Raw genomic sequence first — 56,574 nt, 5'->3', positions numbered from 1 at the left:
CTGCGGTGCGCGGCGGGCCTCGAACGACCCACGTCGGGCACGGTACGGATCGGAGGCACCGACCTCGCCCGGCTGAAGGCCGCCGCCCTCACCCGGCTCCGGCGCGACCGGATCGGCTTCGTCTTCCAGTCGCTCAACCTCGTCTCCGCCCTGAGCGTGCGCGAGAACGTCGCCCTGCCGCTGCTGCTCGCCGGCGCACGCGACGACCGCGCGACCGACGCCCGCGCCCTGGCAGGGCTCGCGGCCGTGGGCCTCGCAGACCGGGCCGACGACCGGCCCGAGAACCTCTCCGGCGGCCAGCGGCAGCGGGTCGCCGTCGCCCGCGCCCTGCTCACCGACCCCGACGTCGTCTTCGCCGACGAGCCGACCGCCGCGCTCGACCCGGTCACGGCGGGCGAGGTCCTCGCCCTGCTGCGGCACGCGGTCGACGAACGCGGCCGGACCGTCGTCCTCGTCACCCACGACCCGGTGGCGGCGGCCTGGGCCGACGAGGCCGTCTTCCTGCACCACGGCCGGATCGCCGACCACCTCGACCGGCCCGACGAGCCCCGCGTCCGCCACGTGCTGGCCGGGCTCGGAGGGGGGACCGCGCCGGGCTTCGGAGGAGGGACCGCGCCGGACTTCGGACGGGGGGCCGCGTCGGGCTCGGGCTTCGGGCGGGGGACCGGCTCCGGCGGCGGGGTGGTCTCCGGGTCCGGGGCCGTGTCCGGGGCCGCGTACGGCTCGGGGGCCGGTGCCGTCGGTGGCGCGCGGTCGGCGGAGGTGGCGCGGTGAACCCGGCCGTGCGCCTCCTCGCCGCCCGTTCGCTGCGGACCCACCGCAGGGCGTGGGCGGCCGTCTTCGCGGCCGTCGCCGTCGTCTCCGCCCTGCTCGGCGGCCTGGCCCTCGCCCTCGGGTCGACCGCACTCGGGCACGCGCGCGTGGAGCGGTACGCGGCTGCCGCCGTGGTCGTCTCCGGCGACCACGAGGTCACCTGGACCGCCAAGCCCTGGGGCGGCGAACCCAGGACCACCACCGAGGGCCTGACCGAACGGGTACGGATCCCCGAGGCCGCCGTCGCCGTCGTGCGCGCCGTCCCGGGCGTGCGCGCGGCGGTCCCGGACCACACCTTCGTCGTACGGGAGCGGGGCACGGGCCCGCAGGACGCGCCGGCCACCCGCACCGGGCGCTCCTGGGCCGCCGCCGCCCTCGCCCCGTACGCCCTGACCGAGGGCCGCGCGCCCCGCGCCGACGACGAGGCCGTCGTGGGCGCCGGCCTGGGCCTCGGGACCGGTGACCGGACGGCCGGGTACCGGATCGTCGGGGTGGCCGCCGGACCCGCCGCCGTGTACGTGACGGAGGCGGAGGCCCGGAAGCGGGCGGGCCGTCCGGGAGAGCTCGACGCCGTCGGCGTCGTCGCGGAGCCCGGCATCCCCGTGGCCACCCTCCACGCGCGCGTGCGGGCGGCCCTCGACTCCGCGGGGCTCAAGGACACCGCCTCCGGCCGGCCGCTCCGGGCCCTGACCGGCGACGGGCGGGGCGACGCCGAACACCTCGGCGCGCAGCCCGCCCGGCGGGAGCTGCTGGAACTGCTCGGCGCCGTCTCGGGCGCCGTCGTCCTCGTCTCCGTCCTCGTCCTCGCCTCCCTCGTCGCACAGGCGCTCCAGCAGCGCGCCGCCGAGCGCGAGCTGCTGCTCGCCGTCGGCGCGACGCCCCGCCAGGTGCGGGCCGCGGCGGGCCGGGAGGTCGTCCGGGTGGCCGTCGCGGCCGCGCTGTTCGGCGCGTTCGGAGCCGTACCCGCCTTCCTGGCGCTGTGGACGGCGCTGCGCGACCGCCCGGGAGCCGCCGCCGAGGGCCTCGAACTCGCTGCCCCGCCCTGGCTGTTCACCGCGCCGCTCCTCACCGCCCTCCTGGTGACCGGGCTCGCCCGGCTCGTGGTGGCCCTCGGCACCGGCAGGCAGGACCGGGCGCCGGCCGGCCCCAGCAGGGCCCGGCGGGTGTCGGGGCTCGTACTGCTCGTGCTCGGCGTCGGCTCGGCCGGGACCGCCACGCTCCAGGGCGGCGAGGCCGCCGGCATGGCGGCCGGAGCGGCCACCGTGACGCTCGTCTCCGGATGCGCGCTGCTCGGGCCGTGGATCGCCGGTGCGGCGATGCGGGTGCTCGACCGGCCGTTCCGGCTGCTCGGCGGCGCGCCGGGGCGGCTCGCGGCAGCCGGCGCCGCCGCCCGCTCGCGGCGCCTGGGGGCCGCCCTCACTCCGGTCGTCCTCGTCACCGCCTTCGCTCTGGTGCAGCTCACGGCGGGCGCCACCATGGAACGGGCCGCCACGGACCAGGCGCGGGCGGCGACCACCGCGAACCTCGCGGTCTCCGGCACGACCACCGAGGAGGTGCGGCGGCGGCCCGGAGTGACCGCGGCGACCGACGTCCTGCGCTCCACGGTCGTCCTGGCCCGCGACGAAGCCGGTACGCCGCGGCTCGACCGCCTCCCCGTCCTCGGCGTCGACCCCGACGGCCTGGAAGGCGTCCTCGACCCCGGCGTCGTCGCCGGCGACCTGGACGGACTCGCCGGCCCCGGCACGGTGGCCGTGGGCGCCGACCGGGCCGACTCCCTGGACGCGCGCCCCGGTTCGACGGTACGGCTGCGGCTCGGCGACGGCGTCGAGAAGGACCTGCGGGTCGTCGCCGTCTACGAACGGTCGCTCGCACTCGGCGAGTTCCTCCTCCCGAAGGCCGGCCTGGCCCCGCACATGACCGATCCGTACCCGGCGAGGGTCCTCGCCAGGACCGTCGCCGGGCCGGAGCGAGCGGTGGTCCCCGAACAGGTGGTGCGGCCCGGGGCCGCGTCGAACGCCGTCGTCGCGGCGGGCGTCGTCGGCGCGATCGGCGCGCTCACCGTCCTGTCCGTCCTGAGCAGCCTCGCCCTGATCGGCGCCGGGCGCCGCCGCGAGCTGCGACTGCTGCGCCAGGTGGGCGCGTCGGCCGGACAGCTGCGCCGGATGCTCGGCCTGGAGGCCGGCTTCCTGATCGCCGTCGGCCTGCTGCTCGGCCTCGTGGTGGCGGCGCTGCCCCTGACCGCCCTCTCGTGGGCGCACACCGGGGGCCTGCCGTACCTGCCCCCCGCCCAGGCGGCCCTGATCGCGGGGACGGTGGCGGTGACGGTGGCGGCGGGCGTGTTCGGTTCCCACCGCCCGGGCTGACGGGCGCCCGGGCTGACCGGCGCCCGAGCTCACCGGCGCCCGGGACGCGGAACCCTGGCTGCCGGTACGGAACCCTGGGCTCGGCCACGCGTCGAGGCTGCCGGTGGAACCCCGGCCCAGGCATCGGGCCGAGGCGCCGCGTCGAGGCCGCCGGTACGGAGCGGTGGTCCGGCTACGCGTCGAGGTAGGCCAGCACCGCGAGGACCCGGCGGTGGCCGCCGCCGTCGTTCGGCGGCAGGCCGAGCTTCGCGAAGACGTTGCCGATGTGCTTGTGCACGGCCCGCTCGGTCACCACGAGCGAGCGGGCGATCGTGCCGTTGTCGAGCCCCTGCGCCATCAGCTCCAGCACCTCGCGCTCGCGCGGCGTCAGGGAGTCCAGCGGGTCGTCCCGGCGCCGGGCGAGCAGCTCCCTGACGACCTCGGGATCGAGGGCCGTGCCCCCGGCCGCCACCCGCTCCAGGGCGTCCAGGAACTCGTCCACCCGCCCCACCCGGTCCTTCAGCAGGTAGCCGACGCCCCGCGCCCCGTCGCCCAGGAGCTCCGCCGCGTACGTCTCCTCCACGTACTGCGACAGGACGAGCACCGGAAGACCCGGCAGCTCGGCGCGGGCCGCGAGCGCCGCCCGCAGCCCCTCGTCGCGGAAGCCCGGCGGCATCCGCACGTCGAGCACGGCCACGTCCGGCCGGTGCTCCAGGAGCAGCGGAAGGACCTCGGGGCCGGCCGTCGCCACCCCGGCGACCTCGTGCCCGGCCGAGGTCAGCAGCAGGACCAGGCCCTCCCGGAGGAGGGCGTTGTCCTCGGCGATCACCACACGCACGGAAGCTCCACTTCGATCACGGTCGGGCCCCCGCAGGGGCTGGTCAGCAGGACGGTCCCGTCGAGCGCGGCCACCCGGCGGCGCAGGCCGAGCAGCCCGGAGCCGCCGCCCCCGGCACCGGCCGCCCGCTCCGCCTCCTCGGCACCGCCGTCGCCCTCGTCCCGGACGCGGACGCGCAGGCCCGTCCGTTCCCCGCGCAGCAGGACGGAGGCGCGGTCGGTGCCGCCGTGCTTGGCGGCGTTGGTGAGGGCCTCGGCGACGGCGAAGTAGGCGGCGGCCTCGACGGCGGCGGGCGCGCGGGGGCCCTCGGCGTCCGGTCCGTCCGCGAGGCCCGTCACCGTGACCTCCACCTCCAGACCGCTGCTCGCGGCGAGCGCGCGGACCGCCCCCGTCAGGCCCCGGTCGGTGAGGATCGGGGGATGGATGCCGCGCACCACGTGCCGGAGCTCCGCCAGCGCCTCCTCGGCCTGTTCCTGGGCGTCGTCGAGCAGCTTCCGGGCGGCCGCGGGATCGGAGTCGTACGCCCTCCGCGCCAGCCCTATCCGCATGGAGAGCGCGACGAGCCGGGCCTGCGCGCCGTCGTGCAGATCGCGCTCGATGCGGCGCAGCTCCGCGCCGTGCGCCGCGACCGCGCCCGCCCGGGTCGCCGTCAGCTGCTCGATGCGGGCCGCGAGCGCGGCGTCCCGGGCCGCCGAAGGGACGGGCGTGAGCAGCTCGCGCGAGAGCGCCGCGGCCACGTCGGCGAGCCGCCCCACCAGCGGCAGCGCCACCGGCGGGCGCCCCGCGAGCCCCGTCCACACCCCGTCGACCAGGGGCGCGACCACCATGAGGGGCATCGAGGCGCACCAGAGGAGCATCCCGTACAGGAGCTGCGCCGCGGCCCACAGCAGGTCCCGCCGGGTGCCGGGATCGCCGACGGCGGTCCGCACGCGCGCGGGGAGGGGGCCTTCGAGCGGCAGGTACGCCTCCGGCACGGGCCTTCCGGTCCACTCGGCCGTGCGGCGCCGCTCCCAGCCGGCGAGCCGGCGCAGCATCAGCACGCTCTCGGGGAGCACGCCCGCGCCGATCACGGTGAGGGTGAGGAAGGCGGTGAAGAGGGCGACGCCCACCATCAGATGGCAGAGGACGGAGATCGCGGCCCCGACCGCCAGCCGGCACCACGCCCGGCCCGCTTCCTTGATCGCCTCACGCATGGGCCCAGCCTAGGCGGCGGAGCCGAGGGGGACGGTGGAGCGGGCTACACCATGGGTCCGGGTGCGGACTCCGCTGTGCGCGGGACGCGTGAGCCGGAGGATCGAGGAGTCGCCGGAACCCACCGGAGGCCGTCCGATCCTCCCGGATCCCACCGCATCGAGGAGACACCCCATGAGGGCCCTGCTCTGGCTGCTGCTCACCGTCAGCGTCCTGGCCAACGTCGCCATCAGCAGCGTCGCCGGCTGGACCGGCGCGCCCCGGATCGCCGGGAGCGTCGGCACCGGCGTCGTCGTGTTCGCCTCGGCGGCCGGCCTGTGGCTCACCCGGCCCCGCACCCACTCCTGACGGGCGGCCGGGCGCTCAGGCCCCCGGACGCCATCCGCCGGGAGGCCGCGCGCTCAGGCCCCGCATTGTCGGACGCCTGCCCGCCCCCTCATCCGGCCCGGACCGCGTTGTCGGACGCCTGCCCCACAATGGAGGACGTACCTTCAGGAGGGGCAGACATGGCCGTATGGGACGACCTGGTCGGACAGGCGCGGGTCGAGGAGCAGCTCACCGCCGCCGCGCGGGACGCCGATGCGCTCGTCACCGCCCAGGCCGCCGGCGAGCCCGCCCCGGAGGCGTCGAAGATGACGCACGCCTGGCTCTTCACCGGCCCGCCCGGCGCGGGCCGGGTGGACGCCGCGCGGGCGTTCGCGGCCTCCCTCCAGTGCGTGAGCCCCGACCGGGCGCTCGGCGGGGCGCCGGGCTGCGGCTTCTGCACCGGGTGCCACACCGTGCTGGTCGGCACCCACGCCGACGTGACGACGGTCTCCGCCGTCGGCACGGAGATCCTGGTCAAGGACATGCGGGACACCGTCCGCAAGTCGTTCACCTCGCCGGCCACCGGCCGGTGGCAGATCATCCTCGTCACCGACGCCGAGCGACTCAACGAGAAGTCGGCCAACGCGGTGCTGAAGGCCGTCGAGGAGCCCGCCCCGCGCACGGTCTGGCTGCTCTGCGCCCCCTCGGTCGAGGACGTCCTGCCGACCATCCGCTCCCGCTGCCGCCACCTGACCCTGCGGACCCCGCCGGTCGAGGCCGTCGCCGACGTGCTGATCCGGCGGGACGGCATCGAGCCCGAGCTGGCCCACGCGGCGGCCCGGGCCACCCAGGGGCACGTCGACCGCGCCCGGCGGCTCGCCACCGACGAGCGGGCCCGCGCCCGCCGCGCCGTCGTCCTGAAGCTGCCGCTGCGCGTGGCGGACATCGGCGGCTGCCTCAAGGCGGCGCAGGAGCTGGTGGACGCGGCGGCGGAGGACGCGAAGCAGGTCGCCGAGGAGGTCGACACCAAGGAGACCGAGGAGCTGAAGGCGGCCCTCGGCGCCGCGCAGGGCGGGCGGATGCCGCGCGGCACGGCCGGGATGATGAAGGAGCTGGAGGAGAAGCAGAAGCGCCGGGGCCGGCGGACCCAGCTCGACAGCCTGGACCTCGCGCTCACCGATCTGACCGGCTTCTACCGGGACGTCCTGACGCTCCAGCTGGGCACCGGCTCCGCCCTCGCCAACGAGGACGTGCGGGACGCCGTGGAGCGGATCGCCCACGAGAGCACCGCGGAGCGGACCCTGCGCCGGGTGGAGGCCGTCCTCGCCTGCCGCGAGGCCCTGGAGCGGAACGTGGCGCCGCTGCTCGCGGTGGAGTCGATGACGATGGCGCTCCGCGGCTGAGCCCACCGGAGACGGACGGCGCTTCGCGGCCGGCCGCCCCGCCGGCGAAGGGGGAGGTGCTTCGCTGCCGGCCCGGCCGGTGGTGCCCGTGCCGGATTGGACACGGTGCGTGGTCGTCCGGATACGCTCCGGGAATGGACTCCAGGCGTCTCCTCCGCACCTCCGCCACGGCGCTCGCCGCCGCCGGGCTGATCCTCTCCGGCTGTACGGGAGGGAGTGACGCGGCCGCCCCCGCCGCGTCCGGGGTCGCCACCGCCCGGCAGGCCGCCTCGCCCGCGCCCTCGCCCGAGGCGCTGAAGAAGTACTACGGACAGAAGCCGGCGTGGCGGGAGTGCGGCGTCGAGGGGTTCCAGTGCGCGACGCTGCGAGCCCCGCTCGACTACGCGAAGCCGGACGGGCCGGAGATCAGGCTGGCCGTCTCCCGGGTGCGGGCGAGCGGCCCCGGACAGCGGATCGGCTCCCTGCTGGTGAACCCCGGCGGGCCGGGCGGCTCGGCCGTCGACTACCTCCAGGGGTACGCGGGCATCGGCTACCCCGAGCCCGTGCGGGCCCGCTACGACATCGTGGCCGTCGACCCGCGCGGGGTCGGCCGCAGCGAGCCGGTCGACTGCCTGACGGGCCCCGAGATGGACACGTACACGCAGGTCGACCAGACGCCGGACGACGAGGCCGAGGTCCAGGCGCTGACGGCGTCGTTCAAGCGGTTCGCGGCGGGGTGCGAGAAGCGCAGCGGCACGGTCCTGCCGCACGTCTCCACCGTGGAGACGGCCCGCGACATGGACATCGCGAGGGCGGTGCTGGGCGACGAGAAGCTGCACTACGTCGGCGCCTCGTACGGCACCTTCCTCGGCGCCACCTACGCCGAGCTGTTCCCCGGGCGGGTCGGCCGGTTCGTCCTCGACGGGGCGATGGACCCGTCCCTGTCGGCCCTCGACCTCAACCGGGACCAGACGGCCGGCTTCGAGACCGCGTTCGCGGCCTTCGCCGCCGACTGCGTCGCCCTGCCCGACTGCCCGCTCGGCACCGGTACGGTCGCGGAGGCAGGCGAGGCCCTCCGCGGCTTCTTCCGCGCCACGGACGCCGAACCGGTCCCGACCGGCGATGACCGCGAGCTCGGCGAGTCCCTGGCGACCACCGGCGTCATCGCCGCGATGTACGACGAGGGCGCCTGGCCGCAGCTGCGGGAGGCCCTGACCCGGGCGATCGGCGGCGAGGGCTCGTCGCTCCTGGCGCTCGCGGACAGCTACTACGAGCGGGAGCCGGACGGCTCGTACGCGAACCTCATGTTCGCCAACGCCGCCGTGAACTGCCTCGACCTGCCCGCCGCCTACCTGGACCCGGCGGGCGCGCAGCGGGCCGTCCCCTCCTTCGACAAGGTGTCCCCGGTCTTCGGCACGGGCCTCGCCTGGGCCGCCCTGAACTGCACCTACTGGCCGTCCCCGGCCACCGGCCGCCCGCACCGCATCACGGCCGAGGGCGCCGCCCCGATCCTCGTCGTCGGCACCACCCGCGACCCCGCCACCCCCTACAAGTGGGCCGAGTCCCTCGCGGACCAGCTCTCCTCCGGCACCCTCCTCACCTACGAGGGCGACGGCCACACGGCGTACGGCCGGGGCAGCGACTGCGTCGACACCGCGGTCAACACGTACCTCCTGGAAGGCACCCCCCCGACCGGCGGAAAGCGCTGCTCATAGCCCCGGGACCCACCCCGGACACACCCCTGACGCACCCCGGACCCACCCCGTCCGCCCCTGGTCGGAGCACCCCCGGAAACTGTGTAGACTTGGCGACGCTGCTGCACCCACCATGGTGTCGCGCAGCACGCCGCCTTAGCTCAGTTGGCCAGAGCAACGCACTCGTAATGCGTAGGTCTCGGGTTCGAATCCCGAAGGCGGCTCAGAGAAAGGCCAGGTCAGATATCAGCTGACCTGGCCTTTTCTGTTGCTCGGGGCATGACGACCCACACGGTCGCTGAGGCGCAGTTCGCGGACCCGCTGGATACGGGCACCGGGCAGGTCGCCGTCGACCGGGCTGAGATGTCTTCATCGGCCACAAGTGGTCGAATGCCCTTTCGGCGTCGGACTCCGGAAAGCCTGCCGAACGCCGCTGACCATCAGTTGACCAGGCGCTGACCGCTCGTCGCGCCCTGCTTGCCCGTCACAACCGGGCGTTGCTAGCTTGTGGCCCCCGGAGCCCTGCCCCGACCGGGCCGGGGCCGACGGGGATCGGCGGGGGAAATGACATGCGTCTGGTGCTCGCGGAAGACCAGTTCCTGCTCCGCGAGGGGCTGACGCGGCTGTTGGAGCTGAACGAATTCGAGATCGTCGCCGCGGTCTGTACGGGTCCCGAGCTCGTCCGGGCGCTCGCCGAACACGAACCGGACATCGCCCTCGTCGACATACGGATGCCCCCCACGCACACGGACGAGGGGCTGCGGGCCGTCCTCGACGCCCGCCGCCGGCGGCCCGGCCAACCCTCCCTGCTGCTGTCGCAGTACGTCGACCAGCTCTACGCGCGAGAGCTCCTCGCCGACGGCGAGGGCGGGGTCGGCTACCTGCTCAAGGACAGGGTGTTCAACAGCTCCCAGTTCATCGAGGCGCTGCACCAGGTCGCCGCGGGCGGAACGGTCATGGACCCGGACGTGGTGTCCCGGATGATGAGCCACAACTCCCAGGACCAGCAGATCTCCCGACTGACCGATCGTGAGCGCCAGGTCCTCGGATACATGGCCGAGGGTCGGTCCAACGCGGCCGTGGCGGCCGCACTGGTGATCACGGAGAAGGCGGTGGCCAAGCACATCAACAACATCCTGGCCAAGCTGGACCTGCCGCCGTCGAAGGACGACAACCGCCGGGTCATGGCCGTCCTGACGTACCTGAACAGGGTCTGACCACCCGCGGGGAGCCCGTACGGCGTTCATGCGCCGACCTTCTCCGCGGAGCGCTGCGGCTCGGGGCGGCTGCTGGAGGGACCGGTCCGCGACGGCCACCAGTTGGCCCGGCCGAGGAGGGTCATCGCGGCCGGCAGGACGTAGATCCGGATGATCGTCGCGTCGATGACGATCGCCACCGCGAGGCCGACGCCGATCTGCTTCATCTCGATGAAGGTCAGCGTGCCGAAGGCGGCGAACACCGCGACCATGACCGCCGCGGCTCCGGTCACGACACCGGCGGTGCGGGTGATCCCGTCCACCACCGCGTTCCTCGTCGTCATGCCGGCGACCACGCTCTCCCTGATCCGGCTGACCACGAAGACGTGGTAGTCGAGCGTGAGCCCGGACAGGATCACGAACAACAGGATCGGCACCCAGGACACCACGTGCCCGGTCGAGGTGAAGTCCAGCAGGTCCTCGGCCCAGTTCCGCTGGAAGACCAGGCAGAGGAAGCCGAACGAGGCGCCGACGGACAGCAGGTTCAGCACCACGGTGGTCATGGCCACGACCACCGAGCGGAAGGCGAGCAGGATGATCAGGAAGGTCAGCGCGAACACGCCCCCGATCACCAGGGGCAGCCGGCTGTTGAGGTTGGACGTGTAGTCCATGTCCTCGGCCTGCGCCCCGCCCACGGCGTACTCGACGCCCGGCACGCCCCGCAGCGCGTCCGGCACCAGGTCGGCGCGCAGTCGGGTGACGGAGTCACGGGCCGCGTCGGTGCCCGGGGCGGTCGGGGTGCCGGCTTCCAGGACCGCGCCGCGGCCGTCCGCGGAGTAACGGATCCGGGGCGGGCCGTCCTCGGCGAACAGAGGGTCCTGCCGGACGGACTCGGACAGCCGGGTCATCCGGGTGCGCAGCTGCTCGCTCTCGCCGGCCGGAACCCGTACGGCGACGGTTCCGGTGTGCGCGGTGGAGGGGAAGGCCTCGACCAGGCGGTCGTAGGTCCGCATCGTGCTCAGCGACCGGGGGAAGTCGTCGACCTGCGTGGCCTTCAGGTTCATGTCCAGGGCGGGCAGGGCCAGGGCCGCCAGGCCGCCGACGGCGACGGCGAGGGAGATCAGCGGGCGCCGGGTGGCGGGGCGGAGGAGGAAGCCCCACACACGGGGGGCTCCGGTGCGCTGCGAGAGCCGCCGGACGAGCGGGACGCGGGGGCGGTCGACGGCACGGCCGAGCTTGACCAGCAGGGCGGGGAGGACGGTGACCGCGGAGATCATCGCGACGGCGACCACGAGGATCGCTCCGGTGGCCATGGAGGCCAGCATCACGTCACCGGCGAGGTAGAGGCCCGCGGCGGAGACGATCACCGCGATCCCGGAGACCACCACGGAGTGGCCGGAGGTGGCGGCCGCGATGCCGACCGCCGAGGCCGGGTCGTAGCCGTTCGCGCACTCCTCGCGGTAGCGGCGCAGGTAGAAGAGGCAGTAGTCGACACCGACCGCGAGGCCCATCAGGACGATGACGTCCGTCACCATGCCGGGGTCCGGCACGAGCTGGGAGGCCAGGGCCCACAGGCCCATCGTCGAGGCGACCGCCGTCAGGCCGAGCAGGACCGGCACACCGGCCATGACGAGCGCGCCGAAGACGAGGAGCAGGATCACCAGGGTCACGGGGACGCTGATCACGGTCGCCTTCTGGAGATCCTTGGCGAGCCACTCCTGGAAGTCGTGCTTCACGGACGCGTCGCCGGCCTGCTCGATGAGAAGGCCGGGGTGCTGCTTCTGGGCGTCGGCGGTGACCGTCAGGAGCGGGGTCACCCGGTCCGCGGCGGTGTCGGCGTCACCCTTCATGGAGACCTGGAGCAGCAGTACCCTGCCGTCCGGCGAGCCGATCGGGTCGCTCACCGAGGCGACCTCGGGGAGGGCCGCGAGCCGCCGGCGCAGCTCGGTGGCGGCGGTGGTCTGCGCGGCGGTCTCCTGGCCGGCGCGGGTGCCGATCAGGATGTTCTCCGCGGCGGGGTCCCGCAGCCCGTTCTCCTCGATGAGCCGGGAGGCTTCGGCGGCCTCGCCGACCAGCAGGTCCTGGCTGGTGGCCTGCTTGGTCTCGATCACGGTGCCGATGGAGAAGGCGCCCACGACCACGACCAGCCAGAGGAGGATGGCCGTCCACGGATGGGTGGCGCCCCAGCGCCCCATCCGCGAGGCGAAGTGGCGATTGCTGACCGGCATGTCGGGAGATCCTTCGGTCGCTGGTAAGAGCGTCGGGCACATGTCGATTCCTGGAGCGGAGCCGGTGCTGGAGCCCGAGCCGGTGCTGGTGCCCGAGCCGGTGCTGGTGCCCGAGCCGGGGCCGGAGCCCCGGCCGGAGCCGGGGGTCAGGTCGCCGGGACGCCGTCGGCCGCGGAGCCGCTGACGAGTTCGCAGGCGATCTCGAAGGCGGCCGAAGTGGGGCCGCCCAGCGGGCTGGTGACCACGAGGAGGCCGTCGAAGGCGGCCAGCCGGCGCTCGACCCCGGCCAGGCCGGTGCCGTTGCGGGTGTCGGCGCCGCCGACGCCGTCGTCGTGGACGGCGACCCGCAGGCTGTGGCCGGAGTACCGGATGTCGACGGTGGCCTCGGAGGCCTTGGCGTGCTTGGTGACATTGCTGAGCAGTTCGGCGATGGCGAAGTACGCGGCGGACTCCACCGGGGCCGGCAGCCGGCCGGGGATCGAGCCGGTGACGTGGACCCGCAGGGGGAGTTCCAGGCCGAGGGTGCGGATGGCGTCCGTCAGACCCCGGTCGGCGAGCAGCGGCGGGTGTACGCCGTGCACCAGGTCGCGGAGTTCGTTCAGGGCCTTGGCCGAGGTGTCCTTGGCCTCGGCGAGGAGAGCACGTACGGCCTCGGGGTTCCGCTCGACCAGGGACTCGGCGGCGGAGAGGGTCATGCCCAGGGCCACGAGTCGCACCTGGGCACCGTCGTGCAGGTCCCGCTCGATCCGGCGCAGCTCGGTGGCGTTCATGTCCATCGCGTCGGAACGGGTGTTGGCGAGGTGCTCGACACGGTTGGTCAGCGCGGCGCGGGTGGAGCCCAGCATCAGTCGCACCCAGCGGCCGTGCAGCGGCAGCATCAGGCGGGGCAGCAGGGCGAGGCCCGCCGCGAGCTCCACGAGGCCGAGGGCCCCCGCCAGGATCGCCGTCGTCTGGCTGTTCACGGGGATGAAGGTGAACCAGATGCCGTTCCAGGACTCGGGCAGGCTGTCCCACAGGAACGTGAGGCTCAGGCCCCAGAGTCCGCCCACGACCGCGGCCGCGGGGAGGAGTGCCGTCAGCGGGCCGACCAGCGGGTTGACCAGGGCCCAGAGCAGGTCCCGCCAGGTGTCGCTGTCACCGAGCATCCGATGGGCCCGCTTCCAGGCCGGGCCGGGGACCGTGGCCGGCTCGGGCAGGTGCGGGTACCCGACCCGGATGCCGGACCATTCCCCGGCCAGCCTGCGCTGGGTCCGCGCCTCCTTGCGGACCGCGTTCAACGCGCCCGGCAGGAGCGGGATCCCGATACCGGCGAAGCAGAGGCAGACGACGAGCGACACCCACAGGAGCAGCAGCGCCTCGTAGACCGCCAGCCCTGTCAGGGCCACGCCCCGCAGCATCATCGCCACGGAACCACCGAGGCTCCGATCGGCCCTCTCGGCCCCGCCCGTCCGTGCGTTCATGTCCCGCCCTCACTTCGCACTCGCCGCTGTCTCGCTGTGTTCTCAGCATGACGATCGTCCGAGGGGATCTCAGGGGTGCTAGTACCCCTCTTGCCGCCGGGGGCGGGACGGGTCCGTGGGCGGGGATGGTTAGATCGCCGGGGTCGAAGTCCTTGTCGTGCCGGGACCGTTGAGGAGAGCTGGGGGAAGCGTGGACGAGAGCGAGCTGGACGTCACCGAGCGGACGCGGTTGCGGCGGATGCGGGAGAAGGGGTCGTACCGGCGGGCGGATCTGGACGCCGTGCTGGCGGCGGGGTGGCTGTGCCATCTCGGGGTGACCGTGGACGGGGTGCCGATGGTGGTGCCGACCGCGTACGGCGTCGACGGGGACCGGCTCTACGTGCACGGGTCCGTGGCCAGCCGGAGCCTGGTCCAGGCGCCGGGGAGCACGGTGTGCGTGACGGTCACGCACGTGGACGGGCTGGTCCTCGCCCGGTCGGTGTTCGAGCACGGGGTCAACTACCGGTGTGCCATGGTCTACGGCGTGCCCGAGCTGGTGACCGACCCGGAGGAGAAGCTGCGGGGGCTGCGGGCGCTGACCGAGCAGAGCAGCCCGGGGCAGTGGGAGTACGTGCGGCAGCCCAGCCGGAAGGAGCTGGCCGCCACCTCGCTGCTCGCGCTCGACCTCACCGAGGCGTCGGTCAAGACGCGGAGCGGGCCGCCGGACGACGGGGACTCCGCGGACGCGGAACTCGGGTTGTGGGCGGGGGTGCTGCCGCTCGTGACCACGTTCGGGGCGCCCGTCGCCGATCCGGCGCTGCCGGCGGAACTCGCCGCCGCCGTGCCCGGGCACATCGCGGACCGGGCCGGGCGGCGGGCCGACGGAAGCTAGCCGGGTGTACTGATCACGCGTGCCGACGGAAGCTAGCCGGGTGTACTGATCACGCGTGCCGACGACGCTCGTGATCAGTGCACCGAGGACGTGATGGCCAGGCGGGAGAGGTGGGCCGGGTCGGCCAGGACGTCGACCGAGGTGATCGTCCCGGCCGGGGCCGTGAAGCGGTAGACCGCGTCCGGGGCGGCGACCAGGGCGGGCGCCCCGTCCACCAGGACCGGCCGGGCCACCGCCGCGCGGGCCGCGAGGACGCGGGCGACGGCCGGGGCGCCGTGGGCGGGTGTGACTCCGCCGCGTACGGCGCCGGAGTCGGCCCGCAGGACGGCGTCCGGGTCGAGGAGGGCGCGCAGCGCCGCCGTGTCGCCCTCCCGGGCGGCGGTGAGGACCGCGTCGACCGCGGCCCGGAGGCGGACCGGGTCGGTCACCGGCATCTCCTCGGCGCCGCGGGCGCGCGCCCGCGCGCGGACGCCGATCTGGCGGACCGCCGCCGGAGCGCGCTCCAGAGCCGGGGCGAGGTCCTCGTACGGGACGCCGAAGCGGTCGTGGAGGACGAGGACGAGCCGTTCCGCCGGGGTGAGGACGGGGGCGTCGGGCGTGTCCGACCAGGGGTCCCACGGCTCGGTGCGGCGGGCCTCGCGGGCCCGGAGCCGGCCGAGGCAGACCCGGGCCAGGACGGACTCGGGAGGCGGCCCCGGATCGGGCACGGGGCCGGGGCCCCGGCGTGCGCGGGCGCCGGGGCCGTACGAGGCGAGGACGCGTTCGGTGGTCCGCACCGCGCGCGCCGCCTCGGGGGCGGAGCCGAGCAGGCTCTGGGCCATCGCCCGCAGCCGGCTCGGCGGGGTGGTGCGCACGTCAGTCGCCGTGTCCGGTGCCTCCGCTGCCGAAGCCGCCGCTGGAGATGCCGCCCCACTTGCGCTTCTCCTCGCTCTGCGGCTCGGTGTCGGCGCTCCCGCCGCCCTTGAGCTGGTAGGGCATGAGTCGGTGCTCGCCGTCGGTGTGGGGCATCTCGTTCGGCCGGCGGTACTCCGTCGCCTCGCCGGGAAGGGCCCCGGTGTCCGGCCGGTGCGGCTGTTCTTCGGGCTGCGGTGGACGTGACTCGCGGGTGCGTACCCGGTATCCGAACCAGAAGGCCGTGATGAGGACGGCGACGAGGACGACGCCGCCGAGGACCTGTCCCAGACCCGACTGCCAGACTCCAGCGGCCAGGGTCTCTGCGCTGAGAGTGTTCATATCAACAGGATTACCCGATTCCGCTTCTTTGGATGCGTTGGCCGACGGGTTCGGTGAAACATTTCCGCGGCCCCGCCGCGTCGAAGGGGTGTAGGGCAGGACAGCGAGGGGGGCGGTCGCCCAGGGCGACCACCCGTGACCCTTCGCGACCACCACGGAGAGGAGGGGCATGAGAGCGTCCCGCGCGGACGGGTTCCTGGAGTTCGCCTCGGCGCGCACGGGCCAGCTGTTCCGCTCGGCGTGCCTGCTGACCAGCGGGGACGTCCATCTCGCCGAGGACCTCACGCAGGAGACGCTGGGCAAGATGTACGCCCTCTGGGGACGGACGTCCCGGATCGGCAACCCCGCCGCGTACGCGCAGACCGTCCTCGTCCGCACGTTCCTCAGCCACCAGCGGCGCCGCTCCGCGACCGAGCGCCCGCTGGGAGAACTGCCCGACCACACCCCGGTCGACGGCACCGACCCGTTGCTGCGGATCGCCCTCCTCGACGCGCTCGCCGCGCTGCCCCCGAAGGACCGGGCGGTCGTGGTGCTGCGCTACTGGGAGGACCGCAGCGTCGAGGAGACCGCCGACGCCCTGCACACCAGCTCCGCGGCCGTCCGCACCCGCTGCACGCGTGCGCTCGGCAAGCTCCGGCAGCGACTCGGCGGCAGCATCGCCGAGTTCGCCGGGCGCTGAGTAGCCGACACGCCCCTCCGGCCGCCGAGCGGCCACCCCTCACCCGCAGACGCGCCTCCGCGGGCGCGTACCCCCGAAGCAGAGACGGTGATCTCGTCATGCCCGACCACGACCAGCACGACCACGACCCCGACGGCCGGTTCGCCGACGAACTCGGCTCGGTCCTGCGCTCCACCGGCGAGAGCTTCGCCCTCGACGGCCGGCCCGAACTGGTCACCGGCGGGCTCGCCCGAGGCCGCCGCCGACTGCTCCGCCGCCGCCTCGCCGTCACCGGCGGAGCCCTCGCGCTCGCCGCCATCGGCGTCGGCGGCGTGTACGCCGGCTCCGTCGTCTCCCCCGCCGGCCCCGCCGGCCCCGCCGACAAGGCGTCCGTGGCCGGGGCGCCCGAGCGCGACAGGAGCGCGACCAGGCAGGTCACACCCGCCGCGCCGAGGCCCGGCGAGGCGGAGATCCCGCTCTCCGAGATCGCGGAGGTCCTCAAGGCCAACACCCCTCCCGGGGAATGGCGGTTCGACGGCCTCGACGGCAAGGGGCAGGGCATCAGCGGCGTCTACGACGACGGCAAGGGCGAGGCCGCCTTCAGCGTCCTCCTCGCACGCGCCGGCCGCACCGCGGAGGCGGGCGTCGACCAGGTGACCTGCCCCTCGAAGACGTTCGTCCCCCACGACCACTGCACCGACGGAACGCTCCCCGACGGAGGGCGGTTCATGGTCTTCCAGGGCTACGAGTACCCGGACAAGCGCGAGGAGACCAAGAACTGGCGGGCGGTCCTGCTCACCGAGGACGGCTTCCTGGTCGACGCGAGCGAGTACAACGCGGCCGCCCAGAAGGGCGCCGTGGTCAGCCGCGAGGACCCGCCCCTCGACGCCACCCAGCTCAAGGCGCTCGTCACCGCCGAGGCGTGGCGGCCGCTCCTGGAGCAGATCCCGCCGCTGCCCACCACGCCCGCGGGGCCGGGCGTGAAGCCCGGAGCGGAGGCCCTCGTGAAGCCCGGCGTGACGCGCAAGGCCCCGTCGCAGGTGACCGGCGACGTCCCCGGCACCCTGCGCGCCCTGCTGCCCGAGGGGCTTCGGGTCGTCGAGAAGGGCGGGGAGGGCGAGTACGGTTACGTGGTCGTCGACGACGGCAACGGCAAGAGTTTCGTCCAGATCAACGTCCAGTACGGCATGGGCGGCGCCGCCCGCGATCTGTACGGCTCCGGCGACGTCACCACCCTGCCCGGCGGCGGCAAGCTGAAGCTCACCCGGCAGCCTGGCGAGAAGGGCGGCGCGGGCGTCGTGTGGTGGTCAGCCGACACCATGACGAAGAAGGGCTTCCGGGTCGTCGTCTCCGCCTTCAACACCGGCGCCCAGCACGAGCCCGCCACCCGCGCGGAGCCGGCGCTCACCATGGAGCAGCTGAAGGCGATCGCCCTCGACCCGAAGTGGGCGAAGCTCCCCGCCAGGTAGGCGCACAGCGGAAGACAAGGGGCGGTACGCGGCGGCTACTTGGCGTCGGCGTACCGCTCCACCGTCGCCGTCGTGAACGGGAAGCGGACCGGGGTGTCGCCGAAGGCGATCCGGCCCGCCTCGTCCCCGGCCGCCCGGATCGCCGCCGTCACCGCCTCCGCCTCCTCCGCCGGGCAGTGCACGATCACCTCGTCGTGCTGGAAGAAGACCAGCTCGGCCCGCATCCCGGCCGCCGACAGGGTGCGGCGCAGCGCCGCGAGCATCAGCAGCGCCCAGTCGGCGGCACTGCCCTGGACCACGAAGTTACGGGTGAAACGGCCGCGCGCCCGGGCGTTGCCGGAGGCGTATCCCGGGGTGAAACCCTCCTCCGCGACGGTCTGTTCGGCGGCTTCCTGAGGGAGGCCCGCCTCGCCGTCGTCGCCCGCGCCGACCGCCTTCGGGCTGGTCCTGCCGAGCCAGGTGCGCACGAGCCGGCCCTCCTCGCCGGCCTTCGCCGCCTCGTCGACGTACGCGACCGCGCGGGGGAAGCGGCGGCGCAGCGCCGCCAGGTTCTTCAGGCCGTCGCCGCTGGTCTGGCCGTAGACCGCGCCCAGCAGGGCGATCTTGGCGTGGTCGCGGTCGCCGGAGAACGCCCGGTCGGACAGGCGGGTGTAGAGGTCGTCGGGGTGCCCGGCGACCTCCATCAGACCCGGGTCGCGGGAGATCGCGGCGAGCACCCGGGGCTCCATCTGGTCGGCGTCCGCCACCACCAGCCGCCAGCCGTCGTCGGCGACGACCGCGCGCCGGATCACCTTCGGGATCTGGAGCGCCCCGCCGCCGTTCGTCGTCCAGCGGCCGCTGACCGTGCCGCCCGGCAGGTACTCAGGCCGGAAGCGGCCGTCGCGCACCCAGTCCGCCAGCCAGGACCAGCCGTGCGCGGTCCAGATCCGGTACAGCTTCTTGTAGGCGATGAGCGGCTCCACCGCCGGGTGGTCGATCTCCTGGAGCTCCCAGCGGCGGGTGGACCGCAGCCGGATGCCGGCCCGGGCGAACGCCTTCACCACGTCGGCGGGCAGATCGGGCCGGACCCTGCGGCCGAAGGCGGCCGACACCTCGTCCGCGAGCTCGGCGAGGCGACGCGGCTCGCCGCCGCCCGCGTACCGCTCGCCCAGCAGCTCGTGCAGCAGCTCCCGGTGCACGTCGGCCCGCCAGGGCAGTCCCGCCCGGTGCATCTCGGCGGCCACCAGCATCCCGGCCGACTCGGCGGCGGTCAGCAGCCGCATCCGGCCCGGGTGTTCGGCCCGGTCGTGCCGGCGCTGCTGCTCCGCGTAGACCGCGAGCAGGCCCTCGAAGGGGACGGAGGCGACGGGTCTCGGCTCGAAGAGGAAGTCCTGCGAGCCGGGCTCCGCGGTCCGCTGCGGCGGGTCGGGGGGCACCGGGCCGTTCCGCAGCCGGGCCCACGCGGCGGCGGCCGAGCGGGGCTCGCCGAGGCGGCCCTCGTGGCCGAGGAGCAGCTGCTCGGCGTCCTCGATGTCGTAGCACCGCTCGACGCGGACTCCGGCGGCGAGCAGCCGCGGATACACCTCGGCGGTCGACCGCCACACCCAGCGTGCCACCTCCGGCCGGGCCCGGACGGCCGCTGCCAGGTCGGGCTCGCGGCGCACCTCCCCGGCGGGCGCGCCGTCCGGCCCGAGCGGGACGAGGACCGCGCCCTCCCCCTCCGGCTCCGGGGCCAGCGCCCACCTCTCGCTCATGGGTGCGAGTCTGGCATCCGGCACTGACAGCGGCGGATCACGACATCCCGGATCCTCGGGACACCGTGTCCCACGGGGCTGTGCGCCGGCTCGCGGGACTCCGGGGCTCGGTCGGTGGTTCATGGCACCCCCTGACCTCGGCCGCCGGTTCGCGGGACTCCGGGGCTCGGTCGGCGCTTCGCGGCACTCCGGATCTCGGCACTCCGGGCCCCGGCCCGCGGATCGCGGCCGGTGCGCGTCGGCCCGTGGGCTACGCCGCCGCGTGGAAGAGGGCCGCCGCCTCGCCGCGGGAGCCGACGCCGAGCTTGCCGAGGATGTTCGCCACGTGGAACTTCACGGTGGACTCGCTGATGTGCAGCGCCTCGGCGATGCGGCGGTTGCGGTGGCCGAGCGCCAGGTGCCGCAGGACCTCGGTCTCCCGCTCGCCCAGGGTCGCCAGCGGGTGCGCGGGTCCGGCCGGGGCGTCCGGCGCGGCCAGCGGCAGCACGGCGGTCATGGTGGTGCCCCAGCGCGGCACGGTCTCGATCTCCAGCCGCCCCCCGAGGACGTCGAGCCGGTCCCGTACCGTCCCCGCGCCGATCTCGCAGGCTCCGATGACACCCGGCCCGTCGTCGCGGACGGTCGCCCGCAGCTCGTCCTCGGACAGCTGCCAGCCGACGTGGACCCGGCTCAGGTCCTCCTGTTCCAGGACGATGAGGAGCAGCGCCCGGACGATGGCCCGGGCGGCGTGGGCCACGTCGGCGGCGAGCGAGCGGGTGCCGTCCGGCGGCCCGAGTTCGAGCCGGACCGGGCTGTGGCGGAGCATCGGCCGGAGCTGGTCGGCCAGCCGGCGGAAGGCGTCGCCGGCCGGCTCCTCGGCGATCTCCCGGTCCCGCCGCCGCGCGGCCCGCACCTCCAGGAGCGCGGCGGCGGCGAGTTCCGTGGCGGCGGCCCGGGCCGCCGTGTCGTCCAGGGCGCCGCTGCGGAGCACCGAGAGCAGCCCGGAGAGGGCGGCGGCGTGGGCGGTGGTGAGTTCGGCGCCGACCCGGGCGCGGGTGTCGGCGGCGGTGCGGGAACGGGCCAGCGCCCCGGGCATCGCCTCGACGGCGAACCGGTCGAGGTGGCTGGTCACCAGATCCCACAGCGCCTGCGCCAGGGTGAGCGCGGCCGGTGCCGCCGGGGCCGCGCCGTCCTCCCGCACCAGCACGAGCAGCGAGTGCCGGGCGGTGGCGCCGCTGGTCACCGCGAGGACCGTCCGGGCCCGGCCGCCGAGCCGCGCCGTCCCCTGCCAGGGCTCGCCGGGCACGCCGGCCGCGAGCAGCGGAGCCAGCTCGGCGCCGGTGACACCGCCCGTCTCTCCGGCCGTCTTGAACGGCGAGTGGGCGCAGTGCGTGGAGAGTTCGGCTGCGCCGGTGTGCGGGACGACCGGCGCGAGCGTGGCGGAGAGCTGCGCGAGGACGCCGTCGAGCGGCCGGCTGAGGATCTCGTACGCGGTGGTCAGCGTCAGCGGGTCCATGACGCTCAGCCTAGGTGCCGAGAGGCGGCCGGCGGCTGGTCTTTCGGACAGGCGGTACTGGCCGGACGGAGGGCGGGGGAGGGGCCGGCCCGGCGCAGGCTTGACCGTGTCGAGAAGCGGTCACCCCGGGTCCGGGGCGGCGAACACGCTGATACGGAGGGCGACATGGCGACGGTGGAGTCGATGGAAGCGATCGTGTTCGAGGAGTTCGGCGGGTCCGAGGTGCTGCGGCACGTGACCTCGGCGGAGGTCCCGGAGCCGGGGCCCGGCGAGGTCCGGCTGCGGGTGGCGGCGGCCGGGGTCAACCCGATGGACTGGAAGGTGCGCAGGGGTCTGCTGGAGGAGTTCTTCCCCACGACCTTCCCCGCCGTGCCGGGCATCGAGGTGGCCGGCACGGTCGACGCGCTCGGCGAGGGCGTCACCGGACTCGCCGTCGGCGACGAGGTGTTCGGCTGGTCGAGGACCGGCGGCTACGCCCGGTACGCCGTCGGGGACCGGCTCCTGCCGAAGCCGGCCGGCCTCTCCTGGGAGGACGCGGTGGGCCTCCCGGTCGCCGGGGAGACGGCGGCGCGGGTCCTCGCGGAGCTCGGCGTACGGGAGGGCGAGACGCTCTTCCTGCACGGCGCGGCGGGGATCGTCGGCACCGTCGCCGTCCAGCTCGCGGTCGCCGCGGGCGTCACGGTCGTCGGTTCGGCCTCCGCGTCCAACCACGCCTATCTGCGCGGACTCGGCGCGATCCCGGTCGCGTACGGCGACGGCCTCGCCGAGCGGGTGCGGGCCGCGGCCCCGCAGGGCGTCGACGCGGTCTTCGACGCCGCGGGCCACGGCGTGCTGCCGGTCGCCATCGAGCTGCTCGGCGGCGAGGGCGCGGCCCGCAAGGAGCGGATCGCGACGATCGCCGCCACGGACGCGGCGGAGTTCGGGATCCCCTACAGCGTCCCCGAGCAGGACTTCTCCCGCGTACGGGAGTGGCTGACGGCGCAGGCGGCGGGCGTCGTCGCGGGCACGCTGAGGCTCCGCCTCGCCGACACGCTCCCCCTCAAGGAGGCGGCGCGGGCCCAGGACCTCAGCGAGACCGGGCACGTCCGGGGCAAGCTGGTCCTCCTGCCGTGACCCGCCGCTCCGGTCCGGTGCGCTCCGGTCCGCTCCGTCGAGGCGGGGAGGGGCGGGTCGGGGCGGGTCGGGGCGGTCGGCGGGGAGGGCGCCACCCTCGCGGAACGCGTGCCCGTACGGAGGACCACTGGAGGGTGCGGACCGGCGGGGGCCGCGGCGCGGCGCGCAGCCGGAGGGGCGGCGCGCGGGGCTGCCGTGGCGCGGCTCCGACCCCGGCCCACGCGCCGGGCGGCCGTGGCCCGGCGCCGGCATCGGCCTCGGCTCGCGTGTGGAGGGTGGTGGCCCGGCGTCGGCATCGGCCCCGACCCACGTGCGGAGGGTGGTGGCCCGGCTCCGGCATCGGTCCCGGCTCGCGCGTGGAGGGCGGTGGCCCGGCTCCGACCCCGGCCACCGCCCCGTCCCACCATCGCCGGTCAGCGGGAGAGCCGCCACGCGGGGAGGGCGGACGCGGCGACGGCGACCAGCGCGCAGACTCCCGCCGCCGCGCCCGTCGGGACCCACGGGACCGCCAGGACGACCGGCGCGGAGAGCGCGGCGAGACCCGCGCCGAGCGCGCCGAGGACGGCGGCCGTCACGCCGAGCCCGAGGGCCGTGCCGATGGCGACCGCGAGGACCGCCTCGCCCGTCACCGCCCGCAGGGCCTGCGCGCGGGTGGCGCCGGCCAGCCGGAGCGAGGCCAGTTCCCCGCCGCGTACCGACGTGGCCATGAGCAGGGTGCTCGCCAGCGCGATCACCGTATAGAGGAGCACGAGGACGAGGACCAGCCGCAGGCCGGTCGCGGCGGCCCGGTTCCCGGCCGCGGGGGCGGCGGAGGAGTCGCCCGCCGCCGGCAGCGGCCGGTCCGACTCCAGGCGATCGAGCACGGCGCCGGGCGCCTGGGCGCGGGTGACGTACGGCCCGTTGTCACCGGTCCCCCGCGCGAGGACGGCCGCGACCCGGAGCCGTACCGGACCGCTGCCGTCGGCCCGCCACACCTCCACCTCCTCGCCGACCCGCCGCCGCTCGAACTCCTCGTTCACGACGATCGACCGGTCGTCGAGGTCCCGCAGGTCCCCGGCGACCACGGGAAGCCGGGAGAGCTCCGCGATGGCCGCCGGGTCGGCGACGGCCCTGGCCCCGTACTTCACGACCGCCTCGGCCCCGTCCCGTACGAAGAGGGAGGTCGGCCCGGAGGCGGCGACGACCGCGCCGCCGTCCGTACGGGGAGGGAGCTTCACCGCCGGCCCCTCGGCCACGTACGCCGCCGCCGTCCGCTCCCGCGCCTCCGTCTCCTTCGCGCGCGCCACGCTCTCCGAGGCGCCGAAGAGCGTTCCCGCCAGCGCCACGGTCACCAGGACCGGCGCGGCGACGGCGGCGGTACGACGCACCGCGGCGGCGCCGTTCTCCCGGACGAGGAGCCCGACGGCCCCGCCCCGGGGGACCGGGAGCAGCCGGGCCACCGGCCGCACGAGCAGCGGTGCGAGCAGGGCCGCGCCGCCGGTCAGGAGCATCGGCAGGGTCGTGTACGTCTTCCGCTTGAGCAGCGCCTCCGGCTCGGTGGCGTACGTCCAGACCAGCAGCCCGAGCCCGGCCGCCAGCAGTCCCGCCCCGAGCAGCGCCCGGCCCGGCGGCAGCACGTCCCGGTCGACGTCGGCCTCGCGCAGCGCGTCCACCGGGCCGGTCCGCCCGGCGCGGTGGGCGGCGGCGACCGCGCCCGCCAGGGCGACGCAGAGGCCCGTCCAGAAGGCCAGGTGGTACGGCCATCCGGCGCTCCCGCCGGCGGCGTGGGCGAACCACTCCGGCGCCAGGCCCCGGTCCACCAGGGCCCGGGCCATCGGCGGCGCGGCCAGACCGCCGAGCGCGCAGCCCGCCGCGGACGCGGTCACGCCGAGGGCGGTCGCCTCGGCGAGCAGCAGCCGGCGGACCTGGCCGGGGGTGGCCCCGGAGGTGCGGAGCAGCCCGAACTCGCGGCGGCGCAGCGCCACGGAGAAGGCGAAGACGGAGGCGACGACGAAGACGGAGACGAAGGCGGCGACGCCGCCGGCGGTGCCGAGGAGGGCGTTCAGGCCGGTGAGTTCGTGACCGTCCCGTTCGTGGTCCGGGTCGGCGCGGCGGCGCTCGGCGCCGGTGAGCACCTGTGCCCGGTCGCCGACGACGGCCCGGACCAGGTCGGCGGGGGCGTCGAGCCCGACGGCGTCGGGGTGCCGCACGTCCGCCGGGTTCTCCGTCAGGGTCCACCGGGTGCGGAGTTCGCGCAGCAGAGCGGTGTCCACAGGCTGTGGACGGTCGAGCGGCCGGGAGACGAGCGCGGTCCCGGGACCGCGCCGGACCTCCACGGTGAGCCGGTCCTGGCCGAGGACGACGACGGGCGAGGACGCGAACCGCTCGGGCGCGCGGCCCGGCGGGTCGAGCACGGCGGCGAGCCCGAGCCCGGTGGCCGTCAGCATCCCCACGCCCAGCACGAGCGCGAGGAACCCGCCCAGGAAGGACGCCCAGCGCCCCCGCAGCCCACTCACGACGACGCTCAGCACGCCGCACCCCCGTCCCGCCCACCCGCACCGACGCGGCCCGGCCGTGCCCCGGCGTCGCCGCCGGCCCGCGCCTCCGGGCCGTCCGGCCGTGCCCCGGCGTCGCCGCCGGCCCCCACCCCGGGGCCGCCGTTCGACTGCGTCCTCGCGCCGCTGGACCGTGTCCCCGCGCCGCCGTACTGCGCCCCGACCCCTACGCCGTCTGATTGCGCACCCGCGCCGTCCGGCTGCGTCCCCGCGCCCCAGTCGGACCCCGCCCCCGCGCCGCCCGGCCTTGCCCCGGCCCGCGCCCCCGCCCTGCCGGCCCCCGCCACCGCCCCGTCCGGCCGCGCTCCCGCGCCGCCCGCTCCTGCGCCGCCCGTGCGGAGCCCCGCCAGTCGGGTCGCCACCTCGTGCGCGGTGGGGGCGGTGAGTTCGCCCGCCGGGCGGCCGTCGACCAGGAAGACGACGCGGTCCGCGCGGGCCGCGGCGAGCGGGTCGTGGGTCACCATGACGAGCGTGCGGGCCTCCTCGTCCACGAGGGCGCGGAGCAGGTCCATCACGTCCGCGCCGGTGGCGGAGTCGAGCGCGCCGGTCGGCTCGTCGCCGAAGAGGACGGCGGGGCGGGTGATCAGCGCCCGGGCGAGGGCGACCCGCTGGCACTGGCCGCCGGAGAGTTCGGCCGGCCGGTGCCGCTCGCGCCCGGCGAGCCCGACCCGGGCGAGCGCCGCCCGGACCTCGCCGCGCGCGGGTCGGCGGCCCGCGAGCCGGAGCGGGAGGGCCACGTTCTGCGCGGCCGTCAGCGTCGGCAGCAGGTTGAAGGACTGGAAGACGAAGCCGATCCGGTCCCGCCGCAGCAGCGTGAGCCGCCGCTCGCTCAGCCCCTCCAGGGCCGTGCCCGCCACCTCGACGCTGCCCGCGTCCGGGCGGTCGAGCCCGGCGGCGCACCGCAGCAGGGTCGACTTCCCGGAACCGGACGGGCCCATGACGGCCGTGAAGGTCCCGGCGGCGACGTCGAGGTCCACGCCGTCGAGGGCCCGGACCTCTCCGTGCCGCCGGACGAGCCCCCGGAGCCGTACGGCGACGGGGCCGAAGGCGGGGGCGGAAGGAGGAAGGGTGCTGGTCATGGCTCCAGCGAACCGTTTCGCCGGGTGCCGGGTCACGCCGTCTGACGGGCGTCCCGGGGTAGGGCCAGGCATACCGAAGGGCCCGGCATACCGAAGGGCCAGGCATACCGAAGGGCCAGGCATACCGTAGGGCCGGGCATACCCCCGCCGGGCTGAGACCATCGGGGGAGGAGGCCGGCGCGAGGTACGGAAGGGAACGGTCACGGTCATGCAGGAGGAGGCACGGGAGTCCACCGTCGAGCGGGCGCTGCGCGAGTCGCTGCACAGCCGCGACGACCGCTCCCTCGACACGGCGGCCTCCCTGCTCGCCGCCGACCCGGCCGCCGACGCCGGTCTCGCGCGGCGCGGCGAGGAGTTCGTACGGACGCTGTGGGAGCGCGGCTGGCAGCCCGCCGACCTGGCGCGCACGGTCCGGCGCGAACTGGGGGAGGAACACCTGCGGCTGCTCGGCGGCGTGGTGCGCGCCGAGACGGCGCGGTACGCGACGCTGCCGCGGCGCTGGAGCGAGCAGATCGGCGGACTCGACGACGGGGCGGGGGCCGGGCCGCCCGCCGACCGCTTCTCCTCGGCGACGGCCGTCCTCCAGCTGTACCGGCTGCTGGCACGGCTGCCCCGGCTCGACGCGGTGGGGCCCGTACCCGGCGAGGCGCTGCCGCCGGCGGCGGTCGGTGAGCCGCGGATGCTCACCCGGATCCGCGCGCTGCTCGCCAAGGCGGAGGCCACCGGCTACCCGGAGGAGGCGGAGGCCCTGACCGCGAAGGCGCAGGAGCTGATGGCCCGGCACAGCCTCGACGAGGCCGGGCTCGCGGCCGGGGCGCCGTCGCCGCGGACGCCGGGCGCGATCCGGATCGGGGTGGAGCCGCCGTACGAGCAGGCGAAGGCGATCCTGCTCGACGCGGTGGCGACCGCGAACCACTGCCGGGCGGTCTGGAACGAGACGTACGGCTTCTCGACGGTGGTCGGCTTCGAGGCCGACCTCGACCCGGTCGAGCTGCTGTACACCTCGCTCCTCGTGCAGGGGACGGCCGCGATGACCCGCGCGGAGGCGGAGCAGCGCAAGGGCGGCCGCAAACGCACCAAGTCCTTCCGGCAGTCCTTCCTGCTCGCGTACGCGAACCGGCTCGGCGCCCGTCTGGAGGCGACCTCCCGGCGGGTGGCCGCCGAGGCCCCGACGCTGCTTCCGGTCCTCGCCTCCCGGGAGGTCGCCGTGGCCGCCCGCACGGACGAGCTCTTCCCGGAGACGCGGGCCACCCGGGTCCGCGCGATGTGGGACGAGGACGGCTGGAACCACGGCGCCACCGCCGCCGAGACCGCCACCCTCACCCCGGACCGGGCCCGCCTGCGCGGCCGCGCCCCGGGCTAGGGGGTGTCCCGTCCGGCCGGACCGGGCCCGCCTGCACGGCCGCGCCCCGCGCTAGGGGTGTCCGTCCGGCGGATCCGCGCCGGACAGCCGCCGGATCGATGGGGTGAAATGTCGGGTTACGGGGTGATCGTCGCTACGCTCGGTCCATGAGCTGGCTCCGGGCGCTGAGGGAGACCGCGCGCTCGGGCCTCACCGTCGAGCGGCGGCGGCTCGCTCCGGTCATCGCCGCCCGGGGTGCCCTCGGACTCGCGCTCGTCGTCGGCTTCTCGCTGGCCGTCTTCGGTCCCGCGGTCGCCGCCTCGTCCGCGTTCGGCGCGTTCCAGGCCGCCATCGCGACCTTCCAGCGGTCGTGGCGTCCTCGCCCCACCCTCGCCCTCGCCTCCGGCGGCAGTCTCGCCGTCTCCACCTTCCTGGGGTATCTGACCGGCTCCCATCTGCTCCTCTTCCTCGCCCTCCTGCTGCTGTGGACCTTCCTCTCCGGGCTGGCCTGGGCGGCCGGGCCCACGGCCGGCATCATCGCCTCCTCCAACGTGGCGATCATGCTGGTCACCATCACGTTGCCCACCTCCGTCGCGACCGCCGCCGGGCACGCCGTCATGATCTTCGCGGGCGGGGTCGTCCAGGCCGCGCTGGTCGTGCTCCTGCCGGTACGGCCCTGGGGCGCCCAGCGCGACGCCCTCGCGGACGCGCTGGCCGCGGAGGCGGACTACGCCCGCAGGCTGCGCCACGACCCGGTCGCGCCCTTCGATCCGGTCCCGCTCATGACGGCCCGCAGCGCCGCGGCCGTCACCCCGCGCCAGGCCCGCCGCCGCCCCGCCGAACTGCACGGCCCCCGGCGGCTCGCCGAGCGGATCCGGCCCGTGCTCGCCTCGCTCGCGGATCCGGCGGTCGGCGTCCCCGCCGAGGGCCCGCAGCGCGACCGGGTCCGCGAACTGCTCGCCGCCGCGGGCGAGGTCCTCGACGCCGCCGCGCACGCCATCCGGCACGGCGAACCGGTCCGGCTGCCCCCCGCGGCCGTCGCCGCCCTCCGTACCCCGGACACCGGCACGATCCTCACCGACCGCGCCCACCGCGCCGCCCTCCGCCTCATCGCCCTCCTCGGGGACGTCGTCGAGACGGCGGAACCACGCACGGAGACGAGCCCCGGGGGCGCGGACGAGGAGACGGGCCGCGGAGGCGCGGACGAGAGGACGGGCCGCGGAGGCGCGGATGAGGAGACGGGCACGGGCACGGGAGACGGACGCGCCGATCCGCGGCGGGGCCCGGACCCGAGCCTCCTCGGCCCCCGCACCCGCCCCACCCTCCTCCGCCTCGCGCCGGTCGTCCTCGCGAAGATGCGGGCGGAGGTGCGGCCGGGTTCGGCCATCCTGCGGCACGCGCTCCGGGTCTCCGGGGTCACCGCCGCCGGCTATCTGCTCGGCCTGGCGCTGCCCTTCGGGCACGGGTACTGGGCGCCGATGACCTCCGTGATGGTGATGCGCCCGGACTTCTCCCAGACGTACGCCCGCTCGGTGGCCCGCTTCGGCGGCACGCTCGTCGGCGTCGCGCTCGCCACCGCCGTCGTGCGGACCGCGCACCCGGGGACGTACCTCTCCGCTGGTCTCGCCGTCCTCTGCGCCTTCGGCATGTACCTGCTGATGCGCACGGGGTACGCCGTCAGCCAGGTCTGCGTCGCCGCGTACGTCGTCTTCCTCCTCGGCATGGAGGGCTCGGGGGTGGGCCAGACCGTACGGGACCGGGTCCTGCTCACCCTCCTCGGCGGCCTCCTCGCGATGCTCGGCTACGCCCTCTACCCCGCCTGGGAGACGCCCCGGCTGCGCGGCCGGCTCGCCGACTGGCTCACCACCTCCGGACGGTACGCGGCCTCCGTCGCCGCCCGGTACGCCGACCCCGCCGGGCCCGGCAGCCCCGATGTGCGCGAGGCGCTGCTCTCCGCCCGCGCCGCCCGCGTGGCCTGGCACGACGCCCTGGGCCTGGCCGGCCACGAGCCGGTACGGCACCGGGGGCTCTCGCACGCGGCGGCCGAGGGCGCGGGCCACGCGCTCGCCGAGTTCGGCCGGGCCGCGATGCTCCTGGAGGCCCACCTCCCCGAGCGCGGCGCCCCGCCCCTCCCGGCCGCCGCCGGTCTCGCGGAGGCGCTGCGCAAGGCGACCGAGCGGGGTGCGAAGGCGGTCCGCGAGCGGAAGGTCCCCGTCTGGGACGACCTGCGCGAGACCGTCGCCGCCTGGGACACGGAGGTCGCCGACCCGCTGCTGCGGAAGGCGGCCCGGCTGCTCCTCGCCGCCCTGGACGAGCTCTCGACCGCCCTCGCCGACGCCTGAGACCGCCCGCGCCGACGCCTGAGACCGCGCGCGTCCGACCTCTCCCCGGAAATCTTCCGGAGAGGTGTCATCCGAAGCCGGGACGGCGGGAGTTGAGAAGGAGGGAAGACCGTACGGAACCAGGAGCGAACCCATGAAGAAGTACCTGCTCGCCGCGGGCGCCGCCGTCACGGCCGCGGCGGCCGCCGCCGCCCTCGCCACCCCGGCCACCGCCGCCCCCGCCGTCTCCTCCGCCACTTCGACCCCAGCCGTCTCCTCCGCCCCCACCGTCTCGTCCGCCCCCGCCCCCGCCACCGCCTCGGCCGCCGTGCGCACCGTCCGCTCCGGCGAGCGCGTCGACGCCGGTGGCGGCTACACCATCTGGCTCACCCGGCAGGGCAAGCACTGGACCGGCCCGGACGGCTTCGAGCAGTTCCGCAGCGTCGTCGACGGCAACCTCGACCTGACCCGGCCCGCCCTCAGCCACCAGGGCGAGGGCACCTTCCACTCGGGCGTGTACGGCGGCCCGGTCCGCCCCGGGCGGGTCGAGGTGACCGACTCCGAGGGCCGCGTCACCCGCGCGACCCTGCTCCAGCTGCCCGGCCGGCCCGGCTGGGGCGTCTGGTACGCCCACACCGCGCCGACCGGCCACGACGTCTCCGTCGCCTTCCACGCCAGGAACGGCCGGCTCCTCGTCGAGCTGCCCGCCCTGGACTTCTGACGGGCCGTCCACCACGCTCGGCGGGGCCCGGCACGGGGCGGGCCCCGCCGTACCACCTCCCGGAACGCGAGGTCCGCCACCGTGACCCACCCACCGGCTCCCGAGCCCGACGCCGACTTCGCCGACTTCGCCTCCGCCGCCTGGCCCCGGCTCGTCCGCACCGCCCAGCTGCTCACCGGCGACTTCCACGAGGCGGAGGACCTGGTGCAGACGACGCTGGCCAAGGTGTACGGCCGCTGGCACAAGGTCCCGCGCGAGGACATCGACCTCTATGTGCGCCGGGCCCTCGTCAACAACAACATCAGCCGCCTGCGCCGCCGCCGGGTCGCCCACCTCCTCATGCCGGTGCTCCCGGAGTCCGCCCGGCACCGGGACGCCGGCCACGCCGAGCACGTCGAGGAGCGTGCGGTGCTCCTGGAGGCGTTAGCCGACCTGAGCGTCCGCCAGCGCACGGTGATGGTCCTGCGGTACTGGGACGATCTGACCGAGCAGGAGATCGCGGACGTCCTCCGGTGCTCGATCGGCACCGTGAAGACCCACGCCCGGCGCGGTCTCGCCGCCCTGCGCGCCCACCCCCGGCTCGCCTCCGGCGCCCCGCCGCTGCCCGGCCCCTCCCTCCGCACCCCCTACGGAGCCCCCTCATGACCCCCGCCCCCGACGCCGGGCCCGACGCCGCCGAGGCGTGGGACGACCTGCTCCGCGCCGAGTTCACCCGCGCCGCCCACGACATGACCCCGGGGCCCGCGCCCGTCGCGGCGGTCGTCCGGGCGGGCCGCGTCCGCCGCCGGCGCCGTACCGTCGCCCTCTCCGTCCTCGCCGTCCTCGGCGTCTCGGCCGCCGTCGCGGCCGGTACGGCCCTGGCCGGCGACCCGCACCCCGCCGCCGGCCTCGCCGCCCCGCCCTTCGCGACCACCGCAAGCGCCTCCGCCGCCTCCGCCTCGGCCGCGTCCCCCACCACCCCCCGGACTCCCGGCACCCCCCGGACCTCCGCCACCGTCCCGCGGATCCCCACCCCGGTGCGGACCGTGGCGGCGGGGGAGCGGGTGGAGGCCGCGCCCGGATGGACGGTGTGGCTCACGGCCAGGGGCAAGTACTGGGAGGGCGGGGAGGACGGCATGAGGCAGTTCCGCCCGGTCGACGACGGCAACATCGACCTGCGCTCCCCCGGCGTCAGCTTCCAGGGCGAGGGAGCCTTCCGCTCCGGCCTCTACTACGGGACCCGGGACGTCGGCCGGGTCGACCTCGTGGACGCGAAGGGCCGAACCACCACCGCCGTCCTCCTCGAACTGGCGGGCCGCCCGGGATGGGGGGTCTGGTACGCCGTGACCCCCGACGCGTCCTCCATGGCCGTCCGGCTGTACGACCGCGCGGAGCGGCTCCTCTCCGACCTCCCCCGACTCTGACGCCGCCGGAGGGAACCACCGCCCCCGCGCTCCCGTCCACCCGGATGGGAAGATCGCGGGGGCTTCGCCGTGCGAGGCGGCCCCCTTCGCACGCTGAGTCGCGTAGCGACTACACCACGCCTCGTGCACGTGCATCTGCTCATGCATCGGCATATGAACGAAGCTATGATCCGGGGAAGTTGACACCTGTACGACGCAACTCGGGGAGCTCCCAGTGCATCACGCGCACCACGCGTACAACGGCATGGCGGCCACGGAGCTGCGGGGTGTCGTCTGGCAGAAGAGCAGGCACAGCAACTCCCAGGGCTCGTGCGTCGAGTTCGCCAAACTGCCCGGGGGAAACGTTGCCGTACGCAACTCCCGCCACCCGGACGGGCCCGCGCTCGTCTATACGCCGGCCGAGATAGAGGCGCTGCTGCTGGGGGTCAAGGACGGGGAGTTCGACCACCTCGTCTGATCCGCGCACGGCAGCCGGTCGCGGAACGAGCACGCGGCACGAGCACGCACGACAGCCGCGCGGCAAGCACGCGGAACGAGCACGCGCGACAGCCGCGCGACAAGCACGCCACAGGCATGCGACAGGCGCGGGTGCAGACGCGGGTGCAGGCACGGGAAAGGCCCCGGCGGTGTGTCGCCGGGGCCTTTCCCATGCCTGTCTCATGCCTGTCGCGCGTCCGTGTCCGGCACCCGTCCGTCCCGGACTACTCCTCCTCCGGGCCCACCCGGAAGAGCGCCCAGACCACCTTGCCCTGGAGCCGTCCGGCCAGCGGATGCCAGCCCCAGCTGTCGCTGAACGACTCGACCAGGAACAGGCCCCGGCCCGACTCCGCGGAGAAGTCCTCCTCGCCGCCGCGCGCCTCCGGGCTCTCCCGGCTGGGGTCGCGCACCGCGCACACCAGGCGGGAGGCCCAGCGCATCAGGTGCAGCCGCACCGGCGGTGCCTGCGGGTCGTCGGGACAGCCGCCGTCCGGGACGGCGTGCCGCAGCGCGTTCGTGACGAGCTCGGAGACCACGAGGGCCACGTCGTCGAAGCGGTCGCCGAGGTTCCAGCTGTCCAGCGTCGCGCTGGTGAACTTCCGGGCCCCGCGCACGGCGTCGTACCGGGCGGGCAGGGCACAGGAGGCGGAGGTGGAGACGGCGCCGGGATCGATCGGCGGGAGACCCTGCCGTAAAGGCTCGAGCACGGTCGATCCATTCGTCCCCATGCGAGGCACTCCCGGGAATCGCGGTGGTGGTGCGACAACGGTGCGAACAGTGCGAAACATTGCGACAACACGACAACGCGAACGAGTACGCGGCTGCGCGGGGTCCATGGTTCCGAATGCATCCACGGGATGCAAGGGCAGATGCACGTGCACGCGACCCTCGGGTGCCGGACCTGTCCGACCCTGTGGTGAATCTGTGGAAATCTTCTTGACGCGGACGTGACCGGGCCTCGTCCAGATCTCACCCCTCTGCCTCCCCTTCCGTAATCAGATGTGTACGCGCTGAAGCGTTTGGTGGCAGAATCCGGGGCTCGACGGGGGCTCGTCACCGTGAAGGGAAGGCTGGAGCCGTGACCGCAGGCGAAATGAACGGAGCGGGCGGGAGCGTCGTCCGGCGCATCCTGCTGGGCTCCCAGCTGAGGCGCCTGCGCGAATCGAGGGGCATCACCCGCGAGGCCGCCGGCTACTCGATCCGCGCCTCCGAATCCAAGATCAGCCGCATGGAGTTGGGAAGGGTGAGCTTCAAGGCCAGGGACATAGAGGATCTGCTCACTCTCTACGGAGTCACCGAGGAGACCGAGCGCGGCGCGCTCCTGGGTCTCGCCCGCGAGGCCAACCTCGCCGGCTGGTGGCACAGCTTCGGCGACGTCCTGCCGGGCTGGTTCCAGACGTACATCGGCCTGGAGGCCGCCGCCTCCCTCCTGCGCGTCTACGAAGTGCAGTTCGTGCACGGCCTGTTGCAGACAGAGGAGTACGCCCACGCGGTCGTCGCCCGGGGCATGCCCGGCGCCTCGCAGGCCGACATCGACCGCCGCGTCGCCCTCCGCGTCGAACGCCAGAAGGTCCTCGTCTCCGAGCGCGCCCCGCACTTCCACGTCATCCTCGACGAGGCCGCGCTCCGCCGCCCGTACGGCGACCGGGCCGTGATGCGCGGGCAGCTGAAGCACCTCATCGACGTCTCCGAGCACCCCGGGGTCACCCTCCAGGTGATGCCCTTCAGCTTCGGCGGGCACGCCGGCGAGAGCGGCTCCTTCACCATGCTCAGCTTCCCCGAGTCCGACCTCTCCGACGTCGTCTACCTGGAGCAGCTCACCGGCGCCCTCTATCTCGACAAGCGCGAGGAGGTCGCCCAGTACGGCGCCGTGATGGAGAAGCTGGCGAAGGACAGTCCCGATCCGGCCGAAAGCCGTGATCTTCTTCGTGGACTCCTTCAACTCTCCTGATGCATCAGTACGATGACGGCACATCAGTAGCCCCGGCGATCAGGCGCCCGCGCGCCTGACGACCGGCAGCCGGCAGAGGGGTTCTCCGTCCATGTCGCACTTCACCGACCTGGCCCACCAGTTCATCGACGGCGAGTGGAAGCCGGGCAGCGGCTCCTGGGACATCATCGACTTCAACCCGTACACCGGGGAGAAGCTCGCCTCGATCACGGTGGCCACCGCCGGGGAGGTGGACCGCGCCTACCGCGCCGCCGAGCGCGCGCAGACCGCCTGGGCGGAGACCAACCCGTACAGCCGCCGGCTCGTCTTCGAGCGCGCCCTGCGGATCGTCGAGGACCGCGAGGACGAGATAGCCGAGACGATCGTCGCCGAGCTCGGCGGCACCCGCCTCAAGGCCGCCTTCGAGCTCCACCTCGCCAAGGAGTTCCTGCGCGAGGCGATCCAGCTGGCGCTGCGCCCCGAGGGCCGCATCCTGCCGTCCCCGGTGGACGGCAAGGAGAACCGCGTCTACCGCCTCCCGGTCGGTGTCGTCGGCGTCATCTCGCCCTTCAACTTCCCCTTCCTCCTCTCCATCAAGTCGGTCGCCCCGGCCCTCGCGCTCGGCAACGCGGTCGTCCTCAAGCCGCACCAGAACACCCCGATCTGCGGCGGCACCCTGGTCGCGAAGATCCTGGAGGAGGCGGGCCTGCCCGCCGGTCTGCTCAACGTCGTCGTCACCGACATCGCCGAGATCGGCGACGCGCTGCTGACCCACCCGGTGCCGAAGGTCATCTCCTTCACCGGCTCCGACCGGGTCGGCCGCCACGTGGCCACCGTCTGCGCCCAGAACTTCAAGCACGCCGTCCTCGAACTCGGCGGCAACAGCGCCCTGATCGTCCTCGACGACGCCGACCTCGACTACGCGGTCGACGCCGCCGTCTTCAGCCGCTTCGTCCATCAGGGCCAGGTCTGCATGGCCGCCAACCGCATCCTGGTCGACCGCCGCCTGGAGGCGGAGTTCACCGAGAAGTTCGTGGCCAAGGTGCGGACCCTCCGCGTCGGGGACCCGGCCGACCCCGGCACCCACATCGGCCCGCTCATCAACTCCCAGCAGGCCGAGTCCGTCGCCGGAGCGGTCGAGCAGGCCGTGGCGGCCGGCGCCACGGCGCTGCTCCACGGCACGGTCGAGGGCAACGTCGTCTCGCCGTCCGTCCTGACCGGCATCCCCGCCGACGCCCCCGTCCTCGCCCAGGAGATCTTCGGCCCGGTCGCCCTGATCCTCCCCTTCGACGGCGAGGACGAGGCCGTACGGATCGCCAACGACACTCCGTACGGGCTCAGCGGCGCCGTCCACACCGCCGACGTCGAGCGGGGCGTCCGGGTGGCGAAGCGGATCCACACCGGCATGATCCACATCAACGACGGCACCGTTCACGACGAGCCGATCGTCCCCTTCGGAGGCGAGAAGCACTCGGGCATCGGGCGGCTCAACGGCGAGGCGATGATCGAGGCGTTCACCACCCAGAAGTGGATCTCGATCCAGCACGGACGCAGCCGGTTCCCCTTCTAGCCGTTCCCCAGCCGGCTCCGGCCGGCTCCGGCCGGTCCGGTCCCGGTTTCGGCCGGTCCGGTCCCGGTTTCGGCCGGTCCGGTCCCGGTTTCGGCCGGTCCGGTCCCGGTTTCGGCCTCGGTTTCGGCCTCGGCTTTCGCTCCGGCCGGTCCGGTGCGGTCCGGTGCGGTCCGGTGCAATCCGGTCGAAGAATCTTCTCCCGAGTGGGAACCCGAAGGCTGTTCGCGGTGTACCAGAAGCAGACGGTTCACCGCGAACCGCCCGACGGACAGGGGGAAGTCCGATGCGTGTACCCGCTTCCCGGGCGCCGGCTCCGCTCCGCGCGCTCGTGGCCCTGCTGCTCGCCTGGCTCCTGGCCGCCTGTACGGGCGGGAGCGAACCGGTACGGGGAAGCGAAAGGCCCTCCACGGACGGGGAGTTCGGCGCGCCCCCGGCAATCGGAGACGGTGCCGGTCTGCCCGGCCGGGTGGCCGACGTGGGGCTCGCCGCCGACGGCAGTGGCTTCGCGCTGCTCGCGGAGTGCTTCAGCGACCCGGCCCGGCCGGAGAACGGCTTCTGTCGCCAGCGCGTGGCGGTGCTCGCCCGGGGCGCCGGTCAATGGCGGCTCGGCACCTCCCCGCTGCCCGAACTGCGCGGCGACGAAGGCGTGTCGGCGCAGCTGAGGGTGCTCGGGTCGGGGCGGGCGCTGGTCGAGGACGGCGGCGGGGAGGAGCCGCTGCGGGGCTGGTTCACCGCGGACGGCGGGAGGAGCTGGCGGAGCGTCGACCAGCGGCCGGCGGGGCGGACCCCGGAGATACCCGCGGGGGCGGTGCTCACCACCGAGTGCGCCACGGACCCGGGTGCGGCGCCGGAGGAGTGCGAGCGGGAGCGGCTGGTCGTGGTCTCGCCGCGGGACGGGCGGCGGCGGGCCCTGGTGACGCAACCGCCGCTGGGCGCGCACCCGTGGCCCGCGGGCATGGCGGAGCCGGACGGGTCCTGGTGGGTGTCGGGTGTGGAGCCGCTGACCGGGCGGGCGGCGGTCGCGGTCTCCCGGGACGCGGGCCGGAGCTGGTCCCTGAGCAGACCGTCGAGCCCGACGGAGGCGCCCGGGCGGTACATCGGGGTCGTGGTGGGTCCGGACTCCGTGTACGCGGCGGAGATGGGCGAGCTGAAGGGCGGCGAGCCGGTGAAGAACCCGCTGCGGGCGCTCCACCGCTCGCGCGACGGCGGCAGGACCTGGCAGCGGGTGTGGACCACGGGCGCCGTGACCGAGCCGCGCTCGCTGCTCGGGGTGCCGGTGCCGGGGCCGGACGGACGGGTGGAGATCGGCGCCGAGCGCTCCGGGTACCGCAGCCTGGACGGCGGCCGGACCTTCCGGGAGCTGGACGACGGCACCTCGTACGTCCGCCGGACCGGCGCCGGCCTGCTCCGGGAGGGCTCGCGCTGCCGGTACGAGCTGACGAGGGACGGGATCCGCTGGTCGGAGTTCCCGCTGGCCTGCGGCGCCGACGCCTCCGTCGGAGGGCCCTAGGAGGAGCCCGGTTCAGTGGTGGAAGGAGGTCGCGGCGTCCTTGTCGCGGGTGAGGGGGGCGGGCTGGCTGCGCAGTTCGGGCAGGAGCCGGTTCAGGTCCTCGACGAGGAGGCCCGCGAGGTCGGCGGAGAAGGCGTTGCGGCAGACGATCCGCAGGACGGACAGGTCCTCGCGGTTCGCGGGAAAGGTGTAGGCCGGGACGAGCCAGCCGTTCTCGCGGAGCCGGCGGGAGACGTCGAAGACGTCGTAGGAGGTGACGTCGGGGGTGGTGGTGAAGGCGAAGACGGGCAGCTGGTCGCCCCGGGTGAGGAGGCGGAAGTCGCCCATGGCCTCGATGCGTTCGGCGAGGCCCCGGGCGACGTCCCGGCTGGTCTGCTGGACGGCCCGGTAGCCCTCTCTGCCGAGCCGGAGGAAGGTGTAGTACTGGGCGACGACCTGGGCTCCGGGGCGGGAGAAGTTGAGGGCGAAGGTCGGCATGTCGCCGCCGAGGTAGTTGACCCGGAAGACCAGTTCCTCGGGCAGCTCCTCGGCGCTGCGCCAGAGGGCCCAGCCGACGCCCGGGTAGACGAGTCCGTACTTGTGTCCGGAGGTGTTGATCGAGGAGACCCGGGGGAGGCGGAAGTCCCAGACCAGGTCCTCGTCGAGGAAGGGGGCGACCATGGCGCCGGAGGCGCCGTCGGCGTGGACGGGGACGTCGAGGCCGGTGCGCGCCTGGAGGTCGTCGAGGGCGGCGCAGATCTCGGCGACGGGCTCGTAGGAGCCGTCGAAGGTGGAGCCGAGGACGGCGACGACGCCGATCGTGTTCTCGTCGCACAGGGCGGCGGCGGACGCGGCGTCGAGGTGGAAGCGGTCGCCCTCCATGGGGACGAGCCGGGGCTCGACCTCCCAGAACGTGCAGAACTTCTCCCAGCAGACCTGCACGTTGACGCCCATCACCAGGTTGGGGCGGGCGGTGGCCGGGTAGCGGTCGGCGTTCCGCTTCGCCCAGCGGCGCTTGAGGGCCATGCCGGCGAGCATGCACGCCTCGCTGGAGCCGGTCGTGGAACAGCCGACGGCGGCGCCCGGGTCGGGGGCGTGCCAGAGGTCGGCGAGCATGGCGACGCAGCGGCGTTCCAGTTCGGCGGTGCGCGGGTACTCGTCCTTGTCGATCATGTTCTTGTCGCGGCACTCGGCCATGAGGACACCTGCCTGGGGCTCCATCCAGGTGGTGACGAAGGTGGCGAGGTTGAGCCGGGAGTTCCCGTCCAGCATCAGTTCGTCGTGGACCAGCTGGTAGGCGCTGGACGGCGGCAGCGGCCGCTCGGGCATCCGGTGGCGGGGCGGGGCCTCCGTCATCCCGCCGACCGGGTCGGCCTCGCCGTAGAAGGGGTTGAGGGCGAGCCTGGGGAAGGACTCGGAGTCGGTGTCGTCGGATCCCTTGTGGAGGGGGGCCATCGGGGGCTCCTTCTGCGGACGGGCGAGCGAGTGGGGGAGGGGTCAGCGGAGGGCGTTGCCCTGGTGGTCGAGTTCGAGCTGCGGGCGGCCGGTGACGACCAGCCAGGCGGGCAGGGTGGCCAGGCAGAGCAGCGTGAGCATGGCGGGGGAGGCGGCGATCACGGCGGCGATGAAGAGGCTCACCCACCCCTGCCGGGTGGTCGCGAGGAGGACGCCGAGGACGGCGGAGGAGACGGCGACCGCCGGGTGGATCTCCGGCACGAGGGCCTGGGCGACGAGGCCGAGGGCGGCGCCGATGAAGACCGCGGGGAAGACCCGGCCGCCCCGGAAGCCGCAGGCGGCGGCCACCAGCAGGGCGGCGAGCTTCACGACGGCCAGCCGGGCCAGCTCGCCGGAGGAGTACACCCCGATCGATTCGACGAGCTCCTCGGTCTCGTGGAGGCCCTTGAAGAGGGTCAGATGGCCGCCGAGGGCCCCCAGCAGGCCCAGGACGAGGCCGCCGGCGGGCAGCATGAGCATGGGGTGCCGGAGTCGGCCGAAGACCCGGTGGAGGTGGGGGAAGGCGTAGCAGCCGAGGAGGCCGAAGAGGGCGCCGAGGGTGGCGACCGCGAGCGCGGCGAGCAGGTCCTGCCACCCGGGGTCGGTCAGCGGCGGCAGGCCCATCGCGAAGCTGGGGTCCGAGAGGAGCTGGGTGGTCATCGCGCCCGCCCCGGCGGCGACCAGCGGGGCGAAGAGCCGGTCCCACAGCGAGCCGCGGCCGGGTTTCCCGGCGAGCGCCTCGGAGAGGACGAGGGCGGCGGCGACGGGGGTGCCGAAGAGGGCGCCGAAGGTGCCCGCGACGGCGAGGGAGCCCCAGAAGGCGCCCGGTACGTTCGGCGCGGCCTTCAGGCCCAGCCAGGCGGCCAGGGCGATCGCGGAGGCGATCGTCGGCTGCTCGGGGCCGAGGCTGACGCCGCCCGCGAGGGCGAGGGCGCTGGCGAGGAGCAGACCGGGCACGACCACCGGCGGCTGCGGCGGACCGCCGAGCCCTTCGGAGGCCGGGTCGGGTCCGGCGTGCCCGGGCACCTTCCAGACGACGAGTCCGACGGCGACGCCGGTGGCGGTGAGGACGCAGATCATCCAGAGCGAGGAGTACCGGCCGATGTCCAGGGCGTCGGGCAGGGTCTCCCAGAGCACCGCCTGCAGTCCCTCGGCGGCCTCGCTGATGCCGAGGAACAGCAGGGCCGATCCGACGCCCACCACGAGGGCGGGCAGCACCTGCGGGAGCAGGACTCGTACCGGGGCTTCGGCAGGGGCGGTCGCGTCATGATCGGTGGCCACCGCCCCACCATAGGTGAGCAAATGCCCCATAACACTTCGAAAGGCCGGGGTATTCGTCCCCTCCGGACCCGTGGCCCGGCCGACCGGGGCTCAGGTGCGGGGCGCGATGACGACGGCGGTGCCGTACGCGCAGACCTCGGTTCCCACGTCCGCGGCCTCGCACACGTCGAACCGGAACATCAGCACGGCGTTTGCGCCGCGCGCCCTCGCCTGCTCCACCAGGCGCTCCATCGCCTGGTTCCGGGTCTCCACCAGGGTCTTCGTCAGCCCCTTCAGCTCACCGCCGATCATCGACTTCAGACCGGCGCCGATCTGGCTGCCCAGATGGCGCGACCGGACCGTCAGTCCGAAGACCTCGCCGATCACCTGGCGTACCTCGAATCCGGGGACGTCGTTCGTCGTCACGACCAGTACGTCGGGGTGCGGTCCCTGACCGCCTCCGTAGTCCTCGATGCCCATCGGCACTCACCTCCTGGACTCCCAGCGTCGGCTCGGCCGGGCCGCTCCGCAATCCCACGGCGTCCAGGTGGAACCGGGGCACCCCCCGCCACGTTGATAGCTTGGGGCGCGCCGTCGGCATGTCCCCCTCCGACATGCCCCCCACCCCACCCGCAGGAGCCCGGAACCGTGAACACGCTTGCCCTCGGACCGAGCTGGTTGGATCCGGACTACCTGATCCAGACCTTCGGCCTGATCGGTGTCCTCGTCATCGTCTTCGCCGAGTCCGGCCTGCTCATCGGGTTCTTCCTGCCCGGTGACTCGCTGCTCTTCACGACCGGTCTTCTGGTCACCACCGGCAAGCTCGACTCGCCTCTCTGGCTGGTCTGCACGCTGATCGTCGCCGCGGCGATCATCGGCGACCAGGTGGGGTACCTCTTCGGACGGAAAGTCGGCCCGGCGCTTTTCAAGCGCCCCGACTCCAAGCTCTTCAAGCAGGAGAACGTCGAGAAGGCGCACGAGTTCTTCGAGAAGCACGGCCCCAAGTCGCTGATCCTGGCCCGCTTCGTGCCGATCATCCGCACCTTCACGCCGATCATCGCGGGCGTCAGCCGGATGAACTACCGCTCGTTCATCACCTTCAACATCATCGGCGGTGTGCTCTGGGGCGCCGGCGTGACCCTGCTGGGCGCCTCCCTCGGCAAGATCGACTTCGTGCACGAGCACATCGAGGCGATCCTCATCGGCATCGTGCTCCTCTCGGTCGTCCCGATCGTGATCGAGTACCTCAAGGCCCGCTCCCAGTCGAAGAAGGCCGCCGCCGCCCGGGCCGCGGCCCCCGCCGACCCGGCGGCCCCCGCGGACCAGGACACCCCCGGCGGGGGGCAGGGCCAGGCCGTCTACGGCGAGCAGCCCGGCGGCCACGGCCACCAGGGCGGCCAGAACGGTCCCGGCGGTCAGCCGGACCAGGGCGGCCACGGCGCCCAGGACGGCTACGCCGGTCAGGCCGGCGGCTACACCGGCTACGGCGACCAGGGCGGGTACGACCAGCAGAGCGGCTACGCCGGCCAGGGGGGCTACGCGGGCCAGGGCGGTTACGGCGCTCAGGGGGGCTACGCGGGTCAGGGCGGTTACGGGGCCCAGGACGGTTACGCGGGTCAGGCCGGGTACGGCCGGCAGGGCGGCTACGAGGCTCAGGCCGGGTACGGCGGGCAGGGTGGCTACGGCGGTCAGGCCGGATACGGCCAGCAGGGCGGATACGCGGGCCAGGCCGGACAGGCGGGCTACGGAGGCGGCCAGGCCGGACAGGCGGGCTACGGCGGCCGGCCCGGCCACGGCTACGGGGACCAGCCCGGCTACGGCGCGCAGACCCCCCAGCCCGGCTACGGCGGCCACCAGGGCCAGGGCCAGCCCGGCTACGGCGGCTACGACGCCCAGGGGGCTCAGGGCGCTCAGAGCGGCTACGACGCCCAAGGCGGTTACGACGGCCAGGGCCACCAGGGCCACCAGGGCCACCAGAGCCGCCCGCCGTACGGCGAGGACGGCGGCAGGCCCACCCAGCGCTAGGACACCACCACGAAGCCCCGCCCCGGCCGGAAGGCCGGGGCGGGGCTTCGTCGTGGAACGGCCCCGCCAAAACTCGGCCCCGTAAAAATCCGGGCCCGGCCCCGCCTCAGAACCCCCGGGTCCGCTTCGCCGCGCTCCGGGAGACCGCACCCGGGGCCCGCATGAAGAGCCGGGCCAGCTCCCCGCCCAGGTTCACGCCGATCGCGATCGCCAGCGCCAGCGCCGCCGCCTTCGCCAGGTACGCGAACCCCCCGTCCAGGTTGTTCTGGGCGATCGCGAGCACCCCGAAGTACGTCGCCGAACCGGGCAGCAGCGCGCCGATCGCCGCCGTCACGTACGGCAGCGACGACGTGTGGTGGTAGCGGGCCATCAGCTGCCCGAAGAGACCCACCAGGCCCGCCGCCAGGGCCGTCGCCATCACCGTGGACCCCTCCGCCGTCACCGCGATCGACGCGTAGACCACCCAGGCGACCCCGCCGTTGAGCGTCGCGAAGAGCACGGTCGCCCGTGACTGCTGCAGAAGGATGGCGAAGGTCGCGCACAGCACCATCGCGGCCACGGTCTGCGTCACCGGCCGCTCCACGGCCTGCAGCGCACCCTCCGGGTTGAGATTCGCGCCGAACTGCACCGCCAGGTACAGCACCGACAGCACGCCCACCACGATCGCCACGAAGAAGTACGCGACCTCCAGGAGCCGGGCCGAGGCCGTGATGTAAAAACCGGTCAGACCGTCCTGCACCGCCGCCACCAGCGCCCGCCCCGGGATCAGCGCGAACAGGCCACCCGTGATCACCGCCGAGGGCCGCAGATCCGCGTGGAGCAGCGTGAGGAGCACCCCCATCGCCGCCGGCGGCATCGCCGCCACCAGGAACTGGTAGAACTCCGGCAGCCCGCGCCCCGCGCACAGCCACGCCAGCCGGTCGCCCAGCACCGCGCCCAGCGCCGCCACGAAGAACACCGTCGCCCCGCCGCCCAGCAGCGTCGACGCCGCGCCCGCGAGCACACCCGCCGCCGCCGTCAGCACCCAGCCGGGGTACGGATGCCGGTTGCGCCGTATCTCCGCGAGCCGCCGGTACGCCTCCTCCGGCGACACCTCGTGCGCCGGCGCGTTGATGTCCGCGAGCAGCTGGTAGACGGCCGCCAGCCGGGTGTAGTCCGTGCCCCGGCGCCGTACCGTCCGGTTCGCCGTCACCGGATCGTCCACCAGCGACGGCTGGTACGTGATCGACAGCAGCGTGAAGGTCACCGTCGGCTCGCAGCGGTCGAGCCCGTACGACCGGCAGATCGCGAACATCGCCGCCTCGACGTCCTCCGCGCCCTCACCGCCCGCGAGCAGCAGCTCGCCGATACGGAGGGTCAGGTCGAGCACACGCGGCACCGAGGGGCCCGTCTCGCCCTTCGCGGCGGCCGCCTCCGGCACCGGCCGGTCACCGACCGGCAGCCGCAGCATCGTCCGCATCCGGTCCTGCCACGGCGCGTTGTGCGGCAGCCGCGCCAGCGGCACCCCGTACGCCGGGGTGAAGGCGGGCGGCGAGTCCTTCGAGGAGTACGTCGAGGGGGGCGCGAAGGCCGACCCCTCGGGCTCCGGCGGAGGCTCGGGCTCCAGCCCCTCCGGCACCACGAACGCCGACCCCTCCGGCTCCGCGGGCGGCGGCTCCGGCACCAGTCCCTCCGGCAGCGCGAACTCCGAGGTCGCCTCGTCCGACAGGGGCTTCCGGTCCTCCGGAGCCTCCTCGGGGCCCTCCGGCTCCGCCACCACGCGCTCTCCGCCTCACACCCAGGGAATCTTGGATTCCAGTATGAGCGTCAGACGGGTGTGTGAAACGTGGAGGGGCGAAAGGCGGTACGGACGCGGAGGCGGGCTCACGGACACGCGGAAGGCGGCGCACCCCGAAGGGCACGCCGCCTTCCACGACGATCGGGCGTCAGTGAGCGCCCTGCTCCTTGGCGCGCGCGATCGACTTCTCGATCTCGGCCTCGGCCTCCTCGCGGCCGACCCAGTCGGCGCCCTCGACCGACTTGCCCGGCTCCAGGTCCTTGTAGACCTCGAAGAAGTGCTGGATCTCCAGGCGGTCGAACTCCGGCACGTGGTGGATGTCGCGCAGGTGCTCCATGCGCGGGTCCGTCGCCGGGACGCACAGCAGCTTGTCGTCGCCGCCGGCCTCGTCCGTCATACGGAACATGCCGATGGCGCGGCACTTGATGACGCAGCCCGGGAACGTCGGCTCGTCGAGGATGACCAGCGCGTCCAGCGGGTCACCGTCCTCGCCGAGGGTGTTCTCCACGTAGCCGTAGTCGGTCGGGTAGGCCGTCGACGTGAAGAGGCGACGGTCAAGACGGATACGACCGGTCTCGTGGTCGACCTCGTACTTGTTCCGCGATCCCTTGGGGATCTCGATGAGAACGTCGAACTCCACGGGTGGCTCCTCCTGAATCAACACAAGTGAATGCTCGCGACGACGCGCGGTGATTAAGTGTCTCTCACGCAGGTACGTGATCGCGAAAGGGGCTGGTCAGCAATGCCGGAGCCGAGGGTGTGGCAGCTCACGGCGGGCTCCGCCGTGCTCGGTCTGGCTCTCGCCGCCGCGGCGGTGACCGCGGCAGGCCCCTGGGACGGAGGCCAGCGTACGGCCGAGCGGGCCCGCGCCGCCGCCCCCGCGGCGGGTGGTGAGCGTCACCCCGCCCCGGCCGCCGCCCCCGCGGCCCCGCGCCGCACCGAGCCCGCCCCGGCCCCCAGCGCCCCCGGCGTCCTCACCGCCCTCGCGGCCCCCGCCCCCGGCACCCGCCCGGCGGACCTCGCCCGCACCCTCGTCCCCCTCCTGGCCGACCCCGGCCTCGGCACCTCGCGCACCGCCTCCGTCGTGGACACCGCCACCGGCGAGCAGCTGTACGGGGAGGGCGCCGCCACCCCCATGACCCCGGCCTCCACCGTCAAGATCGCCACCGCCGCCGCGGCCCTCTCCGCCCTCGGCCCCGACCACCGGATCGCCACCACCGTCACCGCCGCCCCCGACGGCAAGGCGGTCACCCTCACCGGCGGCGGCGACCCCACCCTCGACGAGGCCCGGCTGAAGAAGCTCGCCGCCGACACCGCCCGCGCCCTGGAGAAGCGCGGCCTCGCCTCCGTACGCCTCGCCTACGACACCGCCCTCTACCGGGGCCCCGCCCTCCACCCCATCGGCCCCAACGAGAACATCGCCCCCGTCACCGCCCTGATGACCGCCGAAGGACGCCTCGACGGAAGCACGTCCGGACCCGCCCCCCGCTCCGGCGACCCGGCCCGCGACACCGCCACCGCCTTCGCCGGCCACCTCGCCGCCGCCGGCCTGAAGGTCACCGGCGACCCCGCCCCCGGCCGCACCCCGAAGGGCGCCCCGCTCGCCCGTACGCACTCCGCCCCCCTCGCCGACCTCGTCGAGCGCACCCTCACGAACAGCGACAACGACCTCGCCGAGGCCCTCGCCCGGCAGACCGCCCTCGCCCGTGAACAGCCCGCCTCCTTCCTCGGCGCCGAGAAGGCCGTCCGCGACGAACTCGGCGAGCTCGGCCTCCCCCTCGCCGGCGCCCGCTTCGCCGACGGCAGCGGCCTCGACCGCCGCGACCGCGTCTCCGCCGGCCTCCTGACCGGCCTCCTCGCCCGCGCCGCCGACCCCGCCCGCCCCGAGCTCCGCCCGCTCCTCACCGGCCTCCCCGTCGGCGGCTTCACCGGCACCCTCGCCGGCCGCTACGGCCAGGCCCCGGCCGGCGCCGGACTCGTCCGCGCCAAGACCGGCACCCTCACCGGCGTCAACACCCTCGCCGGCACCGTCGTCACCACCGACGGGCGCCTCCTCGCCTTCGCGTTCCTCGCCTCCCGCACTCCCTCGCCCGATCTCGCCCAGCCCGCCCTCGACCGCCTCTCCGCCGCCCTCACCGGCCAGAAGTAGCCATCTGACCCACCCTCCGGACAGGGCACCGACCGGCCGGGACCCCGTACCGTTGACGCATGACGAGCATCGGTGGTGCAGGCACGTCCGGAATGGTCGACTGGAACCTCGCGGTCGCGACCGCGACCAGGCTGGTCCGCCCCGGCCCCGACGTCGGGCGCGACGAGGCACGGGCCGTCGTCGCCGAACTCCGCAGGCACGCCAAGGCCGCCGAGGAACACGTCCGCGCCTACACCCGGATGCTCCCCGAAGGCGCCGAACCGCACGACACACCCGTCCTCGTCGTCGACCGCACCGGCTGGATCAAGGCCAACGTCGCCGGCTTCCGCGAACTCCTCACCCCGCTCCTCGGCAAGATGCAGGAGCGCCGCACCACCACCCCCGGCGGCACCGTCCTCGGCGCCGTCGGCGGCAAGGTCACCGGCGTCGAGCTCGGCATGCTGCTCTCCTTCCTGGCCTCCCGCATCCTCGGCCAGTACGAGACCTTCGCCCCCGTCACCCGCGACCTCCCCGGCGCCCCCCAGGGCGGCGGCCGGCTCCTCCTCGTCGCCCCCAACATCGTCCACGTCGAGCGCGAACTGGCCGTCTCCCCCCACGACTTCCGCCTCTGGGTCTGCCTCCACGAGGAGACCCACCGCACCCAGTTCACCGCCGTCCCCTGGCTCCGCGACCACCTCCAGGGCGAGATCCAGACATTCCTCGCCGCCACCGAGGTCGACCCCGGCACCTTCGTCGAACGCCTCCGCGAAGCCGCCCAGACCCTCGCCGGCGGCCGCCCCGAGGCCGAGGAGGGCGACCCGGCACCCTCCCTCGTCGAACTCGTCCAGACCCCCGAACAGCGCGAGATCCTCGGCCGCCTGACCGCCGTGATGTCGCTCCTCGAAGGCCACGCCGACTACGTCATGGACGGCGTCGGCCCCCAGGTCGTCCCCTCCGTCGCCGAGATCCGCGAGAAGTTCCAGCAGCGCCGCGCCCGCGGCGCCTCCCGCCTCGACCTCGCCCTGCGCAAGCTCCTCGGCCTCGACGCCAAGCTCCGCCAGTACCGCGACGGCGAACGCTTCGTCCGCGCCGTCGTCGACGAGGTCGGCATGGACGGCTTCAACCGCGTCTGGACCTCCCCCAACACGCTCCCCACCAAGAGCGAGATCTCCGCCCCCGCCGACTGGATCGCGCGCGTGCACCGCCGCGCCGACTCCTGAGCGCGGGACCGGGGCACCGCGCCCGAGGACGGACCGAGGAAGGGTGAACCGTACGGCAGACTCCTGGGGCGGAAGAGCCGTACGGCACGGCGACACCGGCGAAGACCCCGCCAATCACCCATCCGAGGGACCCTTCGGGTGGGGTGAGGCGTGCAATGCTCGGGTAAGGGCCACGTTTCTGTCACCATCGACGCACTCTGAGTGACCGAACACCCCATTCCGACCGTTAAGACTCCGACCGAGGCACCCCACCCCATTCACGAAGGGCACCGAACCATGGGTCCCCATCCTGCGGTCGCGGCGATACGCCTGGCGGTCCGCCGCGTACTCCACGACGTCCTCACCGAGCACCCCACCGACCCCGCCGCCCCCCGCGACACGCACCCTCTCGTGCTCGTCGCCTGCTCCGGCGGAGCCGACTCCATGGCGCTCGCCTCCGCCCTCGCCTTCGAGGCCCGCAAACTCCCCGTCCGCGCCGGAGGCATCACCGTCGACCACGGCCTCCAGGACGGCTCCGCCGGCCGCGCCGACGAGGTCGCCGGCCGCATGACCGCCCTCGGCCTCGACCCCGTCGAAGCCCTCACCGTCACCGTCGGGCGCGAAGGAGGACCCGAAGCCGCCGCCCGCGACGCCCGCTACGCGGCCCTCGACGCCGCCGCCGAACGCCACGACGCCACCGCGATCCTCCTCGGGCACACGCGCGACGACCAGGCGGAGACCGTCCTCCTCGGCCTCGCCCGCGGCTCCGGAATCCGCTCCCTCTCCGGCATGGCCGCCGTCTCCGGCGCCCGCGGCCGCTACCGCCGCCCCTTCCTCCAGCTCGACCGCCACACCGTCCGCAAGGCCTGCATCGCGCAGGAGCTCGCCGTCTGGGACGACCCCCACAACAGCGACCCCGCCTACACCCGCTCCCGCCTCCGCCACGAGGGCCTCCCCGCCCTGGAGAAGGCCCTCGGCAAGGGCGTCGTCGAAGCCCTCGCCCGAACGGCCCAGCTCTCCCGCGACGACGCCGACGCCCTCGACACCTGGGCCGCCGACGCCGAGACCACCGTGCGCGACGAGGCGGGCGCCCTCGAATGCGCCAAGCTCCACGGACTGCCCCCCGCCGTGCGCCGCCGCGTGCTGCGCCGCGCCGTGATCGCCGAGGGCGCCCCCGCCGGTTCCCTCTTCGCGCGCCACATCGAAGAACTCGACCGGCTCATCACCGGCTGGCGCGGCCAGGGCGCCATCAACCTGCCCGGCCGCGTCGAAGCCCGCCGCCAGGGTGGCAGACTGGTCATCCGGCAAGGCTGACGCACGCTGCAACGAAAGTGACCCGGGTGAACGAGAAGGACATGGGCACCGACCTCCAGTCGGTGCTCATCACCAAGGAAGAGATCGACGCGAAGCTGGCCGAGCTGGCCGCGAAGATCGACGCGGAATACGCGGGCAAGGACCTGCTCATCGTCGGAGTCCTCAAGGGCGCCGTGATGGTGATGGCGGACCTGGCGCGCGCCCTGTCCACCCCCGTCACCATGGACTGGATGGCCGTCTCCTCGTACGGCGCCGGCACCCAGTCCTCGGGCGTCGTCCGCATCCTCAAGGACCTCGACACCGACATCAAGGGCAAGCACGTCCTGATCGTCGAGGACATCATCGACTCCGGCCTGACGCTCTCCTGGCTCCTGTCGAACCTCGGCTCGCGCGAGCCGGCCTCCCTGGAGGTCTGCACCCTGCTGCGCAAGCCGGAGGCCGCCAAGGTCGCCATCGACGTCAAGTGGATCGGCTTCGACATCCCCAACGAGTTCGTCGTCGGCTACGGCCTCGACTACGCGGAGAAGTACCGGAACCTCCCCTTCGTGGGCACGCTCGCCCCGCACGTCTACGGCGGCTGAGCGGCTTCACACGTTCGGGGAACCCGCACCGCCTTCCCCCCGTTGAACCACGGGAAGGCGGTCGCGGGCGACGATGCTGAGGTACCGTCCGAAGAACAGCTTTTCTCACACCGCGTTTTCCGCACAGCTTTCTCGATACAGCTTTCTCACACAGAGGCATTTACCTACGGGCAGGAGGGACGGGGCGTTCTCGCTCCGTATGGATGGACGTGAAGCGATACTTCCGTGGGCCGGTCATGTGGATCGTGCTGGCCGTCCTCGCCGTGGTCGTGCTGATGCAGGTCGTCGGCTCGTCCGAGGGCTACAAGACGGTGGACACCGGCCAGGTCGTCCAGGCGATCGACAAGAACCAGGTCAAGCAGGTCAAGCTCACCACCGGTGACGAACAGATCATCAAGGCCGAGCTCGTCGACGGCCAGAAGATCGACAACAGCAGCAAGATCCAGGCCAGCTACATCGGCACCCAGGGCGCAGACCTGGCCGACAAGCTCCAGGAGAAGTTCGAGGCCGGGCAGATCGAGAAGGGCTACACCGTCTCCCCGACGAAGCAGTCGCCCTTCGTCTCGATCCTGCTCTCGCTCCTCCCCTTCGTCCTCATCGTGGTCGTCTTCCTGTTCCTGATGAACCAGATGCAGGGCGGCGGCTCCCGCGTCATGCAGTTCGGCAAGTCCAAGGCGAAGCTCATCACCAAGGACACGCCCAAGACGACCTTCGCCGACGTCGCCGGCTCGGACGAGGCCGTCGAGGAGCTCCACGAGATCAAGGAGTTCCTCCAGGAGCCCGCGAAGTTCCAGGCGGTCGGCGCCAAGATCCCCAAGGGCGTCCTGCTCTACGGCCCGCCCGGAACCGGCAAGACGCTCCTCGCGCGCGCCGTCGCCGGCGAGGCCGGGGTGCCCTTCTACTCGATCTCCGGCTCCGACTTCGTCGAGATGTTCGTCGGTGTCGGCGCCAGCCGGGTCCGCGACCTCTTCGAGCAGGCCAAGGCCAACGCCCCGGCCATCGTCTTCGTCGACGAGATCGACGCGGTCGGCCGCCACCGCGGCGCCGGCCTCGGCGGCGGTCACGACGAGCGCGAGCAGACCCTCAACCAGCTGCTCGTCGAGATGGACGGCTTCGACGTGAAGGGCGGCGTCATCCTGATCGCCGCCACGAACCGCCCCGACATCCTCGACCCCGCCCTCCTGCGGCCGGGCCGCTTCGACCGCCAGATCGCGGTCGACCGCCCCGACATGCAGGGCCGTCTGGAGATCCTCAAGGTCCACCAGAAGGGCAAGCCGGTCGCGCCCGACGTCGACCTCGGCGCCGTCGCCCGCCGCACCCCCGGCTTCACGGGTGCCGATCTCTCCAACGTCCTGAACGAGGCGGCGCTGCTGACCGCCCGCTCGGACAAGAAGCTGATCGACAACCACATGCTGGACGAGGCGATCGACCGCGTGGTCGCGGGCCCGCAGAAGCGGACCCGGATCATGTCGGACAAGGAGAAGAAGATCACCGCGTACCACGAGGGCGGCCACGCCCTGGTCGCGGCGGCCTCCCCCAACGCCGACCCCGTCCACAAGATCACCATCCTGTCCCGCGGCCGCGCCCTGGGCTACACGATGGTCCTCCCGGACGAGGACAAGTACTCCACCACCCGCAACGAGATGCTCGACCAGCTCGCCTACATGCTGGGCGGGCGCGCGGCGGAGGAGCTCGTCTTCCACGACCCGACCACGGGTGCCGCGAACGACATCGAGAAGGCCACGGCCACCGCCCGCGCGATGGTCACCCAGTACGGCATGACCGAGCGGCTCGGCGCCATCAAGTTCGGCGGCGACAACACCGAGCCCTTCCTCGGCCGTGAGATGTCGCACCAGCGCGACTACTCGGAAGAGGTCGCCGCGCTCGTCGACGAAGAGGTCAAGAAGCTCATCGAGACCGCGCACAACGAGGCGTGGGAGATCCTGGTCGAGAACCGCGACGTCCTCGACAACCTGGTCCTGGCCCTCCTGGAGAAGGAGACCCTGGGCAAGGAGGAGATCGCCGAGATCTTCCGGCCGATCGTCAAGCGCCCGGCCCGTCCGGCCTGGACCGGCTCGTCCCGCCGCACCCCGTCCACGCGTCCGCCGGTCCTCTCCCCCAAGGAGCTGGCCCTGACGAACACGGCGAACGGCACCTCGGCGAACGGCACGACCCCGGTGGACACCACCAAGGGCATCGACATCGCCCCCGAGGACACCCCGGAGCCCTGAGCCCCGGCCCCCCGGAATGGAAGCCGCGCCCCCACAGGTTTTAGCCTGTGGGGGCGCGGCCTTTTTCGCGCCATGTCAGACCAGACGGAACGAGGCACAGATGACCGACCCGGTGACGCTGGACGGCGAGGGCACGATCGGCGAGTTCGACGAGAAGCGCGCGGAGAACGCCGTACGAGAGCTCCTCATCGCGGTCGGCGAGAACCCGGACCGCGAGGGTTTGCGTGAGACGCCCGCGCGCGTTGCGCGTGCGTACAAGGAGCTGCTCTCGGGGATGCGGCAGGCTCCGGAGGATGTCCTGACCACTACTTTCGACCTCGGTCACGACGAGATGGTCCTCGTGAAGGACATCGAGCTCGTTAGCTTCTGCGAACATCATCTCCTCCCGTTCCATGGTGTGGCCCATGTGGGCTACATCCCGGCGGAGAGCGGCAAGATCACGGGCCTGTCGAAGCTCGCCCGCCTGGTGGACGTCTTCGCCCGCCGTCCGCAGGTGCAGGAACGTCTCACCACCCAGGTGGCGGACTCCCTGATGCGCATCCTCGACGCGCGCGGCGCGATCGTGGTGATCGAGGCCGAGCACATGTGCATGTCGGTGCGAGGCATTCGCAAGCCGGGGGCGAAGACGACGACCTCGGCGGTGCGCGGGCAACTGCGCGACGCTACCACCAGGGCCGAGGCCATGTCCCTGATTCTGTCCCGTTAGGGGCGGACCACCCGCCGTGCTCCCTACCTTCCTCGGTATGGGATACGGCCTCGCGAGCAAGATGCTCGTCAATCTGGTGGGGGGCTGCGTTCAGGCGAAGAACGTGGCCCCCGGGAACCTCCTGTGGACGCTGGACGGCGACCGTACGGTGCGGACCACCGTCACGGCCGTGACCGCGGCCAAGGCGCGGCCCGCCGTCGAAGTGGTCACCGACCACATGGCGTTCCTCGTCAGCCCGGACCTGCTGCTGCTCACACCGGACGGGTGGACGCACGCGATGGACGCGGCAGGGGCGGTGATCGCCTGGACCCCCGCGCGGAAGCTGTGCCGCGAGCGGCTGACGATCCGGCCCGGGTACGAGTTCGGCTACCTGGTCGGTGCCACGTGCGCCGACGGCACGGTCGGCAGGAACTACGTCTCCCTCGTGGTGAACGAGGAGTCCTTCGCCCAGCGGTACGCGACCGCGCTGACGGCCTGCACGGGTCTCAGGGCCCGCCCGGAGGCGGTCAGCCGGCCCTCGGGCTTCCTGAAGCGGGACCTGCCCGGCTTCCGGGTCCGGGTGGTCTCCTCGTACCTCTCCGACGCCCTGCGCCACTACGTCGGTGGGGACGCCCACCACCTGCGCCAGGGATTCCCCCGGGTGGTGCTCCGAGACATGGACACCTTCAACGGATTCCTCGACGGGTACGCCGAAGGCGACGGCTGCCGCATCAAGCGGTGGCCGGCCCGGATGATCGTGAGCGCCAACGCACCTTTCCTGGCCGAGGTCGCCCGTGTCATCGGGGCGCGGTTCACTCCGAGGCCCAAGGGCGTCTCCCAGCTCGTGATCTCCGACCGCTGGCGGTCCCGCGGCACCTTCACCCCCGAGACCCATCCCCTTGACCCGCCCGAGTCGTCCTGGGTCCAGGTCCACGAGGTCCGCCCCCGCCCGGCCCTCGGCACGAAGCCCTTCACCTTCTACGCCTACCGCCTCGCCCCGCACCCCACCTTCCTGGTCAACGGACACCTCGCCCGCGAGGCCTGGTGATGTCGGTGGGGGCGGATAGCGTGCGCAGGTGATCGAGACGAGCTGTGAAGACCGACGTTTCCCGCCCGCGCTGGCCGCTGTCGCCCGGGTCCGGTTCGATTACGACGAGGGGCGGGGGATCGACTTCGAGCCGTACGACGTCTTCGACTCCGCCGAGGAGACGACGGACTGGTTCCGGCACTGGAGCGGTAACCATGAGCTGGACGGGGACGCTTACCGGGTCTTCGGCCAGGACGGTACCGGGGGCCTCGCCGCGATCTGGTGCGTGCGGCCGGGGCGGCCGCTTGCGGAGCAGCCCGTGGTGTTCCTGGGATCGGAAGGCGAGCGCGGGGTGATCGCGGGGAACCTGTCCGACTTCCTCTGGGTGCTGGCCGACGGTCTCGGCCCGGTGGAGGTCGTGATGTACGGGGCGGAGGAGCCCCGCCGCGACGCGGTCCTGGGGCGGCTCGCGGAGGAGTATGCGACGACTCCGCGGCGGACCGCGCGGGAGATCGTCGCCGGGGCCCGGGCCGAGTTCCCGTCCTTCTCCGACGAGCTGGACGGGCTCTGCCGCTGAGGCGCTCCTGCGGTGACGTCAGGCCCGGGCTCCGCCGCCCGGGCCTTCGTCGTCCTCCGGGAGTTTGCAGACGCGCTCCAGGAAGAGGGCGGCGGCGATGACGGCGAAGCCGGCCACCACGGAGGCGGCGGCGTAGAGGGCCTGGTCGCGGCGGGCGGGGACGTCGAGGGAGCCGAGGAGGAAGACGCCCACGCCGCCGTAGAGACCGGCGACGAGGGCGGCGACCAGGGCGCTGGCCTGGCCGAAGACGACCGCGCGGGCGGCCATCAGGGGCTCGACGCCCTTGGCGCCGGGGCGGCGCTCCCGCTGGGCCTTGAGACGGGCCCGGATGGAGAGCGCGGTGGCCGTGAGGACCACCGCGATCACGGCGAGGACGATGGGCGCGGCGAGCGGCACGCTGGGGAGCGTGCCGACCGAGTCCCAGAGGCGGGCGCCGCCCCAGGAGAGGATGCCGGCGACCAGGAAGAGTCCGGCGAGCACCTTGAGCCGCAGTTGTTTCACCGGGTGTCCTTCACGTGGTCGCGGGTGGTCTGCCACGTAGCGTAACGACTACTCGGGGAGACGGAGTTCCAGGTCGGTCCGGGGCGTCACGCCGGCGCGGTCCGAGGCGGCCAGGAGGGCCGCCACCGGGCCGTGCCCGGGGAGCTGGGCCTCCGGGTCCATGTCGTGCCAGGGGGCGAGCACGAAGGCGCGCTGGTGGGCACGGGGGTGCGGGAGGGTGAGGACGGGGTCGTCGGAGACGGTGTCCGCGTACGTGATGATGTCGACGTCCAGCGTGCGGGCGCCCCAGCGCTCCTCCCGTACGCGGAGGAAGGCCTCCTCGACGGCCTGGGCGCGCTCCAGGAGGGAGGAGGGCGGGAGGGTCGTCTTCACGAGGGCGACGGCGTTGAGGTACGCGGGCTGGCTGCCGGGCTCGACGCCCCAGGGCGCGGTCTCGTAGACCGGGGAGACGGCTTTGACGCGGAGGCCGGGGGTGTCGGCGAGGGCGTCGAGGGCCCCCTGGAGGGTCTCCAGGCGGTTGCCGAGGTTGGCTCCGAGGGCGATGACCGCCCAGCGCGGGTTGGACAGGGTGGTGTCCGCGGCGTCGACGGCGGCGACCACCGCGGCCGGTACGGGCTGGACGGTGGGGTCGCTCTGGTTCGGCTTCATCGACGGCTCCGGGTGATCGTGATGGTGACGTCGTCGAAGGGCACGGTGATGGGGGCGTCCGGCTTGTGGACGACCACCTCCACCTCCTGGACGCCGGCGTGGCTCAGACACTGCTGGGCGATGCGCTCGGCGAGGGTCTCGATCAGGTCGACGGGCTCGCCCTGGACGACGTCGACGACCTCTTCGGCGACGACGCCGTAGTGGACGGTCTTGGTGAGGTCGTCGTCTGCGGCCGCCGGGCGGGTGTCGAGGCCGAGGACCAGGTCCACGATGAAGGTCTGCCCCTCCTCGCGCTCCTTGGGGAAGACGCCGTGGTGACCTCGGGCCTTGAGGCCGCGCAGCGCGACACGATCCACGCGAATCACTCCTGCTGTCGTAGTTGCGGGGGCACACAGCCGGGTGCGGACGGCCGGGTGTCCTCCATCGAATCTACCTGCGGGCACCGACAGCGCTTGCTGTCGGGGCCGTCAGGCGGCGGGTCCGGCGTCGTCGGCGGTGGCCGCGGGGGGTGTGTCGTCGTCGGGTCCGGCGATGACGGGGGAGGCGTGGTGGGACCAGATCCGCCAGCCCTCGGGGGTCCGGCGGAAGGTGTTGGTGGCGACGACGAGCTGTCCGACGAGGGGGCCGAGCTCGGCGCCGTCCTCGGCGGGGCCGCCGCTGAGGATGTTCTCGGTGCAGGTGACGAGTGCGGTGTCGCCGCCGATCGAGGTGCGGACGTCGGTGAGGAAGAACTGGATGTAGTCGGTGTGCGCCATGATCAGCGCGTACGAGCGGAGCACCTCGCCGCGGCCGGTGAGGACGGGCCAGCCGGGGTGGACGCAGGAGATCTCGGTGGCGCCGTCGTCGAGCCAGAGGTCTTCGAGCCGGTCGAAGTCGCCCTCCTCCATCGCCGCGTAGAAGGCGGTGTTGGCGGCTTCCACGGCGGCCCGGTCCGCGGCCCGGTCGGCCTCGCGCCCGCCGGTCACCGGGCTCCTTCGACGGCGCGGGCGACGCGGACGGCGTCGGCGCTGGCCCGGACCTCGTGGACGCGGACGGCCCAGGCGCCCTCGTGGGCGGCGAGGGCGGAGACGGCGGCGGTGGCGGCGTCGCGCTCGCGGGCGGGCGGCGGGGTGGCGCCGGGCTCGCGGGTGAGGACGTGGCCGAGGAAGCGTTTGCGGGAGGCGGCGACCAGGAGGGGCCGGCCGAGGGCGCGCAGCTCGGGGAGGCGGGCGACGAGGGCGAGGTCGTGCGGGGCGAGCTTGGCGAAGCCGAGTCCGGGGTCGATGACGATCCGCTCGGGGGCGACGCCGCCGTCGACGACGGCCTCCATCCGGGTGCGGAGTTCGGTGACGACCTCGGCGACGACGTCCTCGTAGACGGCGAGGCTGTTCATGTTGTCGCTGAAGCCGCGCCAGTGCATGACGACGAAGGGGACCTCGGCGGCGGCGACGGCGGGGACCATGCCGGGGTCGGCGAGGCCGCCGCTGACGTCGTTGACGAGTACGGCGCCGGCCGCGACGGCCGCGGCGGCGACGGAGGCCCGCATGGTGTCGACGGAGACGGTGACGCCTTCGGCGGTGAGGCCGCGGACGACGGGGACGACGCGGCGGAGCTCCTCGTCCTCGTCGACGCGGCTGGCGCCGGGCCGGGTGGACTCGCCGCCGACGTCGACGAGGTCGGCGCCCTGGGCGACGAGGTCGAGGCCGTGCTTGACGGCGGCCGTGGTGTCGAACCAGCGGCCGCCGTCGGAGAAGGAGTCCGGGGTCACGTTGACCACGCCCATGACCGCGCAGCGGTCCCACTCGGGGAGGCCGAGGGGGGCGCCCCGGTCGATCGTCGTACTCATACGACCAGCGTAGGGCCCGGCGGGGCCGTGGGCGGTTTCAGGCCGCACTGACCTCGTGCTCCCGGCCGGTGCGCGCGGGGACGACGTGGGCGCAGGGGCGGGGGGCGCGGGGGCGGCGGCGGGCGAAGGGGCGGGGCAGGGCGAGGGAGAGGAAGCCTTCGGCCTGCATGGCGGCGAGGCCGATGCGGGGCAGGTCGCGGCCGGCGCGGTAGACGACGAAGCGGGGTTCCCAGCGGGGCTGGAACTTGGCGTTGAACTTGTAGAGCGACTCGATCTGGAACCAGCGGGAGAGGAAGAGGAGCAGGCCGCGCCAGAGGCGGAGGACGGGGCCGGCGCCGATCCGTTCGCCGCGGGCGAGGGTGGAGCGGAACATGGCGAAGTTGAGGGAGACGCGGCGGATGCCGAGGCCGGGGG

At 74.2% G+C, this 56,574-nt stretch carries 49 protein-coding genes, 1 tRNA gene and 1 pseudogene (2 of these 51 running past the window's edge); 29 read left to right on the top strand and 22 right to left on the bottom strand.

Features of this window, described 5'->3' with window-relative positions:
- Both ACFYT9_RS31340 and ACFYT9_RS31335 read left to right on the top strand, forming a co-directional pair.
- On the top strand, positions 1-774 hold the 3' portion of the coding sequence (locus ACFYT9_RS31340) for an ABC transporter ATP-binding protein (RefSeq protein WP_389169124.1). It extends 174 nt beyond the left edge of the window; the window shows 774 of its 948 coding nt (coding positions 175-948); the start codon falls outside the window, past its left edge; its stop codon occupies positions 772-774.
- Positions 771-3,176, top strand: coding sequence for an FtsX-like permease family protein (locus tag ACFYT9_RS31335; protein WP_389169122.1), 2,406 nt, complete (start codon positions 771-773; stop codon positions 3,174-3,176). The genes ACFYT9_RS31340 and ACFYT9_RS31335 overlap by 4 nt, the downstream gene beginning before the upstream one ends.
- A 172-nt stretch (positions 3,177-3,348) precedes the next feature.
- Here the strand turns inward: ACFYT9_RS31335 and ACFYT9_RS31330 are convergent, their stop codons facing one another.
- Positions 3,349-3,993: a LuxR C-terminal-related transcriptional regulator gene (locus ACFYT9_RS31330; RefSeq protein WP_376600225.1), complete on the bottom strand. Its 645-nt coding sequence runs from the start codon at positions 3,991-3,993 to the stop codon at positions 3,349-3,351.
- On the bottom strand, positions 3,981-5,186 hold the full coding sequence (locus ACFYT9_RS31325) for a sensor histidine kinase (protein WP_387273042.1): 1,206 nt from the start codon (positions 5,184-5,186) through the stop codon (positions 3,981-3,983). Before ACFYT9_RS31325 ends, ACFYT9_RS31330 begins: the two co-directional genes overlap by 13 nt.
- 172 nt (positions 5,187-5,358) lie before the next feature.
- On the opposite strand from ACFYT9_RS31325, the gene ACFYT9_RS31320 reads away from it, so the two are divergent.
- The 5 genes from ACFYT9_RS31320 to ACFYT9_RS31300 all read left to right on the top strand — a co-directional run bounded on the left by ACFYT9_RS31320 (position 5,359) and on the right by ACFYT9_RS31300 (position 9,783).
- Entirely contained in the window at positions 5,359-5,532 is a 174-nt protein-coding gene (locus tag ACFYT9_RS31320; RefSeq protein ID WP_387273044.1) for a hypothetical protein, read from the top strand.
- Between the two features lie 158 nt (positions 5,533-5,690).
- Complete coding sequence (locus tag ACFYT9_RS31315) at positions 5,691-6,893, top strand: DNA polymerase III subunit delta' (RefSeq protein WP_376600220.1); 1,203 nt, start codon at positions 5,691-5,693, stop codon at positions 6,891-6,893.
- Positions 6,894-7,027: 134 nt separating this feature from the next.
- Positions 7,028-8,587, top strand: coding sequence for an alpha/beta hydrolase (locus tag ACFYT9_RS31310; protein ID WP_389169121.1), 1,560 nt, complete (start codon positions 7,028-7,030; stop codon positions 8,585-8,587).
- A gap of 129 nt (positions 8,588-8,716) precedes the next feature.
- Positions 8,717-8,790 (top strand) — tRNA-Thr (locus tag ACFYT9_RS31305).
- A 345-nt stretch (positions 8,791-9,135) separates the two neighbouring features.
- On the top strand, positions 9,136-9,783 hold the full coding sequence (locus tag ACFYT9_RS31300) for a LuxR C-terminal-related transcriptional regulator (protein WP_389169120.1): 648 nt from the start codon (positions 9,136-9,138) through the stop codon (positions 9,781-9,783).
- A 26-nt stretch (positions 9,784-9,809) separates the two neighbouring features.
- Here ACFYT9_RS31300 and ACFYT9_RS31295 read toward each other — a convergent pair whose 3' ends face one another.
- A complete protein-coding gene (locus tag ACFYT9_RS31295; protein WP_389169118.1) occupies positions 9,810-11,990 on the bottom strand; it encodes an MMPL family transporter in 2,181 nt (726 codons plus the stop codon).
- A 146-nt stretch (positions 11,991-12,136) separates the two neighbouring features.
- Complete coding sequence (locus tag ACFYT9_RS31290; protein WP_389169116.1) at positions 12,137-13,450, bottom strand: sensor histidine kinase; 1,314 nt, start codon at positions 13,448-13,450, stop codon at positions 12,137-12,139.
- Between the two features lie 238 nt (positions 13,451-13,688).
- Here ACFYT9_RS31290 and ACFYT9_RS31285 point away from each other — a divergent pair, with 238 nt between their 5' ends.
- Positions 13,689-14,321, top strand: a complete 633-nt coding sequence (locus tag ACFYT9_RS31285; protein WP_387273125.1) for a pyridoxamine 5'-phosphate oxidase family protein — start codon at positions 13,689-13,691, stop codon at positions 14,319-14,321.
- Positions 14,322-14,395: 74 nt separating this feature from the next.
- Here ACFYT9_RS31285 and ACFYT9_RS31280 read toward each other — a convergent pair whose 3' ends face one another.
- Together ACFYT9_RS31280 and ACFYT9_RS31275 are read right to left on the bottom strand one after the other, a co-directional pair.
- Complete coding sequence (locus tag ACFYT9_RS31280) at positions 14,396-15,175, bottom strand: RNA polymerase subunit sigma-70 (protein ID WP_387273054.1); 780 nt, start codon at positions 15,173-15,175, stop codon at positions 14,396-14,398.
- Position 15,176: 1 nt separating this feature from the next.
- Positions 15,177-15,554, bottom strand: coding sequence for a DUF6479 family protein (locus tag ACFYT9_RS31275; protein ID WP_376604210.1), 378 nt, complete (start codon positions 15,552-15,554; stop codon positions 15,177-15,179).
- Between the two features lie 169 nt (positions 15,555-15,723).
- Between ACFYT9_RS31275 and ACFYT9_RS31270 the strand changes: the two genes are divergently transcribed.
- Both ACFYT9_RS31270 and ACFYT9_RS31265 read left to right on the top strand, forming a co-directional pair.
- Positions 15,724-16,233, top strand: coding sequence for a SigE family RNA polymerase sigma factor (locus tag ACFYT9_RS31270; RefSeq protein WP_376604212.1), 510 nt, complete (start codon positions 15,724-15,726; stop codon positions 16,231-16,233).
- Positions 16,234-16,331: 98 nt separating this feature from the next.
- A complete protein-coding gene (locus ACFYT9_RS31265) occupies positions 16,332-17,681 on the top strand; it encodes a hypothetical protein (RefSeq protein WP_389169113.1) in 1,350 nt (449 codons plus the stop codon).
- Positions 17,682-17,716: 35 nt separating this feature from the next.
- Here ACFYT9_RS31265 and ACFYT9_RS31260 read toward each other — a convergent pair whose 3' ends face one another.
- Positions 17,717-19,414, bottom strand: coding sequence for a bifunctional 3'-5' exonuclease/DNA polymerase (locus tag ACFYT9_RS31260; protein WP_387273060.1), 1,698 nt, complete (start codon positions 19,412-19,414; stop codon positions 17,717-17,719).
- A gap of 250 nt (positions 19,415-19,664) precedes the next feature.
- Entirely contained in the window at positions 19,665-20,909 is a 1,245-nt protein-coding gene (locus ACFYT9_RS31255) for a LuxR C-terminal-related transcriptional regulator (protein WP_389169111.1), read from the bottom strand.
- Positions 20,910-21,092: 183 nt separating this feature from the next.
- Between ACFYT9_RS31255 and ACFYT9_RS31250 the strand changes: the two genes are divergently transcribed.
- Complete coding sequence (locus tag ACFYT9_RS31250) at positions 21,093-22,022, top strand: NADP-dependent oxidoreductase (RefSeq protein ID WP_389169169.1); 930 nt, start codon at positions 21,093-21,095, stop codon at positions 22,020-22,022.
- Positions 22,023-22,435: 413 nt separating this feature from the next.
- Here the strand turns inward: ACFYT9_RS31250 and ACFYT9_RS31245 are convergent, their stop codons facing one another.
- Positions 22,436-24,532, bottom strand: coding sequence for an FtsX-like permease family protein (locus tag ACFYT9_RS31245; RefSeq protein WP_389169109.1), 2,097 nt, complete (start codon positions 24,530-24,532; stop codon positions 22,436-22,438).
- A 314-nt stretch (positions 24,533-24,846) separates the two neighbouring features.
- Positions 24,847-25,635, bottom strand: a pseudogene (locus tag ACFYT9_RS31240) (ABC transporter ATP-binding protein); the annotation flags it as partial.
- A gap of 208 nt (positions 25,636-25,843) precedes the next feature.
- On the opposite strand from ACFYT9_RS31240, the gene ACFYT9_RS31235 reads away from it, so the two are divergent.
- The 6 genes from ACFYT9_RS31235 to ACFYT9_RS31210 all read left to right on the top strand — a co-directional run bounded on the left by ACFYT9_RS31235 (position 25,844) and on the right by ACFYT9_RS31210 (position 31,879).
- Positions 25,844-26,998, top strand: a complete 1,155-nt coding sequence (locus ACFYT9_RS31235) for a DUF2786 domain-containing protein (protein ID WP_389169107.1) — start codon at positions 25,844-25,846, stop codon at positions 26,996-26,998.
- A gap of 146 nt (positions 26,999-27,144) precedes the next feature.
- Positions 27,145-29,319, top strand: a complete 2,175-nt coding sequence (locus ACFYT9_RS31230) for an FUSC family protein (protein ID WP_389169105.1) — start codon at positions 27,145-27,147, stop codon at positions 29,317-29,319.
- 133 nt (positions 29,320-29,452) lie between these two features.
- On the top strand, positions 29,453-30,019 hold the full coding sequence (locus ACFYT9_RS31225) for a hypothetical protein (RefSeq protein ID WP_389169103.1): 567 nt from the start codon (positions 29,453-29,455) through the stop codon (positions 30,017-30,019).
- An 81-nt stretch (positions 30,020-30,100) separates the two neighbouring features.
- On the top strand, positions 30,101-30,664 hold the full coding sequence (locus ACFYT9_RS31220) for a SigE family RNA polymerase sigma factor (protein WP_389169101.1): 564 nt from the start codon (positions 30,101-30,103) through the stop codon (positions 30,662-30,664).
- Positions 30,661-31,422, top strand: a complete 762-nt coding sequence (locus tag ACFYT9_RS31215) for a hypothetical protein (protein WP_389169099.1) — start codon at positions 30,661-30,663, stop codon at positions 31,420-31,422. The genes ACFYT9_RS31220 and ACFYT9_RS31215 overlap by 4 nt, the downstream gene beginning before the upstream one ends.
- Positions 31,423-31,666: 244 nt before the next feature.
- Positions 31,667-31,879: a DUF397 domain-containing protein gene (locus ACFYT9_RS31210; protein WP_030219358.1), complete on the top strand. Its 213-nt coding sequence runs from the start codon at positions 31,667-31,669 to the stop codon at positions 31,877-31,879.
- Positions 31,880-32,123: 244 nt separating this feature from the next.
- Here the strand turns inward: ACFYT9_RS31210 and ACFYT9_RS31205 are convergent, their stop codons facing one another.
- The gene (locus ACFYT9_RS31205) at positions 32,124-32,627 is read right to left on the bottom strand and encodes an ATP-binding protein (RefSeq protein ID WP_376598736.1); all 504 of its coding nucleotides are present in this window, start codon (positions 32,625-32,627) and stop codon (positions 32,124-32,126) included.
- A gap of 350 nt (positions 32,628-32,977) precedes the next feature.
- On the opposite strand from ACFYT9_RS31205, the gene ACFYT9_RS31200 reads away from it, so the two are divergent.
- From ACFYT9_RS31200 to ACFYT9_RS31190, 3 genes are all read left to right on the top strand, one after another.
- Complete coding sequence (locus tag ACFYT9_RS31200; RefSeq protein ID WP_376598734.1) at positions 32,978-33,850, top strand: helix-turn-helix domain-containing protein; 873 nt, start codon at positions 32,978-32,980, stop codon at positions 33,848-33,850.
- Positions 33,851-33,941: 91 nt separating this feature from the next.
- Entirely contained in the window at positions 33,942-35,399 is a 1,458-nt protein-coding gene (locus ACFYT9_RS31195; RefSeq protein ID WP_387273078.1) for an aldehyde dehydrogenase family protein, read from the top strand.
- A gap of 283 nt (positions 35,400-35,682) precedes the next feature.
- Positions 35,683-36,909 (top strand): WD40/YVTN/BNR-like repeat-containing protein, encoded by a 1,227-nt coding sequence (locus ACFYT9_RS31190; protein WP_389169096.1) that lies wholly within the window; start codon positions 35,683-35,685, stop codon positions 36,907-36,909.
- Between the two features lie 12 nt (positions 36,910-36,921).
- Here ACFYT9_RS31190 and ACFYT9_RS31185 read toward each other — a convergent pair whose 3' ends face one another.
- From ACFYT9_RS31185 to ACFYT9_RS31175, 3 genes are all read right to left on the bottom strand, one after another.
- A complete protein-coding gene (locus ACFYT9_RS31185) occupies positions 36,922-38,343 on the bottom strand; it encodes a glutamate decarboxylase (RefSeq protein WP_389169095.1) in 1,422 nt (473 codons plus the stop codon).
- Positions 38,344-38,385: 42 nt separating this feature from the next.
- Entirely contained in the window at positions 38,386-39,663 is a 1,278-nt protein-coding gene (locus ACFYT9_RS31180) for an ion channel protein (RefSeq protein ID WP_376598726.1), read from the bottom strand.
- Between the two features lie 90 nt (positions 39,664-39,753).
- The gene (locus ACFYT9_RS31175; RefSeq protein ID WP_376598724.1) at positions 39,754-40,122 is read right to left on the bottom strand and encodes a YbjQ family protein; all 369 of its coding nucleotides are present in this window, start codon (positions 40,120-40,122) and stop codon (positions 39,754-39,756) included.
- Between the two features lie 168 nt (positions 40,123-40,290).
- Between ACFYT9_RS31175 and ACFYT9_RS31170 the strand changes: the two genes are divergently transcribed.
- Positions 40,291-41,667 (top strand): DedA family protein, encoded by a 1,377-nt coding sequence (locus ACFYT9_RS31170; RefSeq protein ID WP_389169094.1) that lies wholly within the window; start codon positions 40,291-40,293, stop codon positions 41,665-41,667.
- Between the two features lie 106 nt (positions 41,668-41,773).
- Here ACFYT9_RS31170 and ACFYT9_RS31165 read toward each other — a convergent pair whose 3' ends face one another.
- The gene (locus ACFYT9_RS31165) at positions 41,774-43,426 is read right to left on the bottom strand and encodes a threonine/serine exporter ThrE family protein (RefSeq protein WP_387273088.1); all 1,653 of its coding nucleotides are present in this window, start codon (positions 43,424-43,426) and stop codon (positions 41,774-41,776) included.
- Between the two features lie 166 nt (positions 43,427-43,592).
- Positions 43,593-44,084, bottom strand: a complete 492-nt coding sequence (locus tag ACFYT9_RS31160) for an inorganic diphosphatase (protein ID WP_376602461.1) — start codon at positions 44,082-44,084, stop codon at positions 43,593-43,595.
- Between the two features lie 102 nt (positions 44,085-44,186).
- Here ACFYT9_RS31160 and dacB point away from each other — a divergent pair, with 102 nt between their 5' ends.
- From dacB to ACFYT9_RS31120, 8 genes are all read left to right on the top strand, one after another.
- Complete coding sequence (gene dacB / locus ACFYT9_RS31155; RefSeq protein ID WP_387273090.1) at positions 44,187-45,593, top strand: D-alanyl-D-alanine carboxypeptidase/D-alanyl-D-alanine-endopeptidase; 1,407 nt, start codon at positions 44,187-44,189, stop codon at positions 45,591-45,593.
- 59 nt (positions 45,594-45,652) lie between these two features.
- A complete protein-coding gene (locus ACFYT9_RS31150; RefSeq protein WP_387273092.1) occupies positions 45,653-46,792 on the top strand; it encodes a zinc-dependent metalloprotease in 1,140 nt (379 codons plus the stop codon).
- 276 nt (positions 46,793-47,068) lie between these two features.
- On the top strand, positions 47,069-48,085 hold the full coding sequence (gene tilS / locus ACFYT9_RS31145) for a tRNA lysidine(34) synthetase TilS (RefSeq protein WP_376602464.1): 1,017 nt from the start codon (positions 47,069-47,071) through the stop codon (positions 48,083-48,085).
- Between the two features lie 41 nt (positions 48,086-48,126).
- The gene (gene hpt / locus ACFYT9_RS31140; RefSeq protein ID WP_030219931.1) at positions 48,127-48,666 is read left to right on the top strand and encodes a hypoxanthine phosphoribosyltransferase; all 540 of its coding nucleotides are present in this window, start codon (positions 48,127-48,129) and stop codon (positions 48,664-48,666) included.
- A 203-nt stretch (positions 48,667-48,869) separates the two neighbouring features.
- Entirely contained in the window at positions 48,870-50,897 is a 2,028-nt protein-coding gene (gene ftsH / locus ACFYT9_RS31135) for an ATP-dependent zinc metalloprotease FtsH (protein WP_387273095.1), read from the top strand.
- Positions 50,898-50,997: 100 nt separating this feature from the next.
- Positions 50,998-51,603, top strand: a complete 606-nt coding sequence (gene folE, locus ACFYT9_RS31130) for a GTP cyclohydrolase I FolE (RefSeq protein WP_387273097.1) — start codon at positions 50,998-51,000, stop codon at positions 51,601-51,603.
- Between the two features lie 37 nt (positions 51,604-51,640).
- Positions 51,641-52,630 carry a hypothetical protein gene (locus ACFYT9_RS31125; RefSeq protein WP_389169093.1) on the top strand — a complete coding sequence of 330 codons (990 nt, stop codon included), beginning with the start codon at positions 51,641-51,643 and terminating at the stop codon, positions 52,628-52,630.
- 28 nt (positions 52,631-52,658) lie between these two features.
- Complete coding sequence (locus tag ACFYT9_RS31120; protein ID WP_387273099.1) at positions 52,659-53,186, top strand: SMI1/KNR4 family protein; 528 nt, start codon at positions 52,659-52,661, stop codon at positions 53,184-53,186.
- An 18-nt stretch (positions 53,187-53,204) separates the two neighbouring features.
- On the opposite strand, the gene ACFYT9_RS31115 is transcribed toward ACFYT9_RS31120, so the two are convergent.
- The 6 genes from ACFYT9_RS31115 to ACFYT9_RS31090 form a co-directional block, all read right to left on the bottom strand.
- Positions 53,205-53,687 carry a DUF3180 domain-containing protein gene (locus ACFYT9_RS31115; RefSeq protein WP_376603028.1) on the bottom strand — a complete coding sequence of 161 codons (483 nt, stop codon included), beginning with the start codon at positions 53,685-53,687 and terminating at the stop codon, positions 53,205-53,207.
- 48 nt (positions 53,688-53,735) lie between these two features.
- The gene (gene folK, locus ACFYT9_RS31110) at positions 53,736-54,335 is read right to left on the bottom strand and encodes a 2-amino-4-hydroxy-6-hydroxymethyldihydropteridine diphosphokinase (RefSeq protein WP_376603029.1); all 600 of its coding nucleotides are present in this window, start codon (positions 54,333-54,335) and stop codon (positions 53,736-53,738) included.
- On the bottom strand, positions 54,332-54,691 hold the full coding sequence (folB, locus tag ACFYT9_RS31105; protein WP_015034453.1) for a dihydroneopterin aldolase: 360 nt from the start codon (positions 54,689-54,691) through the stop codon (positions 54,332-54,334). The genes folK and folB overlap by 4 nt, the downstream gene beginning before the upstream one ends.
- Positions 54,692-54,802: 111 nt before the next feature.
- The gene (locus ACFYT9_RS31100) at positions 54,803-55,300 is read right to left on the bottom strand and encodes a nuclear transport factor 2 family protein (protein ID WP_389169092.1); all 498 of its coding nucleotides are present in this window, start codon (positions 55,298-55,300) and stop codon (positions 54,803-54,805) included.
- On the bottom strand, positions 55,297-56,160 hold the full coding sequence (folP, locus tag ACFYT9_RS31095; protein WP_387273103.1) for a dihydropteroate synthase: 864 nt from the start codon (positions 56,158-56,160) through the stop codon (positions 55,297-55,299). Before folP ends, ACFYT9_RS31100 begins: the two co-directional genes overlap by 4 nt.
- A 37-nt stretch (positions 56,161-56,197) precedes the next feature.
- Positions 56,198-56,574, bottom strand: the final stretch of a protein-coding gene (locus tag ACFYT9_RS31090) for a phosphatidylglycerol lysyltransferase domain-containing protein (RefSeq protein ID WP_387273105.1). Its footprint extends 1,474 nt past the window's final position; 377 of the gene's 1,851 nt are visible here — the last part of the coding sequence; its start codon lies beyond the right edge, outside the window — the gene reads right to left on this strand; it ends in the stop codon at positions 56,198-56,200.

The sequence above is a fragment of the Streptomyces sp. NPDC004435 genome, from assembly GCF_042873895.1.
GTDB lineage: Bacteria > Actinomycetota > Actinomycetes > Streptomycetales > Streptomycetaceae > Streptomyces.
The sequence above is the reverse complement of the archived record's forward strand: the minus strand, read 5'-3'. Positions and strand labels throughout refer to the sequence as shown.

What these genes read in the sequence shown, in the direction of transcription:
- ACFYT9_RS31325 (WP_387273042.1), bottom strand. Translation starts at nt 5,186, where the DNA reads ATGCGTGAGGCGATCAAGGAAGCGGGCCGGGCGTGGTGCCGGCTGGCG.
- ACFYT9_RS31320 (WP_387273044.1), top strand. Translation starts at nt 5,359, where the DNA reads ATGAGGGCCCTGCTCTGGCTGCTGCTCACCGTCAGCGTCCTGGCCAAC.
- ACFYT9_RS31315 (WP_376600220.1), top strand. Translation starts at nt 5,691, where the DNA reads ATGGCCGTATGGGACGACCTGGTCGGACAGGCGCGGGTCGAGGAGCAG.
- ACFYT9_RS31310 (WP_389169121.1), top strand. Translation starts at nt 7,028, where the DNA reads ATGGACTCCAGGCGTCTCCTCCGCACCTCCGCCACGGCGCTCGCCGCC.
- ACFYT9_RS31300 (WP_389169120.1), top strand. Translation starts at nt 9,136, where the DNA reads ATGCGTCTGGTGCTCGCGGAAGACCAGTTCCTGCTCCGCGAGGGGCTG.
- ACFYT9_RS31295 (WP_389169118.1), bottom strand. Translation starts at nt 11,990, where the DNA reads ATGCCGGTCAGCAATCGCCACTTCGCCTCGCGGATGGGGCGCTGGGGC.
- ACFYT9_RS31290 (WP_389169116.1), bottom strand. Translation starts at nt 13,450, where the DNA reads ATGAACGCACGGACGGGCGGGGCCGAGAGGGCCGATCGGAGCCTCGGT.
- ACFYT9_RS31285 (WP_387273125.1), top strand. Translation starts at nt 13,689, where the DNA reads ATGCGGGAGAAGGGGTCGTACCGGCGGGCGGATCTGGACGCCGTGCTG.
- ACFYT9_RS31275 (WP_376604210.1), bottom strand. Translation starts at nt 15,554, where the DNA reads ATGAACACTCTCAGCGCAGAGACCCTGGCCGCTGGAGTCTGGCAGTCG.
- ACFYT9_RS31270 (WP_376604212.1), top strand. Translation starts at nt 15,724, where the DNA reads ATGAGAGCGTCCCGCGCGGACGGGTTCCTGGAGTTCGCCTCGGCGCGC.
- ACFYT9_RS31265 (WP_389169113.1), top strand. Translation starts at nt 16,332, where the DNA reads ATGCCCGACCACGACCAGCACGACCACGACCCCGACGGCCGGTTCGCC.
- ACFYT9_RS31260 (WP_387273060.1), bottom strand. Translation starts at nt 19,414, where the DNA reads ATGAGCGAGAGGTGGGCGCTGGCCCCGGAGCCGGAGGGGGAGGGCGCG.
- ACFYT9_RS31255 (WP_389169111.1), bottom strand. Translation starts at nt 20,909, where the DNA reads ATGGACCCGCTGACGCTGACCACCGCGTACGAGATCCTCAGCCGGCCG.
- ACFYT9_RS31250 (WP_389169169.1), top strand. Translation starts at nt 21,093, where the DNA reads ATGGAAGCGATCGTGTTCGAGGAGTTCGGCGGGTCCGAGGTGCTGCGG.
- ACFYT9_RS31235 (WP_389169107.1), top strand. Translation starts at nt 25,844, where the DNA reads ATGCAGGAGGAGGCACGGGAGTCCACCGTCGAGCGGGCGCTGCGCGAG.
- ACFYT9_RS31230 (WP_389169105.1), top strand. Translation starts at nt 27,145, where the DNA reads ATGAGCTGGCTCCGGGCGCTGAGGGAGACCGCGCGCTCGGGCCTCACC.
- ACFYT9_RS31225 (WP_389169103.1), top strand. Translation starts at nt 29,453, where the DNA reads ATGAAGAAGTACCTGCTCGCCGCGGGCGCCGCCGTCACGGCCGCGGCG.
- ACFYT9_RS31215 (WP_389169099.1), top strand. Translation starts at nt 30,661, where the DNA reads ATGACCCCCGCCCCCGACGCCGGGCCCGACGCCGCCGAGGCGTGGGAC.
- ACFYT9_RS31210 (WP_030219358.1), top strand. Translation starts at nt 31,667, where the DNA reads ATGGCGGCCACGGAGCTGCGGGGTGTCGTCTGGCAGAAGAGCAGGCAC.
- ACFYT9_RS31205 (WP_376598736.1), bottom strand. Translation starts at nt 32,627, where the DNA reads ATGGGGACGAATGGATCGACCGTGCTCGAGCCTTTACGGCAGGGTCTC.
- ACFYT9_RS31195 (WP_387273078.1), top strand. Translation starts at nt 33,942, where the DNA reads ATGTCGCACTTCACCGACCTGGCCCACCAGTTCATCGACGGCGAGTGG.
- ACFYT9_RS31190 (WP_389169096.1), top strand. Translation starts at nt 35,683, where the DNA reads ATGCGTGTACCCGCTTCCCGGGCGCCGGCTCCGCTCCGCGCGCTCGTG.
- ACFYT9_RS31185 (WP_389169095.1), bottom strand. Translation starts at nt 38,343, where the DNA reads ATGGCCCCCCTCCACAAGGGATCCGACGACACCGACTCCGAGTCCTTC.
- ACFYT9_RS31175 (WP_376598724.1), bottom strand. Translation starts at nt 40,122, where the DNA reads ATGGGCATCGAGGACTACGGAGGCGGTCAGGGACCGCACCCCGACGTA.
- dacB (WP_387273090.1), top strand. Translation starts at nt 44,187, where the DNA reads ATGCCGGAGCCGAGGGTGTGGCAGCTCACGGCGGGCTCCGCCGTGCTC.
- ACFYT9_RS31150 (WP_387273092.1), top strand. Translation starts at nt 45,653, where the DNA reads ATGACGAGCATCGGTGGTGCAGGCACGTCCGGAATGGTCGACTGGAAC.
- tilS (WP_376602464.1), top strand. Translation starts at nt 47,069, where the DNA reads ATGGGTCCCCATCCTGCGGTCGCGGCGATACGCCTGGCGGTCCGCCGC.
- hpt (WP_030219931.1), top strand. Translation starts at nt 48,127, where the DNA reads ATGGGCACCGACCTCCAGTCGGTGCTCATCACCAAGGAAGAGATCGAC.
- ftsH (WP_387273095.1), top strand. Translation starts at nt 48,870, where the DNA reads ATGGACGTGAAGCGATACTTCCGTGGGCCGGTCATGTGGATCGTGCTG.
- folE (WP_387273097.1), top strand. Translation starts at nt 50,998, where the DNA reads ATGACCGACCCGGTGACGCTGGACGGCGAGGGCACGATCGGCGAGTTC.
- ACFYT9_RS31125 (WP_389169093.1), top strand. Translation starts at nt 51,641, where the DNA reads ATGGGATACGGCCTCGCGAGCAAGATGCTCGTCAATCTGGTGGGGGGC.
- folK (WP_376603029.1), bottom strand. Translation starts at nt 54,335, where the DNA reads ATGAAGCCGAACCAGAGCGACCCCACCGTCCAGCCCGTACCGGCCGCG.
- folP (WP_387273103.1), bottom strand. Translation starts at nt 56,160, where the DNA reads ATGAGTACGACGATCGACCGGGGCGCCCCCCTCGGCCTCCCCGAGTGG.